Here is a 55,606-nt window from a genome sequence, read left to right as displayed (position 1 = left end):
AACGCTTTCGCCTTTAATGATATAGGCATTTTTCAGCCTTACCTCTTTACCAATGGTCAATCGGAAAAATTTTCTGCTTGCATTTTCCAGAAAATCTTCTCTTTCAATATATAATTCCTTGGAAAAAGGCACTTTGCGGTAAGTCATTTCTTCTTCCTCCGGATTATTTTCAGCATCTAACCATTCTTCTTCGCCTTCCGGATAATTATCGATAATGAGCTTAACTGGGTCAAGCACCGCCATTACCCGATTGGCTTTTTTGTTCAAATCTTCCCGAACGCAGTATTCCAGCAAAGAAACATCTATCAAGTTGGTTCTCTTGGCAATACCAATGGTTTCTGCAAAATTCTTAATGGCTTCCGGGGTATAGCCTCTGCGACGCATACCGGAAATGGTACTCATTCGTGGGTCGTCCCAAGCAGTCACATGACCCTCCGAAACGAGCTGAGATAATTTTCGTTTGGAAACCACTGTGTGTGAGAGATTCCTTCTGGCAAATTCCCGCTGTTTAGGTCTGGTTTTTCCTCCTTCATAAATCTGGTCTAAAAACCAATCATATAATTCACGATGAGGTAAAAACTCCAGCGTACACAACGAATGAGAGATTTGTTCGACGTAATCACTTTCGCCATGAGCCCAGTCATACATCGGATAAATATGCCACTGGTCGCCTGTGCGATGATGGTTAGCGTTGATAATCCGATACATAATCGGGTCACGCATCAGCATATTGGAAGAAGTCATATCAATTTTTGCTCTGAGAATATGCTCGCCTTCCTTGAATTCGCCGTTTTTCATTTTTTCAAACAAATCCAGATTTTCCTCCACCGAACGAGTTCTGTACGGCGAATCTACACCTGGCTGCGTCGGCGTTCCTTTCTGACGGGCAATTTCTTCAGAGGATTGGCTATCGACATAAGCCTTTCCTTTTTTAATCAATTCCACCGCCCAGTCATACAACTGCTGAAAATAATCGGACGCGTAGCACTCGGAAGCCCATTTGAATCCTAACCATTCCACGTCGCGTTTGATAGCATCAACATATTCCTGCTCCTCCTTGCTTGGATTGGTATCGTCAAAACGTAGATTTACCGGTGCTTCATACTTAAGCCCCAAACCGAAATTAAGGCAAATAGACGATGCATGTCCGATGTGAAGATATCCGTTTGGCTCAGGCGGAAAACGGAAACGCAAAGCATTTTTGTCCAAGCCTGCCTTGAGGTCGTCTTCGATGATTTGTTCTATAAAATTAAGCGATTTTTCTTTTACTGACATTATGCTTGATTTAGAAGGGCGAATTTACCATTTTTTTCTGAGAATCTGTTCACTTGCTCGCCAATTTCTTGTGTAAAAAACGAATTATTCAAAATGATTGGCTGTCAGTTGCTTTCAATTTATTATATTTGAAAAAATTAAGAAATATTTATCATGGCTATCGACAAAAAAAATCGTTCAATATTGGTTTTAGGCATGGCTATTTTTGCCATGCTCTTCGGTGCAGGCAATTTGCTGTTGCCGCCACACCTCGGATTTGTTGCCGGAAAAGATTGGTTTCTTTCTTATTCCGGATTTTCGATTATGGGTGTTTTTGCTCCGTTATTAGCCGTCTGGGCAGTTTTATATTCCGGAAGCTATTTTACCGACTTAGGAAAACGAGCCAACAAAACAGTGGGTTACATATTGGCAACAATCATTGTTTTGTGCATCGGTCCATTGATTGCCATTCCTCGAACCGGTGCTTTTGTTTATGAAACAGCGGTTTTACCGCTCAATCCTGAGGCACAAAATGTATGGGCATTGGTGTTGTTTTTTGCCGGTGTGCTTACGCTTTCTTTTTCTTACGATAAAACAATTAAAATAATCGGACGCTATATGGCTCCTGCATTAATTCTCTTGCTGGCTGTATTTATCGCATTAGGACTTTTTTCTTCTGGTGGTGGAAATCAGCAAAGTATGACAAATGCCTTTTCGACCGGTTTTATCGAAGGTTACAACACTTTGGACGTTCTCGGGGCGGTTATTTTTGCCGTTATATTAATCAGTGGGGCAAAAAACAGAGGTTACACCGACGAATTTTCCAAAAAAGAAGTTGTATTTAAATCAAGCATATTATCAGCTGTGCTAATGCTAATTTTCTATGGAGGTCTATTCCTGCTCGGAAGTTTGACAAATATGGAAAGTTCAGCCGGATTGAGTAATTTTCTGGTAAGTATCGCTCAAAACATGTTAAATGGAAACGGTATTTACCTGTTAACCATACTAGCGATTTTAACCGGATTAACCACCGCAATAGCACTTACGGCAGCAGTTGCTAACTTCTTTGACCGCTTGACCAACAAAAAGATGGGTTATGCCGAAGGAGTCATTATGTGTACGATGATTTCGGTCATTCTTGCTATCAACGGGGTGGAAGAAATTACTAATTATGCCGGACGGATACTCGCTTTTGTTTATCCGATTACACTCACTTTGGTATTGACTGTGTTACTATTCGGAAGAAATATTGTATCGAAAATACCTTATTTAACCGCGTTGATTATTACTACCGGTTTTTCCATAGTAAGATTGTGGGCAACAATAAGTTCTTCGACCGAAGTTTCTCATTCGCTCACAGAAACACTACCTCTGTATAAATATCAACTCGAATGGCTGATTCCTTCATTCATTGGATTCTGGATAAGTTTTTTTGTTACTCGAAGAAAATAAATTTCATTGAAAAACAGTAAAGATTTTTTTGCCGGTAGGTGGCATTTTACTCGGAAAATATATCATGCAGAAACGCTTTATGCCCAAGGCGAAGGTGAGGCTGTTTTCATGCCCAGCGAATCAGACAACAAATTGATTTACAACGAATCGGGATTTATTATTTTAGCAGAAAATCAAAAGCAACTACCTTTTCATCGCAGTTTTTTGTATGGGTTTGAGCAAGAAAAAATAACGGTTTTTTTCAACGATGGCATGGATAAAGGCAAACTGTATCAGCAGTATATCTATGATAAAGAAAAACAACTGATACAATCTGTTTGTGAGCATCTTTGTGTAGCAGATGGTTATGACGGGAAGTATTTTCTTACGGACGGTAACAGTTTTCGGTTAGAAACCCGTATTCAGGGGCCGAAAAAAGATATGTTTATTCATACATTTTTCCGCCGGATATAGAAATTATTTAACCAGCCCAAACATCATTACCAAACGATTTCCGTCGTAGAAATTTAAAGTTTGGTCAGCCAGGTCAAAACGCAGTTTTTTACCCGAAAGTACGTCCAGAAATGTTCTTTCTGTTTGGTTAGCTTCTTCGTCCAGACAAGCCATTAAAGTAGTTCTCATGTGGTCAAACGAAATGTGATTACCGTCGCTCTCGAACGTTCCGGAAAAACCATTGCAACCTGTGTGACCGGAAACTAATTTTTCTTTTACATTCAGCTTAATCGAGGCTCTTCCATAGTCTTTTCCTACATTGTTCAGCATAATCAGTTTCCAGTCGTTTTTTTCGATAAAGTTCCAAACGCTTTCATCAGTTTGTTGCTCAAATTCCATAATAGTTTTACCCCACCAGTTTTTGAACTGCACTTTGTTTCCTTTGGTTTTCACTTTGAATTTGCGTTCTCTAATTGTCTCTAAGAATTCGGCTTCCAACTTCATTGTTTCCTCATCACAAGCCATCATCGTTCCGATCGGCAAGCCTGTTTTGATGCAAGCGTCGTTGTTCTTTTTTGATTCAAAATCCAAACCAAAAGTGTTGCAACCACTTTTTCCGGAAATGGTTTTTTTTTCCTTGTCAATAGTCAGGTAAACATTGGTTGATTCTACATTGTTTCCGTTGAGTTTGGTCAATGTGAGTTTTGTTCCGAACGGAACATTGGCAACTCCTACAACTGCAATAAGCATGAAAAATATGCTAAAAAAAACTTTTTTCATTTTCTGTTTATTTTTGTTCTCTACCTATGTAGCAATCGGCGTGCCAAAGATTACAATAATTTTTCACATATAGCCTTTAGATATAAAAAAACGCCAATTCGAATAAATTGGCGTTTTTTGCTATTTGGTTTCAGCAGTTTTTGTTCCTGCTTTCTTTTTGCGAGGGCGTAACTTTCCGTAACTTCCACTGATAATTTTCCCTCTTTTTGTTTTCATGTCTCCTTTTCCCATTAGATAAAAATTTTGTGGTTATTGTGGTTAGCAGACAAATATACGAAATTTAAAGGCAGAAGGCAAAATCCAAACACTACAAGCCCATCAAAAATCTATTTTTTGTCTATTTTTAGGTTTGTTTTTACGCAAAAAGGGTTACTTTTGACTGTTTTCCAAACATTCTATGCAAAAACTCAGTATCATAACACCTGTTTTTAACGAAGAAAATACTGTTTCTATTTTCCACAAACATCTCTTGGTGTTTAAACAACAACTAAAAAATTACCAAACAGAATGGATTATTGTCGATGACGGAAGTAGAGATGCAACGCCCGAAATCATACAAAAACTGACAGAAGAAAATGATTTTATCTGCTCCGTGATTTTTTCTCGAAATTTCGGAAAAGAGTCCGCTCTGTTTGCCGGATTAGAACACAGTTCGGGCGATATCGTTATCCCGATGGATATTGATTTGCAAGACCCTTTTGAGGTAATTTTTCCGATGATTGAAAAATACGAACAAGGTGCCGATGTGGTTTTAGCAAAGCGAAGTAGCAGAAACAATGATTCTTTTTTCAAACGTTTTTCGGCTGAATGGTTTTATCGGCTAAACAATAAAGTATCTTCAATTCGCCTGGAAGAAAATGTAGGCGATTTCAGGCTGATGACCCGACAAGTGGTTGATGAAATTATTAAGCTCGAAGAAAACCAGCTGTTTATGAAGGGGGTGATGAGCTGGGTTGGTTTTAAAACAGCCATTGTCGCTTACGAACGTCCGAACAGAACGGAAGGAAAAACCAAGTTTAATTATCGTAAATTGTGGAATCTCGCCGTACAGGGCATTACTTCGTTCTCGACCGTTCCGCTGAAAGTATGGACTTATTTCGGTAGTTTTATCGCATTGATTTCTTTTCTTTACGGCATCAAAATCATTATTGAAAAAGTGTTTTTCGGGATTAATGCTTCCGGTTACGCCTCACTAATGGTAGCCATTTTGTTTTTTGGCGGTGTGCAACTTATCGGCATCGGTGTTTTGGGCGAATATCTGGGCAGAACTTATCTGGAAAGTAAACGCCGACCGAAATATATTGTTAAAAAGGTTTTGAAGAAAAATGATTTGCAAGAATAAAATCAAACTCTTCTATTTTTTCAATTCTACAATTTGTTCTGCATATCTGATTTTCCAGTCGGAAACTTCAAAATAACCAAAATTGATTTTTTTTATGTTTTGCGTTCTAAAATTCACATGGTTAATAATAAAGTATTTTCCATTGTACAAAATCGGTTCAATAGTTCCTATATCAAAATTGTGGTAATTATTACTTTTGTCAAAAACATGGAAAAACATTCTGTAATTCTCTTTTAAATTATCCACTTCTTTTTTTGATAACTCAACAGCAAAATGAGTTTTTTTGTGTGTACTGTACATATATAAATTTCTCAATCCGTTTTCGGTCATCAAATTTTTATTTTCAACCAAACTATTACTTTTTCCTAATTTGGAAATATCAAAATCAAACGAATAAAACGCTACCTTATCCAAACCGTAATATTCGGCATAAGCTGTTGGTTCTTCGTACCGGTCAAAAATGATACGGTCGGGATAATCTGAATCAAAATGAATACGAGGAATTTTCACATCTTTCAGATTTTCCTTTTTAAATTCTTCTACTATAGCCAGCTGTACTTTACTCTGCTGAAATGCACTATTATACAAAGGCAGAATATTCATAAAATATTCTTTTCCGAAAAGAAACAAGAAAAAGAGAGTAAAAGCGTAATATAGGTGCTTTACTTTCGCTTGTTTCCCAGCTAACTGAATAATGTGGCTTAGGGCAAAAGAAATAGCTATTAACAAAAAAATAAATGCTCCAGACATTGAACGAGGCGGATATTGCGGTGATAAAAACATCATGAAATCAGAGGCATAAGAACCTAAAGCAAATATTATAGAGATACTTAAAAATGATATTTTTTTGTCTTTCCTAAAAAACTCCACAGGCTGAAAAAGATAAATAATCAGATAAAATATAACTAAAAGTAATATAGGATATTTTAAAAACTCCCAGTAATTACTATCAAATTTGCTTATTTTTTCCATCAAAGACAAATCTCTCCATTTTAAACCTGTCAAGTCTTCGGTTCGCTGCAGCCTTACCTGATTTCCGGGAGACAAGATGAGTAATGCTCCGCCAATTGCATTGAAAACAAAAGTTACTCCCAACTTTAGGTCTATTTTTTTGTCTGTAAATGCTTTTGAAAGTAGCAACAAAAAGGTAAACCCAACAATAATAGGAGCTGTGTTTTCATTTGAACAACCGGCAATTAAAGCCAGGAAAAACAAGGCATAAGAAAATTTATCTTTGTAGTAGTAATTCAATAATGCTGCCAGATAAATACAAACAATAAGATTCGTCCACAAATAATTTGCCGAGCCTGCTATCCAGAATGTTGCGTGTCCCAAAGCTGGGTGAAAAAGCCAAAAAAGTGACGAAATCAGAATAAATTTTAAATACTTAGGGTATTTGGACTCAAATTTGGTTGCCATTTCTGGCAATTGTGACAAATAGTGAAACAATGCAATTAACCCCACAGACTGAACTACTGCAATGAGCACTTTGTTTTTAATCACTAAAATCAAAGGAGTAATGAAATTTGCTACAAGCCTTCCGCTCCACCCCAAATAATGCTCCCATTGTTTCTCCAAAGAAAGTCCTCTCATTTCATAGAAAAAATCATCAGAATGTAATGGTGTGAAAAAATGAATAATAAAGGCTAATATAGCAAAAATTGAACCTGTTAATATATACAACGCTTTCTTCTTTGACATAAACTGAATTTCTTGTTTCTGTTAATATTTCCAAAGATACTTCATTTTTCCTATTGGAAAAACATACCTTATTTATTATTGATTTCGACAAAGGCGAATAGTTTTTGCTTAAAAGAATCTTTTGTTTTTATACCTTTGCTGTGCAATTTTTTCAAGAAGATGGATAAAACTAAAGTCGTACATATTGTAGAAGCCCTTGGTGGAGGTGTGTACACCTATTTTAAAAATTTATCCCACTTTTTTGGCTCGGAAGAAATCGCTAAAGAAATTGAAACAACCATTATCTATAGCAGTAAACGCAAAGAAATTATTCCTGAAAACATCAAAAAGGAATTTTCTAAAAATGTCAATCTGGTTGAAATTGATATGGTTCGCGAGCTTTCGCCGATTAAAGACTTTCGCTCGGTTTTAGAGCTCAGAAAACTCTTGAAGAAACTGAATCCGGAAATCATTCATTTACATTCCTCCAAAGCAGGCGTACTTGGAAGATTTGCCAACAGCTTGCTCTTTGCCAATAAGAAAAAAGTGTTTTATACTCCGCATGGTTATTCATTTTTGCGTCAGGATATTTCAGCCTCAAAAAGAAGACTCTATAAATTTATTGAAAAATATTCTCAGCGATTTTTTGGCGGAACGACTATCGCTTGTGGCGACACGGAATATGAAATAGCCAAAAGCTTTGGTAAATCGGTTTTAGTAAGGAATGGGATTGATTTTCCTAAAGTTGCGGCAAAGTATCATTCGTATAATAACAATGTGCTTACATTTGGTATTGTCGGAAGAATAACAATGCAAAAAAACCCTGTACTATTTAACGAAATTGCTTTGCGTTTCCCTCAGTACAATTTTATTTGGATAGGCGACGGAGAGCTATATCAAGCACTAACAGCTCCAAATATCAGGATTACAGGGTGGTTTTACACCTCAGAGGAAGTTTACGAATGGGTCAATAAAATAGATGTTTTTTTACAAACATCGCTATGGGAAGGCTTGCCATTGGCGGTACTCGAAGCTATGGCTTTAAGGAAACCGGTAGTGGCTAAAAGAGTTATTGGCAATAAAGATATCGTTCATAGTGGTGAAAACGGCTTCTTGTTTGACAACATAAATGAACTCGACAGCATTTTTGAAATCATGCAACAAAGCCATCAAGAAATGGGTAAAACCAGCTATTTAACCTGCCAAAAATATTTCGATATGAATGAGAATTTTAAGGCTCTGGCTTCCCTGTTTAAAGAAAAATAATCATAATCACTCTTTTGGTTGTAACTTTCGATGGAACACAAAACAAAGTAAGAAAGCAATCAATATGCACCCCAATTGCCTGGTCAAAACATTTTCTACCAAAAGAAATAACAAGGCTGCCACAAGCAAACAAACAGAGAAAAAATCTTTCCGACCAATTATAAATAAATAGCAGAAAAACAACAAACTCAAACACAAAACAATTATTCCCTGGCTTAGATAAAAATCTAAAAACTGATTGTGTGTATTGAATTTACTGTCAATAAACCATTGTTTGTGTTCGGCATCTAAATAATTTTCTTTTTGTTGATAACACAACGCAAGGTCATTTTCGGTCTGATAATATCCTTTACCAAAAACAATTTCTTTCGGATTATCCGACATAATTGTATAAGCACAATCCCATATATAATATCTTGGTTCTGCCGTGATAAAATTTACCTTTTCATCGCCAATAAAAAACCGCTTGGACAAATTGTCAGATAAATTATACATCAACACTACAAAGAATAAAGGAACGAGCAGCCACCATTTTAGATTGAGCTTTATTTTCTTGGCAAAATAAAAAGCAGCAATTAAAGTAGAAATCAACACAGTAAGGGCAGACAAACGAGCGGCAATCAAAAATATAAAACTAATAAAAACAATACCCATAGTAACATATAAGATACGATAGTATTTTTTGATTGTAGTAGTCGCTAAGTAAAAAACAAAATAAGTGCTCATCAAATACATAAAGCCCAAATAAGGTCGATGACCGAAAAGCAAATCGTTAACCTGAGCACCATTTGCTAAAGCAAAACTACTGTCTTTTGAGATTTCTATTACAATCAAAGTTGTTGAAATTGACAGCAAAGAAAAACTTCCTAAAACGAATGCCAACAAACTACTTTTTATATTTTTTATAGGGGAAAATAGTATTAAAATCAAAGGAATATACAACAGCCTTTGTATCAAATTAAAATCCTCCCAACGTTGAAACACTAAACTATTTCCTGCTATAATTGCAATAAATAAAAATATGGCGATAAACTCTTTCTTGAGTTGTTGAATTGATTTTTTATAGTTTTGAAAAGGAAAAAGCAGAACAAGCACCACCAAAATAATATTAGGCAAAGCTCTTGCAGAATGCTCAAAAGGTATAATAAAGCAAAAAAGCAGAAAAATATAATTGTATATTTTATTGATGTTTTTCATTTTTATAATTTAGAAATCAGGTAACGTCTGATAAACTTTAAAAAGGAATAAGAGGAATAAAGAAACCATTGTCCAAATGAAATCATCTCTCGTTGATAAATAAATTTAAAGTTTGAGAGTTCTCCTTTTTCCATTTTCCACAAATTTGCCGAAAGACCCGATTCGCCAAATGGTCTTTTGTTGTTGATATTAAAGCTCAAAAGCTTATTGATATAAACCATTTTATGATTCTTGCCTATTTGTAACCAAACTCTGTAATCTTCCGAGTACTTTTGATGTTCATTAAACGGGTAGCGAGTTAGCACATCTTTTTTAACCAATACACAAGGTGTCTCAAAATAGTTTTTAGCACATAACATATTGAATGTTATCTCCTTATACAGAATTGTGTCTTTAAAAAATAATTTGTTGTAGCCTCCACTTACTAAAACTATATCTTGATTTTTTTGGAGAAAATCCAACTGAACCTGCATCTTATCCGCAACCCAATAATCATCTGTATCTAAAAACGCAATCCAGTTTCCCGAGGCAATTTCTATTCCTTTATTCCGGGCTGCAGAAGGTCCTTGATTTTCCTGAAAATAAGAGATAATATTAACTTTAGGATTTTGATCCTGCAGCTCTTTTATAATACTTCTTGAGTTGTCAGTGGAACCATCGTCAACAATAATAACCTCACCTACCTTTAGCGTTTGTACAATAACAGACTCAATACATTTGCGTAATGTATTTTCTGAGTTATAATTAGGCACAACCACCGATATGCTATATTCAGTATGTTCCAAATGTAGTGCTTTTATTTTTAAAGTCTATTAAGGCTTTTACGAGGAGAGCCAAACACAGCCAAAAACCATATTGTCTGAAAAAATCAATTTGTAACCAATTTACTGCAAAACCAATAAAAGAGAGCAATAAAATGACTCCAACGTATTTGTTTCGGAAAGAGGCTTTTGTCCATAATAAAAGGGAATAATAAATCGGTAATGCGACCAGAATAGTAAACAGTATGGTGCCGACAATGCCTGCTTCTGCCAATAACCGGGTGTACATATTATATTGTGGAGGAAAAGATTTATATTGTTGATTTTTATACATATAACTGTACTCCCAATTGTTCGCTGTCGCCCAATAAGGATAATGAGGTACCATGTGATAAGCACCTTGTCCAAAACCTACTCCACAAACAGGGTTTTCTTTAAAAACCTCCAAAGCAGCATATTGCATTCCAAACCTCGATTTATTGGAGATACTTTGTGTGAGATTTTTAGAGAAATTAATTCTATCAAGTTTTTCTTCTGCTGTATTTATAATAGCATTACCTTTAATCATGAGAATAGCAAAAACGGCCACCGCACCTATTTTTAATATATTGATAGTCTGCAACCTGAATCTTTCATCGTGCAATAAAACCAATAAGAATAAAAACAATTGCATTGAAATGACTATTAAAGCTGCTCTTGCATCTGAGAAAAAGGTAAGTATTAAAATGATTGTTATCGGAGCAAACCTCATCACTTTTTTTTCAGTAAAAATGTAGCTCAACATCCATGGTGTAACGAAAATCAGATAGTTACCCAAAGCTGGAATTTCGTAGGTTACCGATGAAATCCCGACCCGATGCCCCGTGTGAAGAGAGTTGTTCACAAAAGGAAAGAATTCAAACAAGCTCAAAACAGGTTTCAAAAATCCCATTCCGAAAAAGACAATAGCAATCTCTATAAAGCCATAAACCGAGACAAAAATGAAACTGTATAAGATTACTTTCCGAATCAGCCTGATACTTTTGACGATGCTTAAATCTTTGATTACATTCCAGAAAAGAAAAGTGAAACAACCTGCTGAAATCAACAAAGAAATGGTTTGCCTGATATATCGGTTAATTCCCGAAGTTTGCTTATAAAAACTGGTCGAAACTGTTCCATAATTTATCATTGTGGACAAAAATGTCCAGAGAATAAACAAAATTAATATGACAATCAACGGGTTTTTATAAGGGAAATAGATTTTCTTGGCAAGAACGTTTTCTGTTATGGCAACACCAAATCCCAGCAGAAAAAAGTATGATGCCGCTTCGTCTTTATATTCCCCCAGAAACGAAAGCCCGTCAAACTCGTTGAAGGGAATAAAGAATATCCCCAACAGAAACAATAGCGTGTATATTTGTTTTAGCGTAATCATTCTTCTGTTGTGTATTCTTTTATTTGCTTGATTAGCATATATCTGTAAATCATTGTACGGCTAAACCAAAGCAGTATAAATCCTGTAATTATACTGTTTAAGGTATGGAAAAAACCGATAAAAATTATCAGTAACACTACTGATATAATAATAACTAATATATTCGTTTTTTTTAATGTATGAATTGATGTTTTGGCTTCAAATGCTGATAAAATTGATGCAGAATACAACCGGATAACGCCAAGAATAATAAGCAAAACAATAGTCGTAATATAATCACGAAAACCAAAGTTGAGCAAATCAAATGCTGCGATAACATATATTGCCGCTACAATTCCTAAACTTAGCAAAATGCTAAAAAGGATTATTTGCTTATTGAATTTTTTAAATTTTTTCAATGAAAAATCATCTTTAAATTGTATCAACTGGCGAAAACCGACATAACTCTGCAACAGGGTGTATGGTGCCAAAACTAAATTACACAAGTAGAAATAATCTCCCAACATCACTACTCCCAACTGCTCTTCCACAATCAGCCTGTCACCGAAAAGCAACAAAGAAAGTGTCGATATGGAAATAAAAAAATGAAAAAAAGAGAGATTCGTTTCTTTTTTAGGCAACATTTCTTCAAAATCAAATTTGATTTTGTTGAAGACGACTATTCCTGTAAAAACCGTAATGATTATGATGGTTCCTAATAGCAACCCAATTAGCACATCAACATCTTTGTATTCCAATAACCAAAAAAACAACCCCAAAAACAGTAATATTATTTTCCATGAGTTGGCTAAAAGCTGTGCCTTCACAAATTCGTGGTTTAACCGGAACATATTAAACAAAAACAGCGAGTATATCGTCGCGGCAACAGCCAAAGCTACTATCCATATATTGTCGTAATATTGGGCATATTGCCGGATATAAACCAGCAAGGCAACGGCAGAAGCCACTATCACTATGGCGTAAATATATTTTAAAAAACTTTTCTGGGTGGCTATTCGGTTGATTTTAATGTAGCTGGAATACCTGAGAAAAACCTGCTCGAAACCTAACAAACCATATATATAAACTATCGAAATGAAAGTGACTATCAGTGAATATATACCGTATGCAGTTTCGTCCAATACTTCTTTTAACAACACATTTGCCGACAAAAAAGACAGCCCTCCTATTACAATAACAAGAAAAGACAGGTGTTCTTTTACAAACGATTTTATTTTTCCGGCAAACAATGAAACTGACATAAAAAACTATCTATTTTCCGGCTTCTTCATTTCTGAATTTCTTATATCTTTTAACAGTTTGTGCCACAAAAAAGAATATTAACAACAAAGCAATAGCCGGCAAAACTGGCTTGATGATACTTTTATTATGCAAATTTCGGTTACTGCTAACGTCATAAACCACTTTTTCTTCTTCAACAATCTGTACTTTTGTTTTGGTAATTTGTCGTAACAACTTGTTTTTTGTGAGCATCAGCTCATTGATTTGTGAATACAAATCTATTTTGATATCTCCGCTACCTCCAGACCTGTTTGCACCAATACTTTCAAAAACCGCATTGATATTCTCTACCGATTTTTCTAATTCTGCTAATCTATTCTGAGATTCTGCCACACCAATTTTCCGGACTTGAGCATAATACTCATCATTATTCAAATAATTAATCAAATCGGTGTAAATTCCATTATCAGTATCGGCAACATCAGTAAGATATTCAATTTTATGGTATCTGTATAGCTTCTCAACATTGTTGTCGTCTTTATACTTGCTGACCTCAATGGTGTTTTCACTCATATATTTAGCCATATCCAAATTATCTTTTTCATCAGACAGGAAACTATATATATCAATAATCGGCTCTATGTCAATCTTGGACACATGTTCTAATCCCGGAAAATTGTGCTGTTCAGATTTATTGAAATTATTGATTTTGTTATACGCATATTCCGTACTGCCGAAATTTGTCGCTACAACAACAACATTTCTATAAGCTCCTTTGTCGTTCTGGTGCATATAAACTCCTAAACCAACACCTATAATCAGCAGAATAATAGTGGCGATTATATTTTTCAGAAAAAAGGAAATAAACTTAAATATACCGTAAGCAATATTTTCAAAAAAGTTTTTGAATGATTTCCACAAATACGACAAATCAATCTCTTGGTTTTCTCTTGTAGTAGCTTTATTTTCTTCCATATAGTTTAGTTTAAAATCTGTTTCAAAATTTCGATAGTAATGGCGTATGTAGGCTTAACGCCCGTTGTTCCCAATCCGCCTGATGCCAGCGTGCTGCCGGTTTTCAGCGGATTATCTGATGCGTAATAAGCATATCTTATCTTCACATCAGGACAAATGCTTTTTCTTATTTTCGATGCCGATTGAATTGCTTTCTGGTAATGAGCACCTTCCATTTCCAGACCTACTGCTCCCCAGGTTGAATCCCGGAAAAATGCCAGCAAATCTTTGTTTTGCAAAGAGGTACCCAGCACAGTAATCATCGTGCCTGAAACCACCGGAATACCGTAATCTTCAAACATTTCCGACGACAACTCATTGTCAAACGGATAGTTATCACCTGTACCTTCATTGATGTGTGCAAAAGGAATCATGATGTCGCCCTTGTCGCCGTTCAGTATCCCTGCCTTACCCATAACCGAAATAGATTCAACGTTCAAATATATATCTTTTTTAAATGGTTTTAATAATTCGTCGATAGTTTCGTATGCCTGCTCGCCAAAAGCGTAATCCATCACGATAATTACCGGTTTTTGGTGGTCATCTTCCGGAATCTGATAATCTTTAAAAAGTGTTTCTCGAAAATCTATTTTGGCTGTATCGAAAATCTGCACATCAATATTAGTTCCTGTATTATCCGGAATAAAAATCATACCTTCCTTACCCGCCTGTTCTTTCACTTTTGCTCTCAACATCGAATTTTCGGACAGACTCAATGCTTCAAATATTTCCGTTCGCAAAGGGTTAATTTCATATTTTTTCAATGCTTTATGGGCAAAAATACTATTCATCACGCTGTGCATATTGGCACTGATAATATGTATCGGACGATGAATGATATTCAGCTTTTGTAAAACCGCTTTAATGTCTTCTGCCCAGGCATCTCCATGAATATGATGCCCGACACGCTCTCTCAAAATCGGACTGAAAGTGATGGTTCTTTTCTGCTCAAGCAACACCTCATCTAAAGCGAGCTGTCCGAGCCAGTATATCAAATGAATAAACCTATCCGGATTGTCTGGCGTGGCAAATGCCGGATAAACGAGGTTAATCTCTTCAAACGACCTGCCCAAAAGCCCCGACAAATGAGCCATGGCTTTTTCTCTTTCCACCGTATTCAATGCCTTTTTATGGGCAATCAATTCCTTAATTTTTGTCCAGTCGCGATTGGTAGAATCTTCTTCTTCGTCCAGAATCCGGTCTTTGATTTTGTGTGATTCGACAAAGATAAAAGTGAGATGCGTCAGAATATCATAAATATCCGAACGTCCGCGGGTAATCTCAATATTCATTTGTTCTTTGTCTATTCGGTAGCAATTTCTCCGTCTTTTTGGCGGAACAATCGGTTTGAAATGCGAATTGCGGTAACCTTCATCTGAAGTCAAATGAATGTAACGGCATTCTTCAATTCCTATCGGCAAGCGTTCAATCACATACAAAAGTCCGCTCAGTTCGACTTTTTCCTCGGCTATGCTCCCATAAATTTCGGGACGTAACAACAATAGTGCTTCCCGCAAAGTTTCGCCGGAAACGCCCATCGGCTTGTAAAATCCACGGTTAAACAAATGACGCATAGTGATGTAAATCCGTTCAACCGCCGCTGAAGATTCCTGAGCTCTGGAAAGTGCTATTTGTGTATTGGTTTTTGACATATAATCAGTTACTTAAAATTAATCCTATCGCCGGGTCGGCATAAGGTTTTTCTTTGTCCAAATCTTTTTCATCAACAAACTGCTCGTTACTGAACCAATAACCGTGTATGTATCGGTATGAATTGGATTTTTCTACGTGATTATTGACCATATCGGGTGCATAACGATAATCTTCAAACAAGGTTGTTTTTTTCACAAAGGTGTTCAACCTCGCCTGATTATTCTCCATCAGTATCCACTCGATAGCAACAAACACACCTTCTTCCGGCATTTTCAGATTGTGGTGCAATAATTCGATTTTGTTTTTTTTGTTTCCGCGTTTTATCGGTACAATAATCGGTTCGTCCAACAAATCATCACCCGGGCAACCGTTTTCGTCCGGCACGAGCAACCTCAGCTTAAAAGTTCCTTCCGCAACCATGCTTTTTGTATAAACGATAGCTTTGTCAATATATTGTACATGTCGAATTTCTTTTTCATTCGGAAAATAACGGGCAAAAATCCACGGCAGATTCCCCGGGTTGAAATAAAAATTTTCAAAATGTGCTTCGCCGATAGTGTGATGCAACGTTTTTTCAGGATAAACAATCAACTCATCAGGGTTCACTTCTTTTTGAATCTTTTGTAAAACGATGGTATCTGATGCTGTAATTTCTTTGAATTGCCGTTCATAGCCCGATGCCCAAAGTGCAATTTCTTCGCCTTCTTCTGCAAACGGAATAGAAAAACACCCGTTGTCGTCGGTAGTTGCTCCGGCAGAACTATCCATATTCCAGATATTTACATAAGGTATCGGCTCTTGTTCGGCATTCACAACCACGCCCGAAACCTGCTGTGCCTGTATCTGAAAAGTGATTAATCCTGTGATAAATAACAAAAACCTCATTGCAATTATATTTATGCCTTTTCTATATTATCGGCAATTTCCCTATCGTTTTTCAATCGTGGCAATTTATTTTGTCCGCCAAATTTCCCTTTGGATTTCATATATTCGTTAAATCCATCTTTTTTTACCGAAGTAATTACCACCGGACGCAGGATATTACCGCTTATTAAATCATCGTAATACACATTTTGCTTTCTCATTGCCTGGTCGATGATTTCGGCAAATTTTGCCTTGTCATTCGGTTCTTTTTCAAACTCGATTAGCCATTCGTGATACGGCAATCCTTCTTCCGGATTAATCTGCGGGGCAACGCTGAATTCCGTTACCAAAGTTCCTGTCGCTTCCGCAGCTTCCTGCAAAGCCGTTTCGACTTCTTTGGCAATCACATGTTCGCCAAATGCGGAAATATAATGCTTGATACGTCCGGTTACTACCACCCGATAAGGTTTTAGTGAGGTAAACATTACCGTGTCGCCGATATTATATGCCCACAAACCGGCGTTGGTCGAAATGATTAAAGCATAATTCACATCCAATTCTACTTCGTCTATGGTAAGTCTTTTCGGGTTTTCATCAAAAAATTCGTCTGCTTTAACAAATTCGTAGAAAATTCCGGCATCAAGCAACAACAACATTCCTTTTTCATTTTGCTTATCCTGAAAAGCAAAAAACCCTTCGGAAGCTGGAAACAGTTCAATCGAATCGACCCTTCTGCCTATCATCTGCTCAAATTTTGCCCGATAGGGTTCGTAATTTACCCCGCCGTAAATGAACAAATCAAACTTTTTGAACAATTCGCCCACCGGTTTGCCGGTTTTGGCAATCAACCGCTCAAAATACATCTGAATCCAAGATGGAATACCAGAAATTAACCGCATATCCTGTTTGGAAGTTTCTTCCACGATTGCATCTATTTTGGTTTCCCAATCTTCGATACAATTGGTTTCCCAGCCCGGCAAGCGGTTTTTCTGCAAATATTTTGGTACGTAATGAGCTACGATTCCGGACAATCTACCAAACTTCAATCCGTTTTTTTCTTCCAGAACCGGACTACCTTGCAGGAAAATCATCTTTCCATCTACCACTTTGGTATTATTAGTTTCCTGGATATAAAACAAAATCGCATTGCGTGCCGCTTTGATGTGAAACGGCATCGAATCTTTAGTCAGCGGAATAAATTTTGCCCCCGAAGTAGTTCCGGAAGTTTTTGCCAGATACAACGGTTTACCCGGCCACAAAACATTTGATTTTCCTTCAACAACCTTGTCCATATATGGGCGAAGTTCTTCATAATCACGTATCGGAACCCGACGAACAAAATCATCGTGATTTCGTATCGACATAAACAAATGATCTTTGCCAAAATCGGTATATTTTGCCTTACGGATAAGATGATTAAACCATTTTTCCTGTGTTTGTTGTGGTCTTATTATCCATTTTTGTGACTGCATGACCACGATATTGGCGAATATTCTGGCAAAAAATGCTTTGACTGACATATTTGATTTTTGGTATTTTTTCTGTAAAAACAAAGATATAAAATCTTTGGGTAGAAAGGCTGTTATTCTGCAATTGTTAAGCTTTTAATAAAAATACACAAGTGGCCGTAATCTGATAAATCTATTTGTCGTATCTTTGTACTACATAAATAAATATTATTATGAATTCATTTATAATTTTGGGCATGCCAAGCTGGACAAATATATTAATTATCCTCGTGGTGGTGCTGTTGCTTTTTGGTGGCAAAAAAATTCCTGAACTGATGAAGGGCTTAGGCTCAGGCATCAAGGAATTCAAAGACGCTACTAAAGAAGAGAATACAAAAAACAACTCACAAAATAATAATCCTGAATAAATCCGCAATATTATGGGCAGATTCGGTGCTACGGAAATTATACTTATCGCTGTCGTTTTACTATTATTATTCGGTGGCAAAAAAATCCCTGAACTGATGAAAGGATTAGGCTCAGGCATAAAGGAGTTCAAAGACGCTACTAAAGAAGAAAACAGCAAAAAGGATAATACAGAGAATAAATCCGAATAGTTTTCTTTCAGAGAAATAACTTTTATAAAAATTGTTTCGGAATTTCGATTCCTGAAAAGTCTTTCTATGTTTTTTGGAAAGACTTCTCTTTTTTTGTGCCTATATCAATACATTTTTTAAATTTGTAGTTTATTAATTTTACTTAAATATGTTACAGATAGCTTATATCAGAGAAAACAAAGAGCAAGTCATCACTGCATTGGCAAAGCGGAATATCGATGCCCGTGAGATGATTGAACACACCTTGCAACTCGACGAAAACCGTCGTAAAACACAGGTTGAACTGGATAATATCCTGGCTGAGTCCAATAAGCTATCGAAAGAAATCGGGAATTTGATGAAAAATGGCGAAAAAACCAAAGCCGACCTCGTCAAAGAGAAAACTTCCCGTCTTAAAGAAAAAAGCAAAGAATTATCGGACAGGCTTAACGATTTTACCGAGCAACTTTCACAGCAATTATATCAGATTCCAAACACACCAACAGATATCGTCCCGGCCGGAAAAAACGAGGAAGATAACGAAACTGTTTTTGAACACGGAGAAATTCCGAAATTGTCTGAGAATGCTTTGCCACATTGGGAGTTAGCCAAAAAATATGATATCATAGATTTTGATTTAGGAGCAAAAATCACTGGTGCTGGTTTTCCGGTTTACAAAGGCAAAGGTGCCCGATTACAGCGTGCGTTGATTTCCTATTTCTTAGACAAAAATACCGCTGCCGGTTATCAGGAATTTCAGGTACCACATTTGGTAAACGAGGCGTCTGGTTACGGAACCGGGCAATTACCTGACAAAGAAGGACAAATGTATCACGTAACCGCTGATGATTTATATCTGATTCCGACTGCCGAAGTGCCGGTAACCAATATGTACAGAGATGTGATTCTCAACGAAAATGATTTACCAGTCAAAGCAACGGGTTACACGCCGTGTTTTCGACGAGAAGCCGGTTCATACGGTGCACACGTACGTGGGCTAAATCGTTTGCACCAATTTGACAAGGTAGAAATCGTTCGCATAGAACACCCTGATAATTCCTACAAGGCATTAGACGGAATGGTTGATCACGTCAAAGACATTTTAAATGAACTCAAATTACCATACAGAATATTGAGATTATGTGGCGGAGACATGGGCTTTACCTCTGCCCTGACCTATGATTTTGAAGTGTTTTCCACAGCTCAGGATCGCTGGTTAGAAATTTCATCTGTGTCTAACTTTGAAACCTATCAGGCAAATCGTTTGAAATTGCGTTTCAGGAACAGCGAAGGCAAAACCCAGCTGGCTCATACCCTGAATGGTAGTTCGCTGGCTCTGCCCCGGGTGTTGGCAGGAATTTTAGAGAATTATCAAACCCCGGAAGGAATTGTTATTCCGGAAGTATTAAGACCATACACAGGATTTGATATCATCGACTAAAAAACACAAAACACCAATCCAAAATTGGTGTTTTTTATTCCTTTAATCATCAAAAAAATATTATGTATATATACAACGTTACAATAAACATTGACGAAAGCGTTCACAGCAAATGGCTGGAGTGGATGAAAACCAAGCACATCAACGATGTTTTGGCGACGAAAAAATTCACATCTGCCCGATTGGTCAGAGTATTGGTTGAAGAAGAAATGGGAGGTATGACCTATTCCGTGCAATATTTCGCACCAAGCAAACAGCACCTCGACGAATATTATCAGCAATATGCCGATGCACTGAGGCAAGAAGGCTTGCAACTGTTCGGCAACAAAATGCTGGCTTTTAGAACTGAATTAGAAATTATCAGCGAACATTAATCATGGAAAAAGTACGTGCCAAAAAACATCTCGGACAACATTTTCTGACCGATGAAAACATTGCCCAGAAAATAGCAGACAGCCTCACTTTTGACGGCTACAACCACATTCTGGAAATCGGACCGGGAATGGGCGTGCTTACCAAGTATCTATTGCAAAAACCTGTCGAAACTTTTGTCGTGGAAATCGATGGGGAATCAGTTCGTTATCTCGAAAAAAATTATCCGAAACTGCACGGACATATTATCGAAGAGGATTTTCTGCAATATAATTTCCAAAAAATATTTGGCAGGGACCATTTTGCCATAATCGGAAATTTCCCCTACAATATTTCTTCTCAAATTGTTTTCAAAGCGTTGGAAATGAGAGAACAGGTAATTGAATTTTCGGGAATGTTCCAGAAAGAAGTTGCCGAGCGAATCTGTGAAAAAGCAGGAAGCAAAACCTACGGGATTTTATCCGTTTTGTGCCAAGCATTTTATGAAGTCGAATATCTGTTTACAGTGTCGGAGCAGGTTTTTTCGCCTCCGCCCAAGGTAAAATCGGGAGTAATGCGAATGAAACGAAAAGCAGATTATCATTTACCATGTAATGAAAAACTTTTTTTCAGTGTGGTCAAATCGGCATTTAACCAAAGAAGAAAAACACTAAGAAACAGCCTGAAAAGCTATCTTACCGAGGAAATAAAATCTGATATTTTATTTGATAAAAGACCTGAACAGCTGGCAGTAGAAGAATTTATCAATATCACAAAAAAAATAGAAGTGTATGGAGTTTGCCATCAATAAAGAATATATTCAGCACATTGAATCGCTCATTGAAGAAAACAACAGCAATGAGCTGATGCGGTTGCTGCATGATGTTCACGGAGCGGATATTGCGGAATTGATGAATGAGTTGAAACCTCAGGACGCCAGCTATTTGTTTAAGCAATTTGATTCTGAAATCAGTTCGGAGATATTATTGGAACTCGACGAAGAGGTTCGGGAAGAAATTCTGAAAAACTTGTCTGCCAAAGAAATCGCGGAAGAGTTGGACGAACTCGATACCGATGATGCTGCCGATATTATCGGGGAACTAGACGAGCACATCAAAGACCACGTAATCGCTGAGCTGGAAGATTTTGAGCATGCCAAAGACATCGTCGAATTACTTCGCTATGACGAAGATACTGCCGGTGGTTTGATGGCGAAGGAATACATTCAGGCAAATGAAAACTGGAATGTTTTGACTTGTATTCAGGAAATCAGAAAACAGGCAGAACATGTTTCTCGCGTACATTCTATTTATGTGGTTGATGACGAAGACCGGCTGAAAGGACGACTTTCGCTCAAAGATTTGATTACATCTTCGACGACTACACAAATCAAAGATATTTATATCCCGAAAGTAGATTATGTAAAAGTAGATGACGAAGCCATTGATGTAGCTCACGTGATGCAGAAATACGATTTGGAAGCCATTCCTGTTGTGGACGAAACCGGGCGTTTGGTCGGACGGATTACGATTGATGACATTGTAGATGTTATCCGGGAAGAAGCCGACAAAGATTACCAGATGGCTGCCGGTATCTCACAAGACGTAGAGGCCGATGACAGCATCTGGGTACTGACAAAAGCACGGTTACCTTGGCTCTTATTGGCATTATTAGGAAGTTTTATTGCCGTAAATGTTTCCAGTGGATTTGATAGTGCATTAACCGAATATCCGATTTTATTTTTCTTTACACCGCTTATTGCTGCGATGGCAGGGAATGTCGGGGTGCAATCATCAGCGATTATCGTTCAGGGTCTTGCCAACAACTCGCTGAGCGGTTCGACCTTGAAAAGGCTTGGCAAAGAGATTTTGCTGAGTATGCTCAACAGCGTGGCATTGGCTATTCTATTATTATTTGCTACACATTTTATCCTGCAAACATCCTATGATGTATCAATTACTGTCGCGATTTCTTTGGTTACCGTTATGGTTATCGCCAGCGTAATCGGCACATTAATCCCAATTTTGTTGGACAAATATGGTATTGACCCCGCATTGGCAACTGGTCCATTTATTACTACATCTAACGATATTTTCGGGATTTTGATTTACTTTACTTTGGCTAAAATGATTTTAGGGTTTTAAGAGTCTGTTTAAAATTTATCTTGCAAAACAAATGAAAACACACCGATCTAAAATTGATAAATTTTATTGGTTTATCTTATTATTTTTTGTGGTCATGGCGGTATATGGAATAGTTATACAAGAATGGCTGATGACTACTATTGGCGTGTTAAGTTCTGCTTATTTTTGCCTTATATTTTTCACCATGCGTTATGTTATCGATGATGAGTATTTATCGATTCGAACCAAATTTTTTCCTAATCAAAAAGTTGCTTTGCAAAACATTCGGAAAATAGAAGAAAGCAATAGCATTCTTGCCGCACCTGCTTTTTCGTTTGACCGGTTAGAAATCCTTTATAATAAGTTTGATAGCATTCTTGTATCGCCCGAAAATAAAGAACAATTCATCGCTGATTTACTAAATATTAATCCAGATATTGAGGTGAGGTATAAGAAAAAGAGCTGAGTATTTTTCACTTCACAAACACTAAAACCAAAAACCTACTGCAAACCACGTATAATGATTTTTGGTTTCGGGTGACCAGCTGTGTTTAATTTCTATGGGGCCGATGACTGACTGATAACCGTAGCCTAAAGCATAGCCGCTGTATGCCGGTTTGTCAATCCAATCGGCATATTGAAAAATTCCATTGCCGACCTGTGCATAATTACCCGAAAAATTAACATGGTGTTTTTTCAACAATTCATAATCTATCCGGAAAGAACCTTTGATGTATGAGTCATTAAACAAGCTCAGGAAATCATAGCCATAAAAAGGCTGAATATTATATACCGAATTAAAGCCATATCCCCCAAGAAAGTAGTTGAGAAAAGTAGGTACATTCGCCCCGATAGTTATCCCAACATCACCTTTCACTTCAACACTCAGCCGATTGAAAAAAGTTTTAGTCATGCCGAGTTCTGCTGTAATCTGTGAGAAATTGCTAAAATCTTCATTGTAATCAGACGAGTGAAAATAATTTTTGTATTCGGCGGTAAAAATCACCCCTTTAGTCGGAAAATATTTGTCATCGTATGTATCAAGCGTAATATTACCGAACGCCGAAAAATAATGACTTTTGTCCAACCATGGTTTATCTAACCGGATATTTTTCAAATCTACCTGATTGAACTTATGCTCAACCCCCAACCCTATCCGGAACCGTTCCTTGTAATAAGTCTGGAAATACAACCGGTTGGTCAGGTCAATATATTTCGTAGTAAAAGCTTTCATCTGCGGAAAATCTTCAAACGCATAATCATGAAACTCCACCGTTCTGTTCAGCGTGTTTAGTTTGGATTGCACTCCTACACTCCACAAATAACCGTTATCGACATAATAATTGAAAAAATACCGGAAATTATCGCCAAACACTGCGTCCAGCGAAGCCACATCGTTTTTAAACAACAATTTTTTCTGTGTCAGATTGACCAATGCGGCACTTTTGTACAAGCCATCATAATGAATAGAAAATTTCGCAAACCGCCTGATTCGATTTTCCTTTAGCGTAATGTACAGATTATCACAATTATCATACAAACTATCAGACGCAAACTCATACGATATCGAACTGAAATTTTGTGTAGCATTGAGGTCATTCATTCCGGAAACGAGCTTTTTGAATGTCGTTTGCTGAAAAGGTCTTACCTTTATTTTACCATAAATATAGTTTCGGGTATAATTCTCAATTCCGCTAATATGAATTTCGTTTATATCTACAAAATCATCTCCTTTATCTACATAATTCGGAGGATTATTCACATATTCCGGCTGTCCTAACCGACTGAAATCTTCCTGATATTTCCGGGCTGCATCAACGCCTCTTTTAATAATTTCGATTCCGCTGTCAAACGAAACCACCGAAAATCCTCTGATATCTGGTTTGATATAATAATCGGTTTCCTCAATCTTTCTGGGCATTTCAGAAACCATAGAATAATTGGAAATCTGAAAGAGAATATCTGACATTCCTTTGAGGTCGTCCAGTTCTTTCAAACCGTCCTGCACATCTACACCAATAACTATATCCGCACCCATTTCTTTAACAATATCTATCGGATAATTATCTGCAATTCCTCCGTCAATCAGTGTTTTTCCGTCGATTTCAACTGGCGTATATAATGAAGGGAAAGCTCCGCTCGCCAAAATGCTCTGTGTCAGGTTACCTCCACGCAAAATTACTCCTTCGCCCGTGACTAAATTTGTAGCCACACAGGCAAACGGAATAGGCAGCTGGCTGAAATCGCGTTCATACCGCACGTGAGCCAATAATTCGGAAAGCAGATTATTGTTATACATTCCTTTGGATAATGCTTTGGGCATCGTGATTTTGAAATCTTCAAACGGCAACTGCAAAGCGTACACCTCGTTATTTCTTTTCTCGTAAAATGATTTGGATATCCTCGGGATATAATCCTGCACTAATGCCTCAGCATCTACTTGCCTGAAAATAGAATCCAGTTCGGTAGCTGTATAACCCGACGCATACAAGCCGCCGATAATCGCACCCATGCTTGTTCCGGCGATGTAATCAACCTTTACACCGTTTTCTTCCAGCACTTTCAAAACGCCGATATGAGCCAACCCTTTTGCCCCGCCGCCACTAAGAACCACTCCGACTTTCGGACGCAAAGTATCTTGTGCCTGAATTGTCAGACACGGGAGTAAAAACAGTAACATAAGTAGTTTTTTCATATCGAATCCTGATTGAGAAATGCAGTTATTTTTTCGGCTTTATCTTTTCCAACGACCTGAGCAATATCTTCCACCGGCGTATCTTTCAAGCGTTTAACCGATTTGAATTTTTCCATCAGCTTTTGCCTGGTCTTTTCGCCCACACCCGGAATATCGTCTAAGGCAGAATGTACTGCTTTTTTGCTTCGTGTATTCCTGTGAAACGTAATACCGAACCGATGGGCTTCATTCCGAGCGTTCTGAATCACTTTCAGCGTTTCGGATTTTTTATCCAGATACAACGGTGCAGAATCACCCGGGAAATAAATTTCTTCCAATCGTTTTGCGATTCCCAAGATAGCTATTTTTCCTCTCAATCCCAAAGCATCGATACTTTTTAACGCTGAAGACAATTGTCCTTTTCCTCCGTCGATAATAATCAGTTGCGGCAAAGGCTGGTTTTCGTCCAGCAAGCGTTTGTACCGCCGATAAACCACTTCTTCCATTGAAGCAAAATCATCAGGACCTTCTACCGTTTTGATGTGATAATGCCGGTAATCTTTCTTGCTTGGTTTTCCATCTTTGAACACCACACATGCCGACACCGGATTGGTTCCTTGTATATTGGAATTGTCAAAACATTCGATGTGGCGAGGTTCTTCCGGCAAGCGTAAATCTTTTTTCATCTGCTGCATGATGCGGGAAATATGCTGTTCGGGGTCAGTAAATTTTTCCTGCTTGATTTGATTCAGCCGGTAGTATTTTGCATTTCGTTCCGAAAGGTCGAGCAATCTTTTTTTGTCGCCCAGCTGCGGAATCATGCAAGTGATTTTATCGCCCAATTCTACCGGAAAAGGCACAATCACTTCTTTTGCCTGTAAATGAAACCGCTCTCGCAATTCCACAATACCCAATGTCAGCAAATCGTTGTCGGATTCGTCCATTTTCTTTTTCAATTCTAAAGTATGTGAACGGATAATCGCTCCGTTGATAATTTGCAGAAAATTGACGTATGCCATTGCTTCGTCCGAAATAATAGAGAAAACATCTACATTGGATATTTTGGTACTCACCACCGTTGATTTTGCCTGATAATTTTCCAGTGATTCGAGTTTTTCCTTGATTTCCTGTGCTTCTTCAAACCGCAAATCGGCGGCTAAATCCTGCATTTGTTGCCGGAAATCTTTCAAATTCTCTTTGAAATTACCTTTCAGGATATTTCTGACTGCATTGATTTTTTCCTGATAACGTTCGGGTGTTTCCAGTCCTTCACAAGGTCCTTCACAGTTTTTGATATGGTATTCCAAACACACCCGGTAATCATTATTTGCAATCGCCGACGGACTTAAATCGTATTTACAAGTTCTTAATTTGTACAATCCTCTGATTAAATCAAGAAGTGTATAAACCGTTTTGATATTGGTATATGGACCAAAATATTCCGAACCGTCTTTGATGACTCTTCTCGTTAGGAAAACTCTCGGAAAATCTTCTTTTTTAATGCAAATCCACGGATAAGATTTATCATCTTTGAGCAGCACATTGTAGCGGGGCTGTAACCGTTTGATAAGGTTATTTTCCAACAGCAAAGCGTCGGTTTCGGTTTCCACGACAGTATGTTCGATACGGGCAATTTTCCGTACCAGCAAACGCGTTTTGGCGTGGTCGTGCTGTTTAACGAAATAAGATTTTACCCTTTTGTTCAAATCCTTTGCCTTACCTACATAAAGAATCTTACCGTTTTTATCAAAATACTGATAAACACCCGGCAAGTGAGGAATGGCTTGTATCTGAACTTCTAATTCGGGGTTGATATCCATTATTGATTGCTGCGTTAAAGTAAAATGTAAAGATACGACTTCTGCCATAGATTCCGGAATTGTTGAAAATTAATTAACATGCTTTTTCAGAAAAAAATATGGAGAAAACCAACGACAAAAAACTATCATTTGTAGCTGATTTCGGCAAAAACATTTAACTTTGTAAAAAACAGTAATTTGATGATAACCTTAGACCCTAAAAAACTATCTTCGGTAGAAAAACAAGCCTATTTACAAGGAGCTGTCGGCCCACGTCCGATAGCTTTTGCGAGTACCATAGACAAAAACGGAAACGCTAATTTATCGCCATTCAGTTTTTTTAATCTGTTTAGTTCTAATCCGCCTATTTTGGTTTTTTCGCCCGCCAGAAGAGTCCGGAACAACACAGTAAAACACACGCTGATTAATGCCGAAGAAACCCGGGAAGTGGTCATTAACGTGGTCAATTATGATATTGTGCAACAAGCCTCACTATCCTCGACAGAATATGCCGACGGTGTAGATGAATTTGTAAAAGCCGGTTTTACCAAATTAAAATCGGAAGTAGTCAAACCTTATCGTGTGGCGGAAAGTCCGGTGCAGTTTGAATGTAAAATAAACGACATTATTGCTCTCGGCACGGAAGGCGGTGCCGGAAATTTGATTATCTGCGAAGTGGTTCGCATACACATCAGTGAAAACATCTTGGACGAAAACGGAAAAATCGACCAGCACAAAATAGATTTGGTGTCCAGAATGGGCGGAAACTGGTATTCCAGAGCCAATCTTGGCATGTTCGAGGTGGAAAAACCACTCAGCACGTTGGGTATTGGTGTGGATAATATACCGGAATATATCAGAAAAAAAACTATATTTGCAGGTAACGATTTCGGCATGTTGGGTAATGTGGAACAACTCCCCGGCGAAGGAGAAATCCGGAAGTTTATTACTGACAATCCGGAAGTTGCAAAAGATATTGAACAGAAAAATATTGAACAATTAGATAAAACCGCTAAACAGCTTTTGGCAGAAAACAAAGTGTTGGACGCGTGGAAAGTGTTGTTGGCACAACAATAAAAATTTTAGATTTATGGAAGTAATTGGAAGAATAAAAGTTATCGGACCAAATCAGGACATCAACCCTACTTTTAGAAAAAGAGAATTGGTTATTACGACAGAAGAGCAATATCCTCAAACATTAATGATTGAGTTTGTACAAGACAGAACCGACTTGTTAAACAATTTCCAAGTAGGACAACCAGTAAAAGTGGGTATTAACTTACGCGGACGCGAATGGGTAAATCCGGAAGGAGAAACGAGATATTTCAACTCTATCCAAGGTTGGAGGATCGAACCATGGCAAGCCCAGCAACCTCAGCCGGGTTACGGACAACCCGCTAATTATGGTGGATATCCGCCACAAGGACAACCCGCCCCCGGGCAACCTAACCAGCAGTTTGGTGGTGGACAACAATTTGCACAAAACACCCAGCAAAACATGCCGAATCCAAATAATCCTTTTCCACCGGCACCAAGCCAGACGAATGAGGAAGAACCAGACGATTTGCCGTTCTAAAAAGATTTTAAATAACAAGGCTGCCTGAAGAATTAAAAATCCGTTTTCAGGTAGTTTTTTCTTTTATGTATTTACTCAACCAAGAAATATATTTCCCGCCATTGCACACCACTCACCCATCAGGCATTATTGCCATTGGCGGAGATTTATCTGTTGAAAGACTGTTGCTGGCTTACCGAAGTGGTATTTTTCCTTGGTTTGAAGACGGAGAACCCATCACTTGGTGGAGTCCGCCAAAAAGAATGGTTTGTTATCCCGACAAATACAAGCCGTCCAAAAGTTTGCGGAATATCCTCAACAGAAATATTTTTGAAGTAAGCTTTAATACCTGTTTTGAACAAGTTATCAGAAACTGTCAAACCACCAAAAGAGAAGGACAAAACGGTACTTGGATTACTGATGATATGGCAGAAGCCTATATTCGGTTGCACAAAATAGGTCATGCCAAATCGGTAGAAGTGTGGCAGAATAATGAGCTAGTTGGCGGACTTTATGGGATTGATTTAGGGAATATTTTTTGTGGCGAAAGTATGTTTTCCAAAGTATCCAATGCCTCAAAAATCGCTTTTCACTACCTGGCTGAAAAAACCAAAAAGGAAAATTACTCCCTCATCGATGGACAGATATATAACGAATACCTGGAACAACTCGGTTTCACTGAAATTGACAGGGAAGATTTCGTCCGTTTTCTGCCAAAGAAAAACAGCAAATAATCCGTTCAACAAGCTGAATATCTACCAAAAATTTAAGGTATCGTTAACATTCGTTTGTGAAAAATGATTAATTTTGTACTAAATAAAAATGAAATAGCATATATCATGAAAAAAAGTGTTTTAACATTGTTCGCAGTAGCTGCTTTGACGCTGACTGCTTGTAACGACAAAAAAGCGGTTGATGCCAACGACGCTTTAGAAACTAACGAAGCAACAGAAACTGCGGTAAAATACAACGTAGATATCGAAAACTCACAAATTGATTGGGCTGGTGGTAAAGTTGCCGGAGGAGGACACACAGGTACAATTGCTTTGGAGCAAGGCGAAGTTTTCGTGGAAGATGGAAAAGTGACCATGGGTAAATTCGTTATCGACATGAAAACCATCACAGTTACTGATTTGACAGAAGATACAGGAAAAGCTGACTTAGAAGCCCACTTAAAAGGAGAATCTGAAGACAAAGCGGATCATTTCTTTAATGTGTCCAAATTTCCGACAGCTACTTTCGAACTGGTTAATGTGAAAGATTCAACAGTTGAAGGAAACCTAACGATGAAAGGTCAAACCAGCTCTATCGAATTCCCGGCTACTGTAACTGTAACGGATAACGACGTGACTATCGCTTCAGACGAATTTGAAATCGACAGAACAAAATGGGGTGTAAACTTCAATTCAGGTTCTGTTTTCCAAGATTTGGCTGGAGATAAAATCATCAAAGATAACATCAAAGTGAAATTCACAGTGAAAGCAACTAAATAAGCCTTTCTAAACAGCTGACTAACAAAACCTTCCTTTTTATTGAGGAAGGTTTTTCGTTTTATTCTCCGATTCGTTTTTAATGATTTTCTTCCAGTTGATATATCCGAATATGGCAACGATGAGTAAAAATGTATATAACACAGCATAGAGATAAAAGTCTTTGTGTATCATCAGCGGGATAGAAATAATATTACTGACCGCCAGAAAAATCCAGTTTTCTATTTTCCGTTTTGCCAAAAGCCACATTCCCGCCCAGGCAAAAGCTGCTACGGCAGAATCCCAAATCGGCACATCTGACTTAGTATAAACGGTAAGAAACAGATAAAACAAGATGAAAGTTCCGACGACAATTCCCCATGATTTAAATCTCTCAGAAGAATCGGAATAAGAAACCGGAACCTCAGCCTTTTGGTTGCCATATTTCCAGAAAATCCAACCATATACGCTCATTACAAGGTAGTATAGCTCTAACGTAAACTCGGCATATAAGTGTGCATTAAACTTCAGATATAAAGCAATCAGCACGCCGGCAATACCAAAAAGATAGTTGTTCACGTTGTTTTTCCGTGCCAGAAGTACCTGAACAGACGAAAACAATACACCCAGCCATTCCAGCCAAGTGATTTTACTTAAAATTTCCTGCATCATATAACATAAAATTAAATGATGAGATGATGCTAAAATCCCTACGCCGGTATTATCCGGATCAGGTGTGGGATTGCTCCCCGGGTATCATCTCAGCCTGTCCAACCAACAAGCACCCCATTTGCCCGACAAAGATAAGAATAAAGAAAAATTAAAAAGGTGAAAATTCACATTATTCTCAGCGAATTAATATCTTTGCGAATAATTACCCAAAATTATGCATACAACAATATTAATCATTGGTGCTTGTGGACAAATAGGTACTGAACTAACCATAAAACTCCGAGAAACATACGGTAACGACAGCGTAATTGCTTCGGATATTCGCAAGGGAACCCACCCGGCTTTTGAATCCGGACCTTTTGAATTGCTGGACGCTATGGACAAAAACGCCATAGAAAAAGTAATTGACCAATACCAGGTTGATGAAGTTTATCTGATGGCAGCTTTACTCTCGGCAACAGCAGAAAAAAATCCGGCATTTGCATGGGATTTGAATATGAATTCATTGTTTCACGTACTGAATCTCGCCAAAGAAGGAAAAATCAAGAAAGTGTTCTGGCCGTCCAGTATTGCGGTTTTTGGTCCGACAACACCGAAACACGATACTCCGCAATATACCGTAATGGAGCCATCGACAGTGTATGGAATTTCCAAACAGGCAGGCGAACGCTGGTGCGAATATTACCACAACAAATTTGGTGTTGATGTACGTTCTATCCGCTATCCGGGATTGATTTCATGGAAAACGCCACCGGGCGGCGGAACGACCGATTATGCCGTGGATATTTATTACAAAGCGGTGGAAAGCAATAAATACACTTGTTTTTTGAGTGAAAACACCGAACTTCCGATGATGTATATGGACGACGCGATTCGGGCAACCATCGGCATCATGCAGGCAGACAAGGAAGATATTAAAATTCGCTCTTCCTATAATCTGTCTGCGATGAACTTCACACCAAAAGACATCGCGGAATCTATCAAAAAAGTGAAACCGGGATTTGAAATTTCTTACGAGCCTGATTTCCGCCAGGAAATTGCAGATTCTTGGCCATCGAGCATTGATGATTCTGAAGCCAGAAAAGACTGGAGCTGGAAACATGAATATGATTTGGAAAAAATGACAAAAGTAATGTTGGAAAACTTGTCAAGATAATATAAACTTCAGCCACAGATTATGATAAATACTTTGTGGCTGATTTGTTTATCTCCTTTTTCTCAAATATTCTTCTTGCTCCAAAAGAATTAACAAACTGTCTTTAGAAATTCCTTTTTCAGCCTCAAATTTTAATACTACAACAGTTGAAGGTTTTGCTATATATTCTTTATTATCCGGACTGATAATTTCCAAAAGTTTGCCCATATTATATTGGTCAGATTCAATGAAATAAATCGTATCATCATCTGCTTTGTAAGAAATGGTTTTACTTCCCGACAAACTTTCAAACATTTTTTCTTTGATTTCCAGCTCGTAATCATCGGTTTTGATATGTGTATCTTCCGTGAAAAACATAAAAAAAGAGCTTATGATGAAAAATGCCGTAAAGTTCCACAAAGCGTGATACATATAGCCCAGCCAAAAATTGAAACGAACCCGAAGATAAGCTATAATAAACCCGCCTGTAAGCTGCGTCAGAATAATAAACGGAGCCAACGCAAAAAAAATCCATTGGGTGTTTGCATAATTACTAATGTGTACCAACCCAAAAACAATTGTGGAACTATACACGAAAAAAGGAAACCAACGTTGCCATTCCTGTTCGGAAAAAATAGATTTCAGCACATATTTTCTTCTCAAACCTAATCTGAAAAAAACTTCTTCAATAAACGGAATCAATAATACCATCAAGAAAAATGTACCTATCGCCGAGAAGGTTGTATCTAAACTTTGTTCCAACGGGACGTATTTATCCAACAGTATTACACAAGGATAATAAACAACCAGCAATAGCAATTCTAAAGCAAAAAGCGTGAAAAACATTTTCCATTTATAGCTTTTCTCGTTTCCGGAATATGGAATGTCTTTGGGTTTTCTGATGAAAGATATAAAATCGGTAACTATTTGTTTCATTAAGTGTAATTTCCGGCAAATATACAAAGTTCCAAACAAACACAATTATGCTGATTTTTACCGATTTTTAACTAACTTTACCCTTTCAAACAAATTTTAAGCAATGAACAACACACTTAAAGTTTCTGTAAACAAAGACCACAATTTTGAATTTACAGAAAAACAGATACTTAATGCAGATGCCGTGAGTCTGGATAAGCACAGTTTTCACGTATTGCATAACAACATTTCCTATCAAGCCAAGGTAGTAAATACCGATTTTATCAACAAAACTTATACGATAGAAATCAACAACAACCGTTACGAAGTGGCGATTACCAATGCTTTGGACGAGTTGATTAAAGAAATGGGATTTGAAGTTGGTAAAGGAAAAGTGGTCAATGAAATCAAAGCACCAATGCCCGGCTTGATTCTGGAAATCAGCGTTTCTGTTGGTCAGGAAGTTAATGAAGGCGATAATTTATTGATCTTAGAAGCTATGAAGATGGAGAATAGTTTCGACTCTCCTCGATCTGGAGTGATAAAATCTATCGCTGTTGAAAAAGGACAAGCAGTGGATAAAGGACAGCTTTTGATTGAGTTTGAGTAATTTTAGAAGAAAGAGAAAAAAAGCAAGAACAAAGATTGTCTCGTTTCTTTCTTCTTGACTCTTTCATCTTTCCTCTTAACCACAATAAATTTAAAATTAAATGAAAAAAATATTAGTTGCAAACCGTGGTGAAATTGCACTACGCGTAATGAAAACAGCAAAGAAAATGGGAATTAAAACCGTTGCTGTTTATTCGGTTGCCGACCGTCAATCGCCTCACGTAAAATTTGCCGATGAAGCAGTTTGTATCGGTGAGGCACCTTCTAATCAATCGTATTTATTAGGTGATAAAATTATTGAAGTATGTAAAGAATTAGGTGTTGATGGGATTCACCCAGGCTACGGATTCTTATCAGAAAATTCCAAATTTGCCGAATTAGCCGAGCAAAACGGTATTACATTCATCGGTCCAAAATCTCACGCTATTGAAGTGATGGGAGATAAATTAGCTGCTAAAGATACAGTTAAGGCTTACGATATTCCTATGGTGCCTGGTTTAGACCACGCCATTACAGATATCGATGAAGCAAAAAAAGTAGCGAAAGAAGTAGGATTTCCAATTTTAATTAAAGCATCTGCTGGTGGTGGTGGAAAAGGAATGCGTGTGGTTGAGAAAGAAGAAGATTTCGAATCTCAAATGCAACGTGCTATTTCTGAAGCGACTTCAGCTTTTGGAGACGGATCGGTTTTTATTGAAAAATTCGTTGCATCTCCACGTCACATCGAAATTCAAGTTATGGCAGATACGCACGGAAATGTAGTGTATTTATTCGAACGTGAATGTTCGGTTCAACGTCGTCACCAAAAAGTAGTAGAAGAAGCGCCTTCGGCTGTTTTAACTCCAGAAATCCGTAAAGCAATGGGTGAAGCGGCTGTAAAAGTGGCTAAATCTTGTGATTACATTGGTGCAGGTACTGTTGAATTCTTATTAGACGAAAATAAAAATTTCTATTTCTTAGAAATGAATACGCGTTTACAAGTAGAGCACCCTGTTACAGAATTAATTACAGGAATCGACTTGGTTGAAATGCAAATTCGCGTAGCTCGTGGCGAAGTGTTACCAATTACTCAAGACGATTTACAAATTAAAGGGCACGCGTTAGAATTACGTGTGTACGCTGAAGATCCATTAAACGATTTCTTGCCTTCGGTAGGTAATTTAGAAACGTACATTTTACCAACTGGTGAAGGTGTTCGTGTAGATAATGGTTTTGAACAAGGTATGGATGTGCCTATTTATTACGACCCAATGTTATCAAAATTGATTACGTATGGTAAAGATCGTAACGAGGCGATTCAATTGATGTTAAAAGCCATTCAAGAATACAAAGTTGAAGGTGTAAGCACTACGTTACCTTTTGGAACGTTTGTTTTTGAACACAATGCCTTTGTCTCAGGAAACTTTGATACCAATTTCGTTAAGAAATTCTATAGCGCAGATATCATCAAAGAAAACCAAGCAAAAGAAGCAGAAGTAGCTGCTTTAGTAGCTTTGAAAAAATATTTAGCAGACCAAAAAGTTTTGAGAGTGCCAACGGAGTTGTAGTTTAAGGTTTAAAGTTATATAAACTGATTACTGAAATCTGACTGCTGACGACTAAAAAACAAAACTATGAATACAAAATTCTTTTCTCAAATTGTTGATTTGCTACAATCGGCAAGGAGTAATGTTGTACGTACCATTAATCAAACAATGGTACTGACATACTTTGAGATTGGAAGAATGATTGTTGAGGAAGAACAAAACGGAAAAGATAGGGCAGTTTATGGGAAAAATCTTTTACAAGATTTATCAAAAGTGCTAACCAAAGAATTCGGACGAGGTTTTTCAGAAACAAACCTAAAACAAATGAGGCAGTTTTATTTAGCGTATTCAATATCCTCAACAGTGTTGAGGATTTCTGAAAAAGGTCAGACACTGTCTGACGAATTGCAAAACGAAAAATCGCAAACAGCGTCTGCGAAATTCAATTTAAGTTGGTCGCACTATTTAAAGTTGATGCGAATTGAAGACGAAAATGAACGCAAATTTTACGAAATAGAAGCAGCAAAGAATAATTGGAGCGTGCGGGAATTAGAACGTCAATATGATTCTGCATTGTACACTCGGTTAGTTTTGAGCAGAGATAAAGATAAAGTAAAGGAGCTTTCCGAAAAAGGTTTAATAATTGAAAAACCAAAAGACGCCATAAAAGATCCTTATATTTTGGAATTTATCGGTTTGCCTGAACAATCGGCATATTCTGAAAATCAATTAGAAGAAGAAATTATCAATAAATTAGAGCACTTTCTGTTAGAATTGGGCAATGGATTTACATTTGTAGCCCGACAAAAACGGATTTCATTCGATGATAAACATTTTTGGATTGATTTGGTTTTCTACAACCGCATATTGAAATCTTTTGTATTGATTGATTTGAAAATCGGCGAGCTGAAGCATCAGGACATTGGACAAATGCAAATGTATGTGAATTATTATGACCGGGAAGTCCGCCTGGAAGACGAAAACAAAACCATTGGCATTGTACTTTGTCAAAACAAAAGTGAAGCCGTTGTGGAATATACTTTGCCCGAAAATAACGAACACATCTTTGCGAGCAGATATAAAACTGTACTTCCAAGTAAGGAAGAATTAAAATCATTAATAAAAGAACAATAAAAACAATGAATACAAAATTCGAAATATTAAATAAAAAATTAGCCGAAGCCCAATTAGGCGGAGGACAAAAGCGTATCGATGCACAACACGGAAAAAAGAAATTAACGGCTCGTGAGCGTATTGAGTATTTCTTTGACGAAGGTTCTTTCGAAGAAATCGGGGCTTTTGTAACACACCGTACCAAAGATTTTGGTTTGGATAAAGAGCATTATTTAGGCGATGGTGTCATTACAGGTTACGGAACAGTAAACGGACGTTTAGTGTATGCTTTCGCTCAGGATTTTACTGTTTTTGGTGGAGCTTTATCTGAAACACACGCAGAAAAAATCTGTAAAGTAATGGATATGGCATTGAAAGTGGGTGCACCAATGATTGGATTAAATGATTCTGGTGGAGCTCGTATTCAAGAAGGCGTTCGTTCGTTAGGTGGATATGCAGACATCTTCTTCCGTAACGTTCAGGCATCGGGAGTTATTCCTCAAATTTCTGCGATTATGGGACCTTGTGCTGGTGGTGCGGTGTATTCGCCTGCGATGACCGATTTCACCATGATGGTTGAAGGTTCTTCTTATATGTTCGTAACAGGTCCAAACGTTGTAAAAACTGTTACAAACGAAACAGTTTCTGCTGAAGAATTAGGAGGAGCATCAACGCATTCTACAAAATCGGGCGTGGCTCATACCACTTCTGCAAACGATGTAGAATGTTTAGAAGACGTAAAACGTTTGTTGAGTTATATTCCGCAAAACAATCAAGAAGTTGTTGAAGATTTACCCTACGAATTACGTGACGAATTACGTGAGCAATTGAATACGATTGTTCCTGATAACGCGAACAAACCTTACGATATGCACGATGTTATCAACAATGTGATTGATGAGGATTCTTTCTATGAAATTCATAAAAACTACGCAGAAAACATCATTGTTGGATTTGCTCGTATCGGCGGAAAATCAGTAGGTATTGTAGCCAACAATCCAATGTTTTTAGCAGGTTGTTTAGATGTAAATTCATCGATAAAATCGGCTCGCTTTGTGCGTTTTTGCGATGCATTCAACATTCCGTTATTAGTATTGGTAGATGTGCCAGGTTTCTTACCAGGAACAGACCAGGAATGGAACGGAATTATTGTTCATGGAGCGAAATTATTGTATGCTTTATCAGAAGCTACGGTTCCAAAAGTTACCGTAATTACACGTAAAGCGTACGGTGGTGCTTACGACGTGATGAATTCAAAACACATTGGTGCCGATATGAACTTTGCTTGGCCTGGTGCGGAAATTGCAGTTATGGGAGCAAAAGGAGCATCAGAAATCATCTTTAAACGAGAAATTGCCGAAGCAGCTGATCCAGCGGCCAAATTAGCCGAGAAAGAAGCCGAATACGCGGAGAAATTCGCTAACCCATACCGTGCAGCTCAACGTGGATTTATTGACGAAGTCATCTTCCCACAAGATACACGCAGAAAATTAATCAAAGCATTCAAAATGTTAGAAAATAAAGAAGTAGCTATGCCTAACCGCAAACACGGAAACATTCCGTTGTAGTCTGTTATTAGAAGTTAGATACTAGATTTTAGATATTAGAACCTGCAAGGTCTGCTTGACCTTGTAGGTTTTTTTGCTTTTTGGGGCATAATACTGAAAAATAGTTGGTAAAAACCTTTGTAAGTCTTATGAATAAAGGGTTAAGTGAAAGTTTATGGAGTTCGTATATATAAAATCAACCGTTAATAAAATAAGAATTATCCGGTATTTATTATCAAATAGTCGATTTTCATTAATTTACACCGTTAATGAGAAAGAGACTGCTCTATTTTGGTTTGGTCAAATTCAGCTTTATTTAAAACACCTTCTATAATAGCTTTTGAATACATTTCGTTAAACTTTTTTTCTCCATAGACCTGCTCAAAGTAATCCTCCTTTTTTTCAATATCCTCCTGCTTATTTTTTATAGCTTTATAAGTAGAAACAAAGTTCTTATGAAGATTTATCCCCTCTTCTGTAGAAACAAAGGAAGTATTACTTAAATTCTCATCAATCCAAAGGGCAAAGGGTTCGTGAACTTTATAATTATATTCAACTTTCAACTTGTCAAAGAAATGTTTACGTGCCTTGACGTGTGACATATATTCTTTTGAAGAATAAAAATCAATAGCTTCTTTTTCAAAATCAGAATAAGTAGGCATTTTTGATTTTTTTTCCAGATCGTTCTTTTTCGGCGATTTTATTGGCTCATAATCCAACGGTAACATATCAGCCACTTTCAACTCGCCAAAATAGCCACTAAAAAAAACTGCTTTTGGGTCTTGCAGATTTCCTTTTGCATCTATATTGATTTTTTGTTGCTGAAAATACAACTGCGATTGTTCCTGCGTATCTTTATTCAGCACAACAAAAGGCACTTCTATTTCTTCATAATCGGTTACTAAATTAGGATCAAAAACTCCGTTGACAACTGATTTTTCTGAATAGACCGGTTTTTTTCGAGTCGGAATTTTCTTTAGATCCAATAAGTAATCCTCTCCTTTTTTCACATCAAAATATTCATCCGAATCAATCGCCAAACCGTTTACAGCAAGAATAAAACTCCCTGTTCCAATTTCATTATTTGCCAACTCGGTGAAAAAAGCCATTGAAGAATTATTATAGGTTTTTTGTCGATTTTTAAGACTTTTCTTGTTGCCGTCGGCTTTGTCACGATATTGCATATATCCAAAAAAATGACTGCTAAAATAGATGTCTGGGTCTAAACTAATCCGATTATATTGTACTTCAAAAGTATCTAAATGAAAAAGAATATCATAGGCTAATTTTTTGTTTTCCACTTTTATAGGTTGATCTGCATACGCATAAAAAGTATTAGAATTTTTATCGAAATAGAATGAAAGCACTTCTTCGTTTAGTATTTTGGTTCGTTTGGCATTTTTGGTGTTTCCGATGAAAAAGTAACGAAAGGCTCGAAGAAATTCTTTTCTCGAAAAGTCAGCCCGATTAATAACTAATTCTTCCAGTTCGTTATCCTCCAACTGTAAACTGATTTGTAAATTGTCTTGGGGTTTGGGATTTTCAACAATATAATATTTATATCCAAAACCGCTAAAAACCAGCAAATTTCTATTATTTTCCGGAATCAGAATAGAAAAACTTCCATCTGATTTTGTAACAGTTTCTATGGTAGAATTATCAAAAAACACAGAAACATCTGCAATAGGACTTCCTTTTTCGTCTGTTACTGTTCCCGATATAGTCTGTGATTGAACCGAAGATGACAATAAAACAACAAAAACAAAATATAAAAACTTCATACAAACCCTTTAAAAGATAATGTAAGTTATATAAAAATATCCAAACAAAAAAACGCTCCGAAATTCGGAGCGTTCTTAGAGCCTCTGGAGGGACTCGAACCCACGACCTGCTGATTACAAATCAGCTGCTCTAGCCAGCTGAGCTACAGAGGCAACAATTTAAAAACTTCAAAACCTTTGAGCCGATAGAGGGACTCGAACCCACGACCTGCTGATTACAAATCAGCTGCTCTAGCCAGCTGAGCTACATCGGCGTTTCAAAATATGGGTGCAAATATAACACAGTTTTTTATTATTGCAACATTTGCACCCAAAAAAATTGACTATGATAATCCGTTAATTCTGTCCACCAACGAATTGGCTGTCGCTTCCAAATCCTTATTGATTTGTTTGTAGTGTGATTTTTTATCATCTACATCTTTCTGATTCACTCTGCTAATCAAAGTGTCGAACTGATTAATCGCATCGTCGATGATTGCGTCAGATTCCGGAGTTGGTTTTCCTCCGTTGGCTATTTCCCAAAAATATACCGCATCAATCAAATCTCCGATTACGAAATTGATGTCTCTTTTTAAGTGTCTTACTTTTGCCATTTTTATAAAAATTTAAATATATACTTCTAATATTTTTGCTCGTCCTTCGAGCTGGTAATTCGTTAATTTTGCGGGAATTAAAATTGTTTCCCCTTGTTTTATATCCATCATTCCGCCTGAATAATGAATGTCGAAATTTCCTTCTGTGCAAATATAAATTCTAAAAGATTCTCCGTTATGTCTTACTGGAAATTCTTTGTCGAGTTCGATATAATTAGTAATGAAATAAGGTGTGTGAGCTACTTCAACCGATGTATCTTTTTGGGGTTCATACGGCAATCTTGGTTCTTTTTTGTTATAATCTATCGCCTCTAATGCCAAATCCACATGCAACTCGCGTTCATTTCCGTCCTTGTCTGTTCTGTCCCAATCATACACCCGATATGTGATATCTGAGGTTTGTTGGATTTCTGCCAGTAATATCCCGCCACCGATAGCGTGAATCGTTCCGGTTTCAATCAGATAGGTTTCCCCATTTTTTACCGGATATTCCTGCAAAATAGTAGGTAGTGTTTTTTTTTGCAGATGCTGCAGATATTCTTCCGCTGAACTATCTTCCTTAAATCCAAGAATTACTCTGGATTCAGGCTCGGCATCTACAATATACCACATTTCCGTTTTGCCGAAAGAATGGTGTCTTTTCTTTGCCAAATCATCATTTGGGTGCAGCTGAATAGACAAATCGGTTTTAGCGTCCAGAAATTTAATCAGTAAGGGAAATTCCTCTCCAAAATGCTGTAAACTTTTATCTCCGACAATATCTTCTGAGTATGTATTGACCAGCTTGTCAAGTTTTTTGCCCTGATAAATCCCGTTTCCGACCACGCTCACATCGCCTTCTACCGTAGATATCTCCCAGCTTTCGCCGATATTATCAGCAAAGATGTCTTTTCCGAGCGATTTCAATTTATTTCCGCCCCATATTCTTTCTTTGAAAATAGGGATAAACTTCATCGGATAGGCATGGAAATGCTTTGATATTTTCGGGTTCTCTGAACTCAAATTACTTTCAATTAAATAAGGGTGCAATTTACGAATTAATCTTTCAATTCAGCCTAATTTTTTACAATCCATTGTATTTTACAAAATTGCGGGCTGTTTCGTACAAAGTTACTTCCAGTTCCAAATCTTCCCGGATTGCTTTTCTGAGTTTGTGCCAGATAACATAAGCGATATGCTCGGCAGTCGGAATGAGGTTGGCAAACTCCGGCACGTCCAGATTAAGATTTTTATGATCAAACGGTTCTTCTACCTCTTTTTCAATAATATCACTCAGCACTTTCATATCCATGACATAACCGGTTTCGGCATCGACTTCGCCGGTTACGGCAACCGTCAATTCATAGTTGTGCCCGTGAAAATTCGGATTGTTGCACTTCCCGAAAACAGTTTCATTCTTTTCATCAGACCAGTCCTTCCGATAGAGCCGGTGTGCAGCGTTAAAATGTGCTTTTCTGCAAACAGTTATTTTCATTTCTTTTGAGCTTCTAAATGATGATAAAATCTGTCAAAAATAATCTTGAACCAAGCGGTATAAATTTCCGGATTTCGTTGTATATCCTCACGGATATCATCAAGATTTTCCCACTTCCAGTCTGCTACTTCATCAAGATTTATGCAGGGTTCGTCGTTGTAATATCCAATCATGACATGGTCAAATTCATGCTCGGTCAGTCCGTTATCAAAAGGTGCTTTGTAGATAAACGAAAAAAGCTCTTTTAGTTCGGTCACAAAACCCATTTCTTCTTCCAACCTTCGTTTTCCGGCAGAAAGGCTGGTTTCCCCCATTCGTTGATGACTGCAACAGGTGTTTGTCCACAACAATGGCGAATGGTATTTATGCCCTGCTCTTTGCTGCAACATCAATTCGTTATTGTCATTGAGAATAAAAACGGAAAAAGCCCGATGAAGCCTCGCCTCTTCGTGTGCCTGCAACTTGTCCATCTGCCCGATAGGTTCGTCATTTTCGTTTACTAAAATTACTTGTTCTTCTGTCACTTTATCTGGTTTAACCATTGTGTTAAACGAGTAAATTTAGTAATAATTTCTGGCATAAAAAAAGCCTTGTTAGTGCAAGGCTTTTTTTAGGTTTTATTTAACGAGTAACTTAAATGTATTGAGTTTTCCTCCGGCATATACCATAATGAGATAATTGCCGGCAGTCGTCACGCTGTGTTCAAAGGTTCGCTGCGTCACAGCATTGAGACGATTTTTTGAAATCAGCTTGCCATTTACCTGATAGATATACACATCAACATCTGTTGATTGATTGAAATTCAAATCGATATGGAATTTTCCGCCAGCTTCAACCGGATTCGGATAAATTTCCATTTTCTCAGAAACTACCCATTCCATTTCGTCAAAAGAGGCAGCATTGGTCACATTGGTCAGCGTGATTAGTCCGTAATCGTTCACAGTTACATTGTCAAAAATCAGATTTCCATCTGCGATTCTGCCTAAATAATCCTGTGATTTTTCAACATCAAGCTCGGTAGAACCGTGATTTATCCTTAAAGCATATATCTTGTTGGTATCAAAATCTTCTATTTGGGTATAATCAAATTTCAACACGATGTTTTTTTCTGAGCCATGATTTTGATAGACATATTGCCGGTCTAAAATCATTTCGTTTTCGTTCTCAACAAACGTCAATTTACCTGCATTATCGCCCAGCAACATATATTCTTCATCAGCAAAATCAGACAAAGAAGTTACTGTCAACACCGGCTGCAATGAGTTAACCGATTGTTTCTGTATCAAACCGAAATCATCAATTCTTGCCAAACCGAAAATGTGTTCATTATAATTTCGGTTCAAACCGATATTCCATACAGGCTCACCATAACGATTCACATAATTGTTTTTTTCCAGTAAAGATATTCCGTATTTTAACGACAAATACGTCTGCACCCGCTGGTGGTCGGCAGACTCAAAGGAAGTGTCGTAATACATCAGCTCATAAATCTGATTTTCAGCGTTTTCCTTTACCGTAAAAAAGCTTTTGCTATCTGTCGGATTGATGTAAGATGATGGCAAATTCAGGCTGTGTTTAAAAATCGCACCTGTTTGCAGTTTTCTCTGCATCAAATCTTTAGTAGGAATTCTCGGGTCGGTTATTCCCGTGTGTAAAGATGCATCGAAACACGCAAAATTGTAGTCCACCAAATCGGTTTTTTCACTGGAAAAAGAGCGGAAAACAACATAGAAATTCGCACTTTCGTCGGTAAAATTATACCATTGATTGGTATCGACTTTTGTCGGCATATAACCGTTCAACCCGGTTTGAGTAGTTCCGCCGGCTGGTTTCAGCCACACTTTCACATTATCCGGATTGTCGTTGTTCTGGGCAAACACCCCGAATGAAATTGCTGTAAAAGCCCCTAAAAAAAGTAATTGTTTTTTCATATCTCACAATTTTGATTTGCATAAAGATACAAAAAAATGTTAATCCTTCAATATTCGCTCCTAAAATTATCTGAAAACAATATCCGTAATCATTTCTTTGCCGAGGGCTTCGTTGAGCTTTTGGATAATCAACTGTTTGCCGTAGCTCAGCTCTTCTCGCAAGACTGCGGAAGTGAGTGACACAAAGAGTGTGTTTCGCCGGAATATTACTTCTCTGGTATAACTTTTCACGCCATTGCCCATTTCGCTGTACCACACATTTTTAACCTCAACAGCATCAACACCTTTATCTAGGTGGTAGCCTTTCAGAAATTTCCCGACAATTTCTTCTGCTGAAGATTCTTCTTTGATTCGCTCGTATGGATTAAATTTTTTACTCATTTACTTCCACATTGAGAGGTTCAAAACGTTTGTATTTATAGGTAATATTCTGGTCGTTTTTAATGGTCAGATTAGTGGAATCTATCGCAACGATTTCTTCCCGCCATTGGGCATATTCCGTACTGCAATCCAAATAAAATTTGTTTTCTTCCTCTACAATTTTAATGTTTTCTTTAAGGTCGTTGGTTAGGTATTTTCCGTCGAATTGTGGCATCATTTTTTGTCTGAATCCTTCGTTATTTTTTAGTTCGATATAATCCACAGAAGTGTTTTGCCCATATATTTTCGCTTGGCTATCAGGCGTTTTCACTTCTTCGATTTCCCAATATCCGTTGATATTTTTTAAATCTTCTGAAGAAATCGGTTGAGAACACGAAGCAATTAAGACTATAAAAATTAATAAGCCAAAAAACTTTTTCATTACTTAAAAAATGAATCTACAAATTCGTATTTATTAAACACTTGTAAATCTTCAATACCTTCTCCTACGCCGATATATTTTACCGGAATCTGGAACTGGTCTGAAATACCAATAACGACACCACCTTTAGCCGTTCCGTCTAATTTTGTCACTGCCAAGGAAGTAACTTCGGTTGCGGCAGTAAATTGTTTGGCTTGTTCAAAAGCATTCTGCCCGGTCGAACCATCGAGAACGAGCAACACATCATGCGGTGCGTCAGGAATTACCTTTTGCATTACCCTTTTGATTTTGGAAAGCTCGTTCATCAGATTGACTTTGTTGTGCAACCGTCCGGCTGTATCGATGATGACCACATCGGCATTTTGTGCCACAGCAGATTGCAAAGTATCAAACGCCACAGATGCGGGGTCGCTGCCCATATTTTGCCTAACGATTGGCACATCAACACGGTCTGCCCAAATCTGCAACTGGTCGATAGCTGCTGCCCGGAAGGTATCTGCCGCACCAAGCACGACTTTTTTCCCCGCTTTTTTAAACTGGTACGCCAGTTTTCCGATGGTTGTTGTTTTCCCAACTCCGTTCACACCTACAACCATAATTACATACGGTTTTTTATCCTGAGGCACAGAGAATTCCGTTTCTTCTCCAGAACTGGTTTCGGAAAGCAATGCCATGATTTCTTCTCGCAATATATCGTTGAGCTCGCTTGTGCCTGTATATTTGTCACGAGCAACTCTTTCTTCTATTTTTTCAATAATTTTCAAAGTGGTGTTTACGCCAACATCTGAGGTAATCAGCACATCTTCAAGGTCGTCCAACACCTCATCGTCCACTTTGGATTTTCCGGCAACAGCCTTTGTCAGCTTTGAAAAGAAAGAGCTTTTGGATTTTTCCAGTCCTTTATCTAAAGTTTCTTTTTTTTCTGATGAAAATAAACGTTTAAAAAAACTCATATTTCAACGGTATTAATTGAGTATAAAGATAATAACTTTTTGTATGATTTTGATAAATAAATAAAAAAAGCTACCACAAATGTGATAGCTTTGTATTTCTTGATTACAAAAGATTATTTTTTGCTCAAATATTCGTCAACTAATTCAGGTGCCATAACTGACTCAACGAAAGTATATGATCCTGTTTTTGGTGATTTTACCATTTTAATCGCTTTAGTCAAGCGTTTTGACCCTGTTTGTAATGATGCTACCGACTTCTTTGCCATGACTAATAATTATTTAATTTCTTTATGAACTGTTACTCTCTTTAGGATTGGGTTAAATTTTTTGATTTCCAATCTGTCCGGAGTATTTTTTTTGTTTTTGGTTGTAATGTATCGAGATGTCCCGGGAAGTCCTGACTCCTTGTGCTCAGTACATTCCAAAATTACCTGAATTCTGTTTCCTTTCTTGGCCATTGTTTATGATTTTTAATTGTTCGGGAAAAATTATTTCATCAATCCTTTAGCCTTAGCACTTTTCAGGGTTGCCTCAAGACCTTTTTTATTGATTGTTTTTAATGCAGATGTTGACACTTTCAAAGTCACCCATCTATCTTCCTCAGCAATGTAGAAACGTTTCTTGATTAAATTAACCGAAAATTTTCTTTTGGTTTTATTCATCGCGTGAGAAACGTTGTTGCCAACCATCGCTTTCTTTCCTGTAATTTGACAAACTCTAGACATTATTCCTTACGTTTTATTCGTTTAAATTTCAAATGAGTGTGCAAAGTAACGAAAACTTTTTCTGTTACACAAAATTTATTTGTTGTTTTTTTTAGATTGGTATCTGTTAGGTAGTTTTCAGTAAGCAAGCTAACTTTAAACCTGAAACTAAATTAGCTGTTAGCCTTTAGCGATTAGCTTTTAGCAGTCAGAACTTGAAACACACAATCCCTTCAGGTTTCTTCTATCAACCTACATCTAACATCTGACAACAAATTCAGCAATTAGCTTTTAGCATTCTGTAAAGCAAAAACCAAACTTGCTGCACCGCCGACTCGATTACCCGGCTTCGCGGTTGTGAAAACCGGAAAGTAAATGTTTCTGTTTTAGTCGCTGTGGCAATTCCGATACAAACCGTCCCGACTTCCTTGTCCGAATCACCTTTTAACGGTCCGGCATTGCCTGTTGTGGAAATTGCTATATCACTTTGATACAAAGCACGAACGCCTTCTGCCATTTCTTTTGCAACCTGTTCGCTCACCACACTATATTTATCAATCGTATGTTGTTGAACCTTCAAAACTTTCACTTTAGACTCGGTGGCATAAGTAACCGCACTTCCTTTATAATAAGCCGAAGAGCCTCCCAAAGAAGTCAATTGTTGTGCAATGCTTCCGCCTGTGCAACTTTCTGCTGTAGCAATAGTTAAATTCTGCTCCTTTAACAAGCGGGAGACTTCCTCCAGAAGTGATTCGGTATTGGAAATTCCGGCGTAAAAATCAGGAATCAGTGTTTCCAGCTCTTTTATCTTTTGGTGCATTTGGTCTTCTATCTGTTTTGAGTCATTGCCGGTTTTGCTCAAACGCAACCGAACCACGCCAAAATGTGGCAAATAGGACAATTTTATCCCTAATGTTTCCAAACTGTTTTCCCAATCTTCAATGGTTTCTGCCAGCAAGCTTTCGCCGATTCCATACGTTAGAACGGTGGTGTGCATGATAGCGTCCAACCGGAAAGTTTCTTTAATATAAGGTATTAATTCTTCGGTTATCAGGTATCGCATTTCAAACGGCACACCGGGCAATGACACAAAAGTCGTTTGCCCTTTTTGCATCAGCATTCCGGGTGCTGTACCGACTTTGTTAAAAAGAATCTGGCATTTTGAAGGCACAAACGCCTGTTGTCGATTGACTTCGGTAATCGGACGCTGATAATAATCTTCAATCAATTTTTTAACATGCACATACACTTCATCGTTCAACACCAATTCATCATCAAAGTACCGGGCAAAAGTTTTTTTGGTCACATCGTCTTTTGTCGGACCTAATCCACCAGTAAAAACAACCAAATCGGCTTTGTTTTGATAACGTTTCATGCTTTCCGAAATCGCCTCAACGGTATCTGCAATCGCTACTTTTTCCTTTACAGTACAACCAATTCGTTCGAGCTCTTTCCCAATAAAAACGCTGTTGGTATCCACCACCTGACCAATCAGCAATTCATCTCCAATGGTTATAATTACTGCTTTCATTACAATGCTTTTATGTCAAAAACTTTTTTGTCTTCCAGAAAACCTTCGAGTTTATCGCCAGAATTTATTTTTCCCACTCCGGCAGGCGTTCCGGTAAAAATCATGTCGCCGGTTTTCAACGTGAAATAGGTCGAAATATAAGCAATCAATTCGTCCGTTTTCCACAACATATCTTTGGTATTCCCAGATTGCACCACTTGCTGATTGCATTGTAATGTGAAAGATAAATTTTGCAAATCATAATTTTCTTTCGGGAAAAAATCACTTACCACCGCCGAATTATCAAAGGCTTTGGCTTTTTCCCAGGGCAATCCTTTTTCCTTCAGATATTGCTGGGTATCTCTTGCTGTAAAATCTATCCCTAAAGCGATTTTGTCATAATATTTGTGAGCGAACTCAGGCTGAATATGCTTACCTGTTTTATTGATTTTGACAACGATTTCAGCTTCATACTGCACATTATCAGAAAATTCAGGTATCGGAAAAGGCATTTCCGTATTCATCAAAGCCGTATCGGGCTTCATAAACAGCACCGGATTTTGAGGTTTTTCGTTATTGAGTTCATTGATATGGTCAGAATAATTTCTGCCTACACAGATTATTTTCATGGATTAGTTTTTTATCAGGCAATTATTTATTCTTCTTCGGGTTTTGTCTTGTATCAAAAACCCGAACAACATAAATGGCTTTATTTCCTTTTCGGTAGGTTATTTTATAGTATCCTTCCACAAGCTTACGGTATTCATATTTCAAATGAACAAAATCTTCATCTATAGAACCTATACTTGTAAAGTTTGTATCAGTATTTTCAAATATTTCTATCCGTTGAAAAATAGCAGAGATGATTTCTTTGGATTTACATTCGCCATAAAGCTGGTTATTAAACCGCTTTATTTTTTGCATGTCTTTTAAGGCTCTTGAAGTTAATTCAACTTTCATAAGCTCTTTTTATTTATCCATAATCTCTCTCGCCTCTTTCAAACTGTAGGTGTGACCCTTCTCTATATCTTCTTCAGCTTCGGCAATCATTTTGTCTTTCTGTTTTTGCGACATATATGCCTTTGCCATTTCATAAAACATTTTTATGAATTTATCATCGCCTTCATCAATATAATTATGCAACTCCTGTTTTAATTCAATAGTGCTCATAATTCCCTCTTTTTTAATTACTCAAAGATACAATTTTTCGACAATCAAAATTTATTATTCAATTTTCTTAACTTAATTCCAGTCAATACTTTTTTGGTATAAAGCGGAAAATCAGCGTTTTGTATCCAGCCGAAATAACCGGCATCTTGTTCCAATATTTCCTCTACGAGTTTTCCTTTGTATTTTCCGAAAGTGAAAACCTCTTGATTGTCTTTGTTCAGGGCGATGAATCCGGCAAAATCGGCAGTTTTTTTGCGGGTAGTGAATGCCGACAACGCTTTGATGTCATTTTCCAGATCCGGATAACGGTCGAGTTGAGCTTTCAACACTTCATAGGTTGCGGTAGTGTCGGCCTCGGCAGAGTGAGCATTTTCGAGTGATTTATCGCAATAAAAGCGATAAGCTGCCGACAGCGTTCTTTGTTCTTTTTTATGAAAAATCGTTTGCACATCAACCGATTCTTTGTTTTTCATATCAAAATCAATTCCTGCCCGAAGCATCTCTTCTGCCAGCAAAGGAATGTCGAATCGGTCGGAATTGTAGCCTGCCAAATCGGCATCTTTGATGATTTGATAAACTTGTGGTGCGAGTTCGGCAAAAGTAGGTTCGTTCGCCACTTTTTCGTCTGTAATCCCGTGAATGGCTGAGGTCGATACCGGAATCGGAATGGTTGGATTTACCAGCCATCTCCTGCTTTCTTCATTTCCGTTGGGATAAACTTTCAGGATGGCTATTTCTACAATTCTGTCTTTGGTTATGTCTGTCCCAGTGGTTTCTAAATCAAAAAAACAGATGGGACGGCTCAATTTTAATTCCATGTAACTAAATATTTTCTACAAAGATACAAGTTTGTTTTGGGATGAAAGACCGACTTTTGTGTTCTTATCCGTAAATTTGTCAAAAAAATAAATGGACGAATTAATCAAATTAATCTGGGATTTCAGAGGTCCTGTGGCTTTAAAAACTGCTGAGCACCACGAAATTCACCTGAAAGAATTTATTGCCATCGAGAAATTACCCATTAGTATTACGGGATTCGAAGCGCTTAATCCGCATCATGCCATTGCATATATGGTGGTTACACGACCGCAAATGATGCAGGTACGCGACCAATTGAAACCGCATCGGGGCGAGTTATATGAAAACACAAAGGACTAACATTTATCAGTTTCTCTCAGGAAACGTGATTCTTTTAAACGCTTGATCCAAAGCTGCCGGAAATGATTTGTTGCGATTTTTCAATCGGCTGTTTCCTTCTGATTGTGTAATTATTTGTCCGTGACAATCCTTTAACGCAAGGATAACCGTGGTGCTTAACCAGCCGCTGCCTTTGTCCAGTTCACAAATCACTGCCTTGCAAGGATTCTGCTTTACTTCATCCGGAATGCCATCTTCTAAGAAATAAACTTTGTAACCTCTTTTTTCAAGTCGGCTTTTGAGGGTTGAGTTGAGGCGGTACTCGTTTTCCTCGTCCTGAAATTCATACTTTTTATTTACTTGGATATAAGTTGCATCAGACAAAGTTTGTCCAAAAAAAGTCAATGAAAATAGTACTGTGAATAGGGTAAATATGGTTTTCATTACAATATGTTTTTAATTTGTTCCAAGTGGTAAATTTCGGTAAATTTCTTCGGATTGGCTTTCTTTTTTTCGTTAAAATATACTGCTGACAAACCTGCCTTGAGCGCACCCTCGATATCTGCCTCTGGATTATCTCCAATCATCACACTTTGGTCGGCTTGGGTATTAGCCGATTTTAAAGCAAATTCGAATATTTGCGGATAAGGTTTTTTCACGCCTGCCCGCTCCGATGTGGTCATGGTCTTGAAATAAGGCTTTAAGAGAGAAACCTCGAGCTTTTGTTGCTGAATCTCCTCAGGTCCATTGGTGATAAGATGCAAATTGTACTTAGGCTGTAAATACGTTAGCACTTCAAATGTACCAGGAAAAACTTGCCCTTTTTTACATAGATTTTCCATGAAAAAATCTGACACACCGTTTATGATTTCATCAGTAACACTAACGCCCAACACATCGAAAGATTCTTTGAGTCGGCCGTAACGCAAAGCTTCTCGACTTACTTTGTTGTGGGTGAGTTGTTGCCAATAACGGTCATTTATGGGCGAGAAAATCTCCATAAAATTGGCTTGTTCTGGCACATTAAACAAGCGAAACGCCTCATCAAAAGTTGCTTTGGCATTGGCATCAAAATCATATAGTGTATGATCTAAATCGAAAAATATATCGGTAATTTTTTTATTGTTGTTCATTTTGTCTTTTATAAAATACCTTCGTCGGCAAAGCTAAGATAACCATTTTGGCTGATAATTAAATGGTCGAGCAAAAGGATGTCTAATACTTTTCCGGCTTCTTTAATTTTGTTAGTAATATTTTTGTCTTCTCTGCTTGGCGTTAAATTCCCAGACGGATGATTGTGCACCAATATTACACCAGTGGCCAAGCAATCCAATGCAGTGTGAAATAGCATTCGCACATCGACAACTGTTGCGGTTAGCCCGCCTTTGCTGAGCTGTGTGGTTTTAATAATCTTGTTGCTGTTGTTTAAAAAAACGATCCAAAACTCTTCGTGAGGCAAATCTTCCATTGCGGAAGCCATGTGCTCATACACATCTCTGCTCGATTGGATTTTTGTGGGTTGGATGTTTTCGGCTTTTCGTCTTCGACCCAACTCCAATGCGGCAATGATGGTAATTGCCTTGGCGTCGCCGATTCCTTTAAACTGTTTGAGCTTGCTTAAGGAAAGTTTGCTCAATTCGTTCAAATTATGATTGACAGTTTGTAAAATTCTTTTGCACAAATCTACGGCTGATTCGTCTCTGGTACCCGACCCAATTAGGATAGCCAACAACTCTGCATCCGACAAGGCTGCTTGCCCCTTGAGCATCATTTTTTCACGAGGCTTATCGTCATCTGCCCACTCTTTGATAGAGATTTTCTTGTGTGGAAATTCTTGCATAGCTTTTTTGATGATGAACTTACGAAAATATTCGTAAAAAACACAAGAAACTTATTAATAGCATCCGTATTGCATTATTTATTTACACATAATCTCTTGAAAGTTATGTATTTATATTTCACCACAGATGTACAGATATATCCTAAATCAACCAATACTTAATTTTCACAGATATTGAATGCGATGCATTCAGTATTTCATGAAGTTTTTTATGTTTTACAAAGCATCAGTATTGAAATCTGTGCATCTGTGGCTATTTAATAATGCATTATAGGGTTAATAGCATTTGAAAACCTCAACAAAACGCATGACCACAATCCCGGCTACACCTAACAAAAAAAGAAATAAGGGCGGTTGTGACAGCGAAAACCGAACAACAAAACTTCTGTACAAAAAATACAAAGTGCTAATTGCTAAAAGTGGTATGCTCAACAAAACAAACATTTCATAAAACACGCCAAACAAAACAAACCGATGTAAGGCCTCCACTTTCGCTAAAAACCAGAATAATACACAAGCTATCAAAATGATACTAAATGTCTTGTCTAATGTAACCGAGGTGTTTTTTGTTGTCATCATCATGGTGTTTTTGATAAATGTAGGAAAAATCGCATATCTAACCTAATTTCAAAAACACAAAAGCCGTTTCTTTCTGAAACGGCTTTTGTTTATTTATGTTAAGAAGATTACATCATTCCCGGCATTCCGCCGCCCATTGGAGGCATTCCGCTTCCACCTTCTTCTTTAATATCTACTAAAGCACATTCGGTAGTAAGAATCATTCCGGCAACAGAAGCTGCGTTTTCTAAAGCTACACGAGTCACTTTTTTCGGGTCGATAATTCCGGCAGATAGCATATCTACGTATTCGTCTGTTTTAGCGTTGTAACCATAGTTTCCGGTTCCTTCGGCAACTTTTGCTACGATAACAGAACCTTCCAATCCTGCGTTTTCTACAATAGTTCTTAAAGGAGATTCAATAGCACGTGCAACAATTTGAATACCTGTTTTTTCATCTGCATTTAATGCCTCGATAGAGCTTAAAGTAGCTTTTGCTCTCAACAAAGCAACACCACCACCGGCAACAATACCTTCTTCAACAGCTGCACGGGTTGCGTGTAAAGCATCGTCCACACGGTCTTTTTTCTCTTTCATCTCTACTTCAGAAGCAGCACCCACGTAAAGAACAGCAACACCACCGGCTAATTTCGCCAAACGCTCCTGTAATTTCTCACGATCATAGTCAGAAGTAGTGGTTTCCATTTGTGCTTTAATCTGATTTACACGATTTTTAATCATGTCAGAATCTCCGGCACCGTTTACAATCGTTGTGTTGTCTTTGTCGATAGAAACGCGTTCTGCAGTTCCCAACATTTCCAACGTAGCGTTTTCCAAAGTGTATCCGCTTTCTTCAGCGATAACGGTTCCGCCAGTTAAGATAGCGATGTCTTCCAACATGGCTTTTCTTCTGTCGCCAAATCCTGGAGCTTTCACCGCAGCGATTTTCAATGCACCGCGTAATTTATTTACAACCAAAGTTGATAACGCTTCGCCATCCACATCTTCAGCGATGATTAATAAAGCTTTCCCTGATTGAGCTACCGGTTCTAAAACTGGTAATAATTCTTTTAATGAAGAAATCTTTTTATCGTATAATAAAATGTATGGATTTTCAAATTCCGTTTCCATTTTTTCAGGATTTGTAACGAAATACGGCGATAAATAACCTCTGTCAAACTGCATTCCTTCTACAACATCAACATAGGTATCTGTTCCTTTTGCCTCTTCAACAGTGATTACACCTTCTTTTCCTACTTTTCCAAAAGCTTCGGAGATTAACTCACCAATAACTTCATCGTTGTTGGCAGAAATCGAAGCCACTTGTTTGATTTTATCGGTAGTAGAACCAACCTCTTGTGTTTGAGATGCTAAATCTTTAACGATAGCCTCAACCGCTTTGTCGATTCCGCGTTTTAAATCCATTGGATTTGCTCCGGCAGCCACGTTTTTCAATCCTTCTTTAACGATAGCCTGAGCCAAAACAGTTGCAGTTGTAGTACCGTCACCAGCCAAATCGTTGGTTTTAGAAGCGACTTCTTTTACCATTTGTGCTCCCATATTTTCCAAAGTATCTTCCAGCTCTACTTCTTTAGCCACAGAAACACCGTCTTTGGTCACGTGAGGTGCGCCGAATGATTTGGAGATAATTACATTACGTCCTTTTGGACCTAAAGTTACTTTTACTGCATTTGCCAATGCATCTACACCGCGTTTTAATCCGTCGCGTGCTTCAATATCGAATTTTATATCTTTTGCCATTTTTAAATTGCTTTAGGCAGTAAGCTGAATACTTTATGCTTACCGCTGGGTTATTTTACTCTTTAAATTGTAAATTTTACTTTTGATTATATTGACTTTTTTCTCAAGATTCAAAAATACACTTTCATCTATATATTTTAAATCTTTTGAAAGGATAAGAAGATATTCCGTTTCTAAAGCTGAGCCTAATGCGATATTAAGAAACTGATTGAATTCTGCATCACTGTTTCTACCACAACCTTCGCTGATATTAGTTGAAATAGAAGAAGAAGCTCTGCGAATTTGACTTGTGATACCATACATTTCTTCTTTAGGAAATAGATTTGTAATTCTATAAATTTCTAAAGTTAATTCATGACTCAATTGCCAAATATCATATTTCTTAAAATCTCTCATTTGCTTAAAGCTTACAGCTTATTGCCTACGGCTTTATATAATTGCCAGAATATCGTCTTCTTTCATAATGAGATAATCTTTGCCTTCAAATTTTAATTCGGTTCCGGCGTATTTTCCGTATAAAACCGTGTCACCTGTTTTTACGGTTAAAGGTTCGTCTTTTTTACCATTACCAACGGCAACAACAGTTCCTTTTTGAGGTTTTTCTTTAGCCGTGTCCGGAATAATAATTCCCGATGCAGTTTGAGTCTCTGCCGCAGCCGGTTCAATAATCACGCGGTCTGCCAATGGTTTAATGTTTAATGCCATAATTTATAACGATTTTAAAGTTTAACAATTTCGTTTACCGATAGTCATAAATTGTGCCAATCCGGTTTTTGTCAGTTTCTGTGACAGGAAAATGTCAGGCTGTCAGTATTGGGAAAGCCGCAGGTAATTTTACCCTGAAAAAAAGTGTCAGAATATGCTGTTGGTTTCTTTTAGAGCCTGTTTAATTTATATTGTAAAAATGTTTATAGGTTATTTTTAATTACAGAACAAGGCAAATTTTCAAAGGATAGTAGAGCTATCGTTTGAAAATTTAACGCAGTTATGACCAAAAAAAAGCATAAACAAATTATTAGATAAATTTTAAACAGGCTCTTAATCACGAAAAAAAAGAAATAATCTGTTTATTATTAATAATTTATTTTATTTTTGTACCAATCAGATAATAATTTTCATGATGAAGAAAGCAATAATACTTCTCGGATTAGCCGTTGCATTTGTGTCTTGTGAGGACGAAGTGGTTTTTAACGAAACTTCTCTTCAGGCGAAAATCAATTACCAACATTTTCGTTTTGACCACCACGAAGCATTTGTGGAAAACGGTAATCTTTTGATAAAAGGCGGTACAGAAAGAGATACTTTAGAAATCAGTATTCCTAATTACTCATTCGGTACCCGATATGAGTTGAGTAATAATAATTTTTCTGCCAAATTTACCTCCGTTAGTGAAGAATCGGACACTTTGGTATTTTTGACCAATTCCGGGTTAGACGGTTATGTTTTTCTCAAACCGGCAGAAGAGCAAACTCCGGGTAGCATCAGCGGAAATTTTGCTTTTGATATGGAATTGCAAAACATAGGTGATATTTCTTTGGATATGGCTATCCGTTTTCATGACGGTGTGATGCTTAATGTTCCTATCAACACGACTCCTCCTGAAATTATTGAGGAAGATGAGGAAATTCCGGGTAACTAATTTTAAGCATAATACATAAAAAAGTCAGTTGAAATATTTCAACTGACTTTTTTGTTTCTTCTCTGTTGTCTTAATAAAAAGCTTTGGCGATAATCCGCAATGAATTCAAATCTGTCATGCCACTTTGTCGCCACACCATAGAGCCATCTTTGTATAGCATCAGCGTTGGAGTAACTCTCACTCTTAATGCCTCGATTAATGTTTCATTCTTGTCCACATTAATCTTTACAATACTCAGTTTTCCTTTGGTTTCTACCGCCAGTTCGTTAATGTTTTCTTCCATCCGAACATCATCATCTGTCGGTATATTCTCAGAAGTAAAAAACAGCATAACCGGAATATCTCCGCTAATAATTTCTCCAAATTTTGACATATAATGATTTTTTGTCTTATACAAATGTATATTATTTTGATTTATCTAAGCGGTTTTTTTATTTTTTTTCAACTC

The 55,606-nt window shown here is 37.5% G+C and carries 64 protein-coding genes, 2 tRNA genes and 1 riboswitch (2 of these 67 only partly in view); of the genes, 22 read left to right on the top strand and 44 right to left on the bottom strand.

The genetic code is table 11. The features are described 5' to 3' along the window. Positions 1–1,275: the 5' portion of a glutamine--tRNA ligase/YqeY domain fusion protein gene (locus tag CDL10_RS03390; protein ID WP_100677239.1), read on the bottom strand. It extends 414 nt beyond the left edge of the window; the window shows 1,275 of its 1,689 coding nt (coding positions 1–1,275); the start codon lies at positions 1,273–1,275; the stop codon falls past the left edge of the window. Between the two features lie 153 nt (positions 1,276–1,428). On the opposite strand from CDL10_RS03390, the gene CDL10_RS03385 reads away from it, so the two are divergent. After that, positions 1,429–2,706 carry a branched-chain amino acid transport system II carrier protein gene (locus tag CDL10_RS03385; RefSeq protein ID WP_100677238.1) on the top strand — a complete coding sequence of 426 codons (1,278 nt, stop codon included), beginning with the start codon at positions 1,429–1,431 and terminating at the stop codon, positions 2,704–2,706. Positions 2,707–2,712: 6 nt separating this feature from the next. Then, a complete protein-coding gene (locus CDL10_RS03380; RefSeq protein ID WP_100677237.1) occupies positions 2,713–3,159 on the top strand; it encodes a DUF6314 family protein in 447 nt (148 codons plus the stop codon). Positions 3,160–3,162: 3 nt separating this feature from the next. Here the strand turns inward: CDL10_RS03380 and CDL10_RS03375 are convergent, their stop codons facing one another. Next, positions 3,163–3,918: an META domain-containing protein gene (locus tag CDL10_RS03375; RefSeq protein WP_100677236.1), complete on the bottom strand. Its 756-nt coding sequence runs from the start codon at positions 3,916–3,918 to the stop codon at positions 3,163–3,165. A 120-nt stretch (positions 3,919–4,038) separates the two neighbouring features. Beyond that, complete coding sequence (locus tag CDL10_RS03370) at positions 4,039–4,149, bottom strand: 30S ribosomal protein THX (RefSeq protein ID WP_100677235.1); 111 nt, start codon at positions 4,147–4,149, stop codon at positions 4,039–4,041. 166 nt (positions 4,150–4,315) lie between these two features. On the opposite strand from CDL10_RS03370, the gene CDL10_RS03365 reads away from it, so the two are divergent. Beyond that, positions 4,316–5,260, top strand: coding sequence for a glycosyltransferase family 2 protein (locus CDL10_RS03365; RefSeq protein ID WP_100677234.1), 945 nt, complete (start codon positions 4,316–4,318; stop codon positions 5,258–5,260). 12 nt (positions 5,261–5,272) lie between these two features. Here the strand turns inward: CDL10_RS03365 and CDL10_RS03360 are convergent, their stop codons facing one another. Beyond that, positions 5,273–6,961, bottom strand: a complete 1,689-nt coding sequence (locus CDL10_RS03360; protein ID WP_100677233.1) for a DUF6056 family protein — start codon at positions 6,959–6,961, stop codon at positions 5,273–5,275. Between the two features lie 159 nt (positions 6,962–7,120). Here CDL10_RS03360 and CDL10_RS03355 point away from each other — a divergent pair, with 159 nt between their 5' ends. Continuing rightward, positions 7,121–8,206 (top strand): glycosyltransferase, encoded by a 1,086-nt coding sequence (locus tag CDL10_RS03355; RefSeq protein WP_100677232.1) that lies wholly within the window; start codon positions 7,121–7,123, stop codon positions 8,204–8,206. Between the two features lie 6 nt (positions 8,207–8,212). Here CDL10_RS03355 and CDL10_RS03350 read toward each other — a convergent pair whose 3' ends face one another. Genes CDL10_RS03350 through CDL10_RS03315 form a run of 8 tightly spaced genes read right to left on the bottom strand, consistent with a single transcriptional unit; the run spans position 8,213 to position 17,853 of the window. Then, complete coding sequence (locus tag CDL10_RS03350; protein ID WP_100677231.1) at positions 8,213–9,403, bottom strand: O-antigen ligase family protein; 1,191 nt, start codon at positions 9,401–9,403, stop codon at positions 8,213–8,215. Between the two features lie 2 nt (positions 9,404–9,405). Next, positions 9,406–10,155: a glycosyltransferase family 2 protein gene (locus CDL10_RS03345; protein ID WP_165772974.1), complete on the bottom strand. Its 750-nt coding sequence runs from the start codon at positions 10,153–10,155 to the stop codon at positions 9,406–9,408. A 19-nt stretch (positions 10,156–10,174) separates the two neighbouring features. Then, the gene (locus CDL10_RS03340; RefSeq protein WP_100677229.1) at positions 10,175–11,581 is read right to left on the bottom strand and encodes an O-antigen ligase family protein; all 1,407 of its coding nucleotides are present in this window, start codon (positions 11,579–11,581) and stop codon (positions 10,175–10,177) included. Then, positions 11,578–12,822 carry a polysaccharide biosynthesis protein gene (locus CDL10_RS03335; protein ID WP_100677228.1) on the bottom strand — a complete coding sequence of 415 codons (1,245 nt, stop codon included), beginning with the start codon at positions 12,820–12,822 and terminating at the stop codon, positions 11,578–11,580. Before CDL10_RS03335 ends, CDL10_RS03340 begins: the two co-directional genes overlap by 4 nt. Before the next feature lie 10 nt (positions 12,823–12,832). Then, on the bottom strand, positions 12,833–13,777 hold the full coding sequence (locus CDL10_RS03330) for a hypothetical protein (protein WP_100677227.1): 945 nt from the start codon (positions 13,775–13,777) through the stop codon (positions 12,833–12,835). Positions 13,778–13,782: 5 nt separating this feature from the next. Beyond that, positions 13,783–15,468 carry a DUF6909 family protein gene (locus CDL10_RS03325; RefSeq protein WP_100677226.1) on the bottom strand — a complete coding sequence of 562 codons (1,686 nt, stop codon included), beginning with the start codon at positions 15,466–15,468 and terminating at the stop codon, positions 13,783–13,785. Positions 15,469–15,472: 4 nt separating this feature from the next. Further along, positions 15,473–16,354 carry a carboxypeptidase-like regulatory domain-containing protein gene (locus CDL10_RS03320; protein WP_100677225.1) on the bottom strand — a complete coding sequence of 294 codons (882 nt, stop codon included), beginning with the start codon at positions 16,352–16,354 and terminating at the stop codon, positions 15,473–15,475. An 11-nt stretch (positions 16,355–16,365) separates the two neighbouring features. Then, positions 16,366–17,853, bottom strand: coding sequence for a GH3 family domain-containing protein (locus CDL10_RS03315; protein ID WP_100677224.1), 1,488 nt, complete (start codon positions 17,851–17,853; stop codon positions 16,366–16,368). A gap of 161 nt (positions 17,854–18,014) precedes the next feature. On the opposite strand from CDL10_RS03315, the gene tatA (CDL10_RS03310) reads away from it, so the two are divergent. The 7 genes from tatA (CDL10_RS03310) to CDL10_RS03280 all read left to right on the top strand — a co-directional run bounded on the left by tatA (CDL10_RS03310) (position 18,015) and on the right by CDL10_RS03280 (position 22,758). Then, complete coding sequence (gene tatA, locus CDL10_RS03310) at positions 18,015–18,209, top strand: twin-arginine translocase TatA/TatE family subunit (protein ID WP_100677223.1); 195 nt, start codon at positions 18,015–18,017, stop codon at positions 18,207–18,209. Positions 18,210–18,221: 12 nt separating this feature from the next. Next, positions 18,222–18,398, top strand: a complete 177-nt coding sequence (gene tatA / locus CDL10_RS03305; protein WP_100677222.1) for a twin-arginine translocase TatA/TatE family subunit — start codon at positions 18,222–18,224, stop codon at positions 18,396–18,398. A gap of 148 nt (positions 18,399–18,546) precedes the next feature. Continuing rightward, positions 18,547–19,818, top strand: coding sequence for a serine--tRNA ligase (gene serS, locus CDL10_RS03300; RefSeq protein ID WP_100677221.1), 1,272 nt, complete (start codon positions 18,547–18,549; stop codon positions 19,816–19,818). A gap of 62 nt (positions 19,819–19,880) precedes the next feature. Then, on the top strand, positions 19,881–20,192 hold the full coding sequence (locus CDL10_RS03295; protein WP_100677220.1) for a DUF4286 family protein: 312 nt from the start codon (positions 19,881–19,883) through the stop codon (positions 20,190–20,192). 2 nt (positions 20,193–20,194) lie between these two features. Next, the gene (gene rsmA, locus CDL10_RS03290; RefSeq protein WP_100677219.1) at positions 20,195–20,980 is read left to right on the top strand and encodes a 16S rRNA (adenine(1518)-N(6)/adenine(1519)-N(6))-dimethyltransferase RsmA; all 786 of its coding nucleotides are present in this window, start codon (positions 20,195–20,197) and stop codon (positions 20,978–20,980) included. Then, the gene (gene mgtE, locus CDL10_RS03285) at positions 20,961–22,313 is read left to right on the top strand and encodes a magnesium transporter (RefSeq protein ID WP_100677218.1); all 1,353 of its coding nucleotides are present in this window, start codon (positions 20,961–20,963) and stop codon (positions 22,311–22,313) included. The genes rsmA and mgtE overlap by 20 nt, the downstream gene beginning before the upstream one ends. A 31-nt stretch (positions 22,314–22,344) precedes the next feature. Beyond that, positions 22,345–22,758, top strand: coding sequence for a PH domain-containing protein (locus tag CDL10_RS03280; RefSeq protein ID WP_100677217.1), 414 nt, complete (start codon positions 22,345–22,347; stop codon positions 22,756–22,758). Positions 22,759–22,779: 21 nt separating this feature from the next. Here CDL10_RS03280 and CDL10_RS03275 read toward each other — a convergent pair whose 3' ends face one another. Then, the gene (locus CDL10_RS03275) at positions 22,780–24,987 is read right to left on the bottom strand and encodes a patatin-like phospholipase family protein (protein WP_100677216.1); all 2,208 of its coding nucleotides are present in this window, start codon (positions 24,985–24,987) and stop codon (positions 22,780–22,782) included. After that, positions 24,984–26,786 (bottom strand): excinuclease ABC subunit UvrC, encoded by a 1,803-nt coding sequence (gene uvrC / locus CDL10_RS03270; protein WP_100678619.1) that lies wholly within the window; start codon positions 26,784–26,786, stop codon positions 24,984–24,986. The genes CDL10_RS03275 and uvrC overlap by 4 nt, the downstream gene beginning before the upstream one ends. A 180-nt stretch (positions 26,787–26,966) precedes the next feature. Here uvrC and CDL10_RS03265 point away from each other — a divergent pair, with 180 nt between their 5' ends. The 4 genes from CDL10_RS03265 to CDL10_RS03250 all read left to right on the top strand — a co-directional run bounded on the left by CDL10_RS03265 (position 26,967) and on the right by CDL10_RS03250 (position 29,813). Then, a complete protein-coding gene (locus CDL10_RS03265; protein WP_100677215.1) occupies positions 26,967–27,842 on the top strand; it encodes a flavin reductase family protein in 876 nt (291 codons plus the stop codon). A gap of 13 nt (positions 27,843–27,855) precedes the next feature. Then, positions 27,856–28,341: a DUF3127 domain-containing protein gene (locus tag CDL10_RS03260; RefSeq protein WP_100677214.1), complete on the top strand. Its 486-nt coding sequence runs from the start codon at positions 27,856–27,858 to the stop codon at positions 28,339–28,341. Between the two features lie 65 nt (positions 28,342–28,406). After that, positions 28,407–29,054, top strand: coding sequence for a leucyl/phenylalanyl-tRNA--protein transferase (gene aat, locus CDL10_RS03255; protein WP_100677213.1), 648 nt, complete (start codon positions 28,407–28,409; stop codon positions 29,052–29,054). Between the two features lie 105 nt (positions 29,055–29,159). Further along, positions 29,160–29,813 (top strand): YceI family protein, encoded by a 654-nt coding sequence (locus CDL10_RS03250; protein WP_100677212.1) that lies wholly within the window; start codon positions 29,160–29,162, stop codon positions 29,811–29,813. Positions 29,814–29,849: 36 nt separating this feature from the next. Here the strand turns inward: CDL10_RS03250 and pnuC are convergent, their stop codons facing one another. Continuing rightward, the gene (gene pnuC, locus CDL10_RS03245) at positions 29,850–30,461 is read right to left on the bottom strand and encodes a nicotinamide riboside transporter PnuC (RefSeq protein WP_100677211.1); all 612 of its coding nucleotides are present in this window, start codon (positions 30,459–30,461) and stop codon (positions 29,850–29,852) included. An 18-nt stretch (positions 30,462–30,479) separates the two neighbouring features. Then, positions 30,480–30,588: riboswitch (TPP riboswitch) on the bottom strand. Positions 30,589–30,675: 87 nt separating this feature from the next. Here pnuC and CDL10_RS03240 point away from each other — a divergent pair. Then, positions 30,676–31,617, top strand: coding sequence for an NAD-dependent epimerase/dehydratase family protein (locus CDL10_RS03240; protein WP_100677210.1), 942 nt, complete (start codon positions 30,676–30,678; stop codon positions 31,615–31,617). Between the two features lie 48 nt (positions 31,618–31,665). Here CDL10_RS03240 and CDL10_RS03235 read toward each other — a convergent pair whose 3' ends face one another. Beyond that, positions 31,666–32,532, bottom strand: coding sequence for a CPBP family intramembrane glutamic endopeptidase (locus tag CDL10_RS03235; RefSeq protein ID WP_100677209.1), 867 nt, complete (start codon positions 32,530–32,532; stop codon positions 31,666–31,668). Positions 32,533–32,635: 103 nt separating this feature from the next. Between CDL10_RS03235 and CDL10_RS03230 the strand changes: the two genes are divergently transcribed. From CDL10_RS03230 to CDL10_RS03215, 4 genes are all read left to right on the top strand, one after another. Next, entirely contained in the window at positions 32,636–33,121 is a 486-nt protein-coding gene (locus tag CDL10_RS03230; RefSeq protein WP_100677208.1) for an acetyl-CoA carboxylase biotin carboxyl carrier protein subunit, read from the top strand. 100 nt (positions 33,122–33,221) lie between these two features. Then, complete coding sequence (accC, locus tag CDL10_RS03225) at positions 33,222–34,667, top strand: acetyl-CoA carboxylase biotin carboxylase subunit (protein ID WP_100677207.1); 1,446 nt, start codon at positions 33,222–33,224, stop codon at positions 34,665–34,667. Between the two features lie 66 nt (positions 34,668–34,733). After that, entirely contained in the window at positions 34,734–35,780 is a 1,047-nt protein-coding gene (locus tag CDL10_RS03220) for a PDDEXK nuclease domain-containing protein (protein WP_100677206.1), read from the top strand. A gap of 5 nt (positions 35,781–35,785) precedes the next feature. Beyond that, positions 35,786–37,327, top strand: coding sequence for an acyl-CoA carboxylase subunit beta (locus CDL10_RS03215; protein ID WP_100677205.1), 1,542 nt, complete (start codon positions 35,786–35,788; stop codon positions 37,325–37,327). A 245-nt stretch (positions 37,328–37,572) separates the two neighbouring features. On the opposite strand, the gene CDL10_RS03210 is transcribed toward CDL10_RS03215, so the two are convergent. From CDL10_RS03210 to CDL10_RS03120, 19 genes are all read right to left on the bottom strand, one after another. Then, positions 37,573–39,087: a carboxypeptidase-like regulatory domain-containing protein gene (locus CDL10_RS03210; RefSeq protein WP_100677204.1), complete on the bottom strand. Its 1,515-nt coding sequence runs from the start codon at positions 39,085–39,087 to the stop codon at positions 37,573–37,575. A gap of 79 nt (positions 39,088–39,166) precedes the next feature. Further along, positions 39,167–39,240, bottom strand: a tRNA-Thr gene (locus CDL10_RS03205). A 27-nt stretch (positions 39,241–39,267) separates the two neighbouring features. Next, positions 39,268–39,341: transfer RNA gene (locus CDL10_RS03200), tRNA-Thr, on the bottom strand. 69 nt (positions 39,342–39,410) lie between these two features. Next, complete coding sequence (locus CDL10_RS03195; RefSeq protein ID WP_100677203.1) at positions 39,411–39,680, bottom strand: hypothetical protein; 270 nt, start codon at positions 39,678–39,680, stop codon at positions 39,411–39,413. 12 nt (positions 39,681–39,692) lie between these two features. Then, complete coding sequence (locus CDL10_RS03190) at positions 39,693–40,634, bottom strand: type I phosphomannose isomerase catalytic subunit (protein WP_100678618.1); 942 nt, start codon at positions 40,632–40,634, stop codon at positions 39,693–39,695. A 109-nt stretch (positions 40,635–40,743) separates the two neighbouring features. After that, the gene (locus CDL10_RS03185) at positions 40,744–41,154 is read right to left on the bottom strand and encodes a 6-pyruvoyl trahydropterin synthase family protein (RefSeq protein ID WP_100677202.1); all 411 of its coding nucleotides are present in this window, start codon (positions 41,152–41,154) and stop codon (positions 40,744–40,746) included. Next, positions 41,151–41,678: an isopentenyl-diphosphate Delta-isomerase gene (idi, locus tag CDL10_RS03180; RefSeq protein WP_100678617.1), complete on the bottom strand. Its 528-nt coding sequence runs from the start codon at positions 41,676–41,678 to the stop codon at positions 41,151–41,153. The genes CDL10_RS03185 and idi overlap by 4 nt, the downstream gene beginning before the upstream one ends. Positions 41,679–41,771: 93 nt before the next feature. After that, positions 41,772–43,085, bottom strand: coding sequence for a T9SS type A sorting domain-containing protein (locus CDL10_RS03175; RefSeq protein ID WP_100677201.1), 1,314 nt, complete (start codon positions 43,083–43,085; stop codon positions 41,772–41,774). Positions 43,086–43,151: 66 nt separating this feature from the next. Further along, a complete protein-coding gene (locus CDL10_RS03170; protein WP_100677200.1) occupies positions 43,152–43,466 on the bottom strand; it encodes a DUF721 domain-containing protein in 315 nt (104 codons plus the stop codon). Beyond that, the gene (locus CDL10_RS03165) at positions 43,459–43,887 is read right to left on the bottom strand and encodes a hypothetical protein (protein WP_100677199.1); all 429 of its coding nucleotides are present in this window, start codon (positions 43,885–43,887) and stop codon (positions 43,459–43,461) included. Before CDL10_RS03165 ends, CDL10_RS03170 begins: the two co-directional genes overlap by 8 nt. Continuing rightward, positions 43,887–44,840: a signal recognition particle-docking protein FtsY gene (gene ftsY, locus CDL10_RS03160; RefSeq protein ID WP_100677198.1), complete on the bottom strand. Its 954-nt coding sequence runs from the start codon at positions 44,838–44,840 to the stop codon at positions 43,887–43,889. The genes CDL10_RS03165 and ftsY overlap by 1 nt, the downstream gene beginning before the upstream one ends. 113 nt (positions 44,841–44,953) lie before the next feature. Further along, positions 44,954–45,106 carry a DUF4295 domain-containing protein gene (locus tag CDL10_RS03155; protein WP_100677197.1) on the bottom strand — a complete coding sequence of 51 codons (153 nt, stop codon included), beginning with the start codon at positions 45,104–45,106 and terminating at the stop codon, positions 44,954–44,956. Between the two features lie 9 nt (positions 45,107–45,115). Beyond that, positions 45,116–45,298, bottom strand: a complete 183-nt coding sequence (rpmG, locus tag CDL10_RS03150) for a 50S ribosomal protein L33 (RefSeq protein WP_100677196.1) — start codon at positions 45,296–45,298, stop codon at positions 45,116–45,118. A gap of 30 nt (positions 45,299–45,328) precedes the next feature. Further along, positions 45,329–45,565 (bottom strand): 50S ribosomal protein L28, encoded by a 237-nt coding sequence (rpmB, locus tag CDL10_RS03145; protein ID WP_100677195.1) that lies wholly within the window; start codon positions 45,563–45,565, stop codon positions 45,329–45,331. A 256-nt stretch (positions 45,566–45,821) separates the two neighbouring features. Further along, positions 45,822–47,075 (bottom strand): CinA family nicotinamide mononucleotide deamidase-related protein, encoded by a 1,254-nt coding sequence (locus CDL10_RS03140; protein ID WP_100677194.1) that lies wholly within the window; start codon positions 47,073–47,075, stop codon positions 45,822–45,824. Next, positions 47,075–47,683, bottom strand: a complete 609-nt coding sequence (locus tag CDL10_RS03135) for a fumarylacetoacetate hydrolase family protein (RefSeq protein ID WP_100677193.1) — start codon at positions 47,681–47,683, stop codon at positions 47,075–47,077. The genes CDL10_RS03140 and CDL10_RS03135 overlap by 1 nt, the downstream gene beginning before the upstream one ends. Positions 47,684–47,705: 22 nt before the next feature. Further along, the gene (locus tag CDL10_RS03130) at positions 47,706–48,014 is read right to left on the bottom strand and encodes a type II toxin-antitoxin system RelE/ParE family toxin (protein ID WP_100677192.1); all 309 of its coding nucleotides are present in this window, start codon (positions 48,012–48,014) and stop codon (positions 47,706–47,708) included. Between the two features lie 9 nt (positions 48,015–48,023). Further along, on the bottom strand, positions 48,024–48,224 hold the full coding sequence (locus tag CDL10_RS03125; protein WP_100677191.1) for a hypothetical protein: 201 nt from the start codon (positions 48,222–48,224) through the stop codon (positions 48,024–48,026). A 44-nt stretch (positions 48,225–48,268) separates the two neighbouring features. After that, positions 48,269–49,042 (bottom strand): 3'-5' exonuclease, encoded by a 774-nt coding sequence (locus tag CDL10_RS03120; protein ID WP_100677190.1) that lies wholly within the window; start codon positions 49,040–49,042, stop codon positions 48,269–48,271. 91 nt (positions 49,043–49,133) lie between these two features. Between CDL10_RS03120 and CDL10_RS03115 the strand changes: the two genes are divergently transcribed. Next, positions 49,134–49,382: a hypothetical protein gene (locus tag CDL10_RS03115; protein ID WP_100677189.1), complete on the top strand. Its 249-nt coding sequence runs from the start codon at positions 49,134–49,136 to the stop codon at positions 49,380–49,382. A 6-nt stretch (positions 49,383–49,388) separates the two neighbouring features. Here the strand turns inward: CDL10_RS03115 and CDL10_RS03110 are convergent, their stop codons facing one another. The 7 genes from CDL10_RS03110 to CDL10_RS03085 all read right to left on the bottom strand — a co-directional run bounded on the left by CDL10_RS03110 (position 49,389) and on the right by CDL10_RS03085 (position 54,224). Further along, positions 49,389–49,805, bottom strand: coding sequence for a hypothetical protein (locus tag CDL10_RS03110; RefSeq protein ID WP_100677188.1), 417 nt, complete (start codon positions 49,803–49,805; stop codon positions 49,389–49,391). After that, positions 49,805–50,494: a YjjG family noncanonical pyrimidine nucleotidase gene (locus tag CDL10_RS03105; protein WP_100677187.1), complete on the bottom strand. Its 690-nt coding sequence runs from the start codon at positions 50,492–50,494 to the stop codon at positions 49,805–49,807. The genes CDL10_RS03110 and CDL10_RS03105 overlap by 1 nt, the downstream gene beginning before the upstream one ends. A gap of 8 nt (positions 50,495–50,502) precedes the next feature. Continuing rightward, positions 50,503–51,201, bottom strand: a complete 699-nt coding sequence (radC, locus tag CDL10_RS03100; RefSeq protein WP_100677186.1) for a RadC family protein — start codon at positions 51,199–51,201, stop codon at positions 50,503–50,505. 276 nt (positions 51,202–51,477) lie between these two features. Beyond that, a complete protein-coding gene (locus CDL10_RS11365; RefSeq protein ID WP_133119449.1) occupies positions 51,478–51,783 on the bottom strand; it encodes a hypothetical protein in 306 nt (101 codons plus the stop codon). A gap of 104 nt (positions 51,784–51,887) precedes the next feature. Next, positions 51,888–53,519, bottom strand: a complete 1,632-nt coding sequence (gene groL / locus CDL10_RS03095; protein ID WP_100677185.1) for a chaperonin GroEL — start codon at positions 53,517–53,519, stop codon at positions 51,888–51,890. 39 nt (positions 53,520–53,558) lie between these two features. Next, positions 53,559–53,915 carry a four helix bundle protein gene (locus CDL10_RS03090; protein ID WP_100677184.1) on the bottom strand — a complete coding sequence of 119 codons (357 nt, stop codon included), beginning with the start codon at positions 53,913–53,915 and terminating at the stop codon, positions 53,559–53,561. A 33-nt stretch (positions 53,916–53,948) separates the two neighbouring features. Next, positions 53,949–54,224 (bottom strand): co-chaperone GroES, encoded by a 276-nt coding sequence (locus CDL10_RS03085; RefSeq protein ID WP_100677183.1) that lies wholly within the window; start codon positions 54,222–54,224, stop codon positions 53,949–53,951. Positions 54,225–54,636: 412 nt separating this feature from the next. On the opposite strand from CDL10_RS03085, the gene CDL10_RS03080 reads away from it, so the two are divergent. Beyond that, on the top strand, positions 54,637–55,158 hold the full coding sequence (locus CDL10_RS03080; protein WP_100677182.1) for a DUF6252 family protein: 522 nt from the start codon (positions 54,637–54,639) through the stop codon (positions 55,156–55,158). 70 nt (positions 55,159–55,228) lie between these two features. Here the strand turns inward: CDL10_RS03080 and CDL10_RS03075 are convergent, their stop codons facing one another. Next, positions 55,229–55,531, bottom strand: a complete 303-nt coding sequence (locus tag CDL10_RS03075) for a thioredoxin family protein (RefSeq protein ID WP_100677181.1) — start codon at positions 55,529–55,531, stop codon at positions 55,229–55,231. Positions 55,532–55,576: 45 nt separating this feature from the next. Beyond that, positions 55,577–55,606: the end of a metallophosphoesterase gene (locus CDL10_RS03070; protein WP_100677180.1), read on the bottom strand. The gene runs 1,197 nt beyond the window's last position; the window shows 30 of its 1,227 coding nt (coding positions 1,198–1,227); the start codon falls outside the window, past its right edge; the stop codon is at positions 55,577–55,579.

Origin of the sequence: Avrilella dinanensis (assembly GCF_002807015.1) — a bacterium.
Classification (GTDB): domain Bacteria; phylum Bacteroidota; class Bacteroidia; order Flavobacteriales; family Flavobacteriaceae; genus Flavobacterium; species Flavobacterium dinanensis.
The sequence above is the reverse complement of the archived record's forward strand: the minus strand, read 5'-3'. Positions and strand labels throughout refer to the sequence as shown.

What these genes read in the sequence shown, in the direction of transcription:
- uvrC (WP_100678619.1), bottom strand. Translation starts at nt 26,786, where the DNA reads ATGGATATCAACCCCGAATTAGAAGTTCAGATACAAGCCATTCCTCAC.
- aat (WP_100677213.1), top strand. Translation starts at nt 28,407, where the DNA reads ATGTATTTACTCAACCAAGAAATATATTTCCCGCCATTGCACACCACT.
- CDL10_RS03195 (WP_100677203.1), bottom strand. Translation starts at nt 39,680, where the DNA reads ATGGCAAAAGTAAGACACTTAAAAAGAGACATCAATTTCGTAATCGGA.
- CDL10_RS03235 (WP_100677209.1), bottom strand. Translation starts at nt 32,532, where the DNA reads ATGAAACAAATAGTTACCGATTTTATATCTTTCATCAGAAAACCCAAA.
- radC (WP_100677186.1), bottom strand. Translation starts at nt 51,201, where the DNA reads ATGCAAGAATTTCCACACAAGAAAATCTCTATCAAAGAGTGGGCAGAT.
- CDL10_RS03340 (WP_100677229.1), bottom strand. Translation starts at nt 11,581, where the DNA reads ATGATTACGCTAAAACAAATATACACGCTATTGTTTCTGTTGGGGATA.
- tatA (WP_100677222.1), top strand. Translation starts at nt 18,222, where the DNA reads ATGGGCAGATTCGGTGCTACGGAAATTATACTTATCGCTGTCGTTTTA.
- pnuC (WP_100677211.1), bottom strand. Translation starts at nt 30,461, where the DNA reads ATGATGCAGGAAATTTTAAGTAAAATCACTTGGCTGGAATGGCTGGGT.
- serS (WP_100677221.1), top strand. Translation starts at nt 18,547, where the DNA reads ATGTTACAGATAGCTTATATCAGAGAAAACAAAGAGCAAGTCATCACT.
- CDL10_RS03135 (WP_100677193.1), bottom strand. Translation starts at nt 47,683, where the DNA reads ATGAAAATAATCTGTGTAGGCAGAAATTATTCTGACCATATCAATGAA.
- CDL10_RS03075 (WP_100677181.1), bottom strand. Translation starts at nt 55,531, where the DNA reads ATGTCAAAATTTGGAGAAATTATTAGCGGAGATATTCCGGTTATGCTG.
- rpmB (WP_100677195.1), bottom strand. Translation starts at nt 45,565, where the DNA reads ATGTCTAGAGTTTGTCAAATTACAGGAAAGAAAGCGATGGTTGGCAAC.
- tatA (WP_100677223.1), top strand. Translation starts at nt 18,015, where the DNA reads ATGAATTCATTTATAATTTTGGGCATGCCAAGCTGGACAAATATATTA.
- CDL10_RS03210 (WP_100677204.1), bottom strand. Translation starts at nt 39,087, where the DNA reads ATGAAGTTTTTATATTTTGTTTTTGTTGTTTTATTGTCATCTTCGGTT.
- ftsY (WP_100677198.1), bottom strand. Translation starts at nt 44,840, where the DNA reads ATGAGTTTTTTTAAACGTTTATTTTCATCAGAAAAAAAAGAAACTTTA.
- CDL10_RS03275 (WP_100677216.1), bottom strand. Translation starts at nt 24,987, where the DNA reads ATGAAAAAACTACTTATGTTACTGTTTTTACTCCCGTGTCTGACAATT.
- CDL10_RS03330 (WP_100677227.1), bottom strand. Translation starts at nt 13,777, where the DNA reads ATGGAAGAAAATAAAGCTACTACAAGAGAAAACCAAGAGATTGATTTG.
- CDL10_RS03190 (WP_100678618.1), bottom strand. Translation starts at nt 40,634, where the DNA reads ATGAAGTTTATCCCTATTTTCAAAGAAAGAATATGGGGCGGAAATAAA.
- CDL10_RS03110 (WP_100677188.1), bottom strand. Translation starts at nt 49,805, where the DNA reads ATGAAAACCATATTTACCCTATTCACAGTACTATTTTCATTGACTTTT.
- CDL10_RS03130 (WP_100677192.1), bottom strand. Translation starts at nt 48,014, where the DNA reads ATGAAAGTTGAATTAACTTCAAGAGCCTTAAAAGACATGCAAAAAATA.
- CDL10_RS03335 (WP_100677228.1), bottom strand. Translation starts at nt 12,822, where the DNA reads ATGTCAGTTTCATTGTTTGCCGGAAAAATAAAATCGTTTGTAAAAGAA.
- CDL10_RS03260 (WP_100677214.1), top strand. Translation starts at nt 27,856, where the DNA reads ATGGAAGTAATTGGAAGAATAAAAGTTATCGGACCAAATCAGGACATC.
- CDL10_RS11365 (WP_133119449.1), bottom strand. Translation starts at nt 51,783, where the DNA reads ATGATGATGACAACAAAAAACACCTCGGTTACATTAGACAAGACATTT.
- CDL10_RS03350 (WP_100677231.1), bottom strand. Translation starts at nt 9,403, where the DNA reads ATGAAAAACATCAATAAAATATACAATTATATTTTTCTGCTTTTTTGC.
- CDL10_RS03315 (WP_100677224.1), bottom strand. Translation starts at nt 17,853, where the DNA reads ATGTCAGTCAAAGCATTTTTTGCCAGAATATTCGCCAATATCGTGGTC.
- CDL10_RS03185 (WP_100677202.1), bottom strand. Translation starts at nt 41,154, where the DNA reads ATGAAAATAACTGTTTGCAGAAAAGCACATTTTAACGCTGCACACCGG.
- CDL10_RS03120 (WP_100677190.1), bottom strand. Translation starts at nt 49,042, where the DNA reads ATGGAATTAAAATTGAGCCGTCCCATCTGTTTTTTTGATTTAGAAACC.
- CDL10_RS03325 (WP_100677226.1), bottom strand. Translation starts at nt 15,468, where the DNA reads ATGTCAAAAACCAATACACAAATAGCACTTTCCAGAGCTCAGGAATCT.
- CDL10_RS03295 (WP_100677220.1), top strand. Translation starts at nt 19,881, where the DNA reads ATGTATATATACAACGTTACAATAAACATTGACGAAAGCGTTCACAGC.
- CDL10_RS03230 (WP_100677208.1), top strand. Translation starts at nt 32,636, where the DNA reads ATGAACAACACACTTAAAGTTTCTGTAAACAAAGACCACAATTTTGAA.
- CDL10_RS03280 (WP_100677217.1), top strand. Translation starts at nt 22,345, where the DNA reads ATGAAAACACACCGATCTAAAATTGATAAATTTTATTGGTTTATCTTA.
- CDL10_RS03140 (WP_100677194.1), bottom strand. Translation starts at nt 47,075, where the DNA reads ATGAAAGCAGTAATTATAACCATTGGAGATGAATTGCTGATTGGTCAG.
- CDL10_RS03115 (WP_100677189.1), top strand. Translation starts at nt 49,134, where the DNA reads ATGGACGAATTAATCAAATTAATCTGGGATTTCAGAGGTCCTGTGGCT.
- CDL10_RS03170 (WP_100677200.1), bottom strand. Translation starts at nt 43,466, where the DNA reads ATGAGTAAAAAATTTAATCCATACGAGCGAATCAAAGAAGAATCTTCA.
- CDL10_RS03355 (WP_100677232.1), top strand. Translation starts at nt 7,121, where the DNA reads ATGGATAAAACTAAAGTCGTACATATTGTAGAAGCCCTTGGTGGAGGT.
- CDL10_RS03375 (WP_100677236.1), bottom strand. Translation starts at nt 3,918, where the DNA reads ATGAAAAAAGTTTTTTTTAGCATATTTTTCATGCTTATTGCAGTTGTA.
- accC (WP_100677207.1), top strand. Translation starts at nt 33,222, where the DNA reads ATGAAAAAAATATTAGTTGCAAACCGTGGTGAAATTGCACTACGCGTA.
- CDL10_RS03085 (WP_100677183.1), bottom strand. Translation starts at nt 54,224, where the DNA reads ATGGCATTAAACATTAAACCATTGGCAGACCGCGTGATTATTGAACCG.
- CDL10_RS03090 (WP_100677184.1), bottom strand. Translation starts at nt 53,915, where the DNA reads ATGAGAGATTTTAAGAAATATGATATTTGGCAATTGAGTCATGAATTA.
- CDL10_RS03240 (WP_100677210.1), top strand. Translation starts at nt 30,676, where the DNA reads ATGCATACAACAATATTAATCATTGGTGCTTGTGGACAAATAGGTACT.
- rpmG (WP_100677196.1), bottom strand. Translation starts at nt 45,298, where the DNA reads ATGGCCAAGAAAGGAAACAGAATTCAGGTAATTTTGGAATGTACTGAG.
- CDL10_RS03250 (WP_100677212.1), top strand. Translation starts at nt 29,160, where the DNA reads ATGAAAAAAAGTGTTTTAACATTGTTCGCAGTAGCTGCTTTGACGCTG.
- CDL10_RS03385 (WP_100677238.1), top strand. Translation starts at nt 1,429, where the DNA reads ATGGCTATCGACAAAAAAAATCGTTCAATATTGGTTTTAGGCATGGCT.
- CDL10_RS03165 (WP_100677199.1), bottom strand. Translation starts at nt 43,887, where the DNA reads ATGAAAAAGTTTTTTGGCTTATTAATTTTTATAGTCTTAATTGCTTCG.
- CDL10_RS03105 (WP_100677187.1), bottom strand. Translation starts at nt 50,494, where the DNA reads ATGAACAACAATAAAAAAATTACCGATATATTTTTCGATTTAGATCAT.
- mgtE (WP_100677218.1), top strand. Translation starts at nt 20,961, where the DNA reads ATGGAGTTTGCCATCAATAAAGAATATATTCAGCACATTGAATCGCTC.
- CDL10_RS03175 (WP_100677201.1), bottom strand. Translation starts at nt 43,085, where the DNA reads ATGAAAAAACAATTACTTTTTTTAGGGGCTTTTACAGCAATTTCATTC.
- CDL10_RS03155 (WP_100677197.1), bottom strand. Translation starts at nt 45,106, where the DNA reads ATGGCAAAGAAGTCGGTAGCATCATTACAAACAGGGTCAAAACGCTTG.
- CDL10_RS03080 (WP_100677182.1), top strand. Translation starts at nt 54,637, where the DNA reads ATGATGAAGAAAGCAATAATACTTCTCGGATTAGCCGTTGCATTTGTG.
- CDL10_RS03215 (WP_100677205.1), top strand. Translation starts at nt 35,786, where the DNA reads ATGAATACAAAATTCGAAATATTAAATAAAAAATTAGCCGAAGCCCAA.
- CDL10_RS03370 (WP_100677235.1), bottom strand. Translation starts at nt 4,149, where the DNA reads ATGGGAAAAGGAGACATGAAAACAAAAAGAGGGAAAATTATCAGTGGA.
- CDL10_RS03220 (WP_100677206.1), top strand. Translation starts at nt 34,734, where the DNA reads ATGAATACAAAATTCTTTTCTCAAATTGTTGATTTGCTACAATCGGCA.
- CDL10_RS03365 (WP_100677234.1), top strand. Translation starts at nt 4,316, where the DNA reads ATGCAAAAACTCAGTATCATAACACCTGTTTTTAACGAAGAAAATACT.
- CDL10_RS03125 (WP_100677191.1), bottom strand. Translation starts at nt 48,224, where the DNA reads ATGAGCACTATTGAATTAAAACAGGAGTTGCATAATTATATTGATGAA.
- groL (WP_100677185.1), bottom strand. Translation starts at nt 53,519, where the DNA reads ATGGCAAAAGATATAAAATTCGATATTGAAGCACGCGACGGATTAAAA.
- CDL10_RS03265 (WP_100677215.1), top strand. Translation starts at nt 26,967, where the DNA reads ATGATAACCTTAGACCCTAAAAAACTATCTTCGGTAGAAAAACAAGCC.
- CDL10_RS03360 (WP_100677233.1), bottom strand. Translation starts at nt 6,961, where the DNA reads ATGTCAAAGAAGAAAGCGTTGTATATATTAACAGGTTCAATTTTTGCT.
- CDL10_RS03320 (WP_100677225.1), bottom strand. Translation starts at nt 16,354, where the DNA reads ATGAGGTTTTTGTTATTTATCACAGGATTAATCACTTTTCAGATACAG.
- rsmA (WP_100677219.1), top strand. Translation starts at nt 20,195, where the DNA reads ATGGAAAAAGTACGTGCCAAAAAACATCTCGGACAACATTTTCTGACC.